The organism is Pseudomonas sp. NPDC089407, from assembly GCF_044900445.1.
Taxonomy (GTDB): domain Bacteria; phylum Pseudomonadota; class Gammaproteobacteria; order Pseudomonadales; family Pseudomonadaceae; genus Aquipseudomonas.
This window is the reverse complement of the sequence record NZ_JBJDNB010000045.1, coordinates 1-56,554: the sequence shown is the minus strand read 5'-3', so window position 1 is coordinate 56,554 and position 56,554 is coordinate 1. Positions and strand designations below refer to the sequence as shown.

Genomic DNA, 56,554 nt, shown 5'->3' with positions numbered 1-56,554 from the left:
TTGTGATGCTGATAATCTTTTTGACTATCAGTCCGTACTCACAAGCACCCACACGAATTGCTTGATTCAATTTGTTAAAGAGCGTTTGGTTAAGAACTTTTCGTCTCAACCGAGGCGCGCATTCTACGCTTTCCTCATTTGCTGTCAAGCGTTTATTTTGAAGTTTTTTACCACCGCTTTCTTTCGAAAGCTAACAACTTCAACAACTTACCGCTTGCCCCGAAGCGTTCATCGCTGCGAGGAGGCGAATAATACGCGCTTTGGAATTAGAGTCAACACCTTGATCTAAAAAACTTTCGAAAACGTTTCGCCGTCACCCGGCAACTAATGAAAGCGCCGCGAATCTGTAGAGAATCCCCCCAACGGAGCGTAGCGGCCATGAGCGATGCGCAAAGCGAGAAAACCCCGGGCCTGTCTGCAGACGAAGAGCAGGAAGTCAGCCACAACCAGCCGCCGCGGGCGGCAGTGCTGCACGAGATCATTCGCTACCAGGGCGATCAGGAACTGGAGCGCACCCTTGCCGCATTGTGGTGGTCGGCATTGGCCGCTGGCTTGTCCATGGGCCTGTCGTTGATGGCCATGGGGCTGTTCTATGCGCGGCTGCCGGAAGGCGATAGTGCCCAGGTGGTCGCCAGCATCGGCTACAGCGCCGGTTTTCTCGCTGTGATCCTGGCCCGCCAGCAACTGTTTACCGAAAACACCCTCACCGCCGTCCTGCCGGTCATGACCAGCCCTACCCTGGCCAACTTTGGCCGACTGCTGCGGCTGTGGAGCGTAGTACTGTTCGGCAACCTGGCCGGAACCTTGCTGGTGGCCTGGGTAATGCTGGAGCTGCCAATCTTCGACAGCAAGACCGATGTGGCCTTCCTAGAGATTGGCCGCAAGGTAATGAAGAACGACATCAGCCAGATGTTCGCCAAGGGCATTGTCTCGGGCTGGATGATCGCCACCATGGTCTGGATGATCCCGTCAATGGAGCACGCCAAGATCTGGATCATCCTGATGATCACCTACCTGATGGCCCTCGGCGATTTCACCCATATAGTAGTGGGTTCAGTCGAGGTGTCCTACCTGGTCTGGGCCGGCGATGAAACCTGGCGCAGCTTCTGGCTGCAGTTTGCCCTGCCGACGCTGGCGGGCAACATCATTGGCGGCAGCTTCATCTTTGGCTTGATCAGCCATGCACAAGTACGCAGTGACAGTGGCAAACCACCTTCGCGGCTATTAAAGGACGACCCAGCACAGCCCAGGCAGAGCAAGAACAGCGCGGAGTGACGTTCAACGCGCCGCTATCGTTCGCTCATGCCCCTGGCCGCGCTGACGCACAGGCCGCGGCTGCCACCCGTTCTGCCCGGCATGCGGCGAGTCGAGGCTGACCCGTTCGCCCATCTGCGGCGTACTCAGCCGCACCTGGGCCTGGTTGGCCAGCGCCAGGATACGCTCGAACGGTTCCTGCCAGCCGTGCTGGGACAGGTCGAACGTGCCGTTGTGGATCGGCAGCATCCAGCGCCCACGCAAATCCAGGTGGGCCTGCAGGCTTTGCTCTGGCTGCATGTGCACGTCCGGCCAGGCAACGTTGTAGGCACCGGTCTCCATCAGGGTCAAATCAAACGGACCAAAGCGCTCACCAATCTGCTTGACCGCAACTTGAGCAATACCGTGGAATGGCCCAGGCGCCACAAGCTGTGGTCAGGCGCATCGAGCACTTGCTGACGGGTCATGGGCTGGAGGCTCATCGGCGTGGACGGGCGGGTGTCCGGCGGCTTACGCAGGAACAGGTATTTCAGCCCGATGCGCAGCTTTTTCAACACACCGTCCTGCGGCAGCAGCGCCTGGTTGTGAAAACGCCCTTCCCGCTGTGGCGCCGGTTCACCGGCGGCATTGGCCAAAGGAACCATGAGCAACACTCCGAGCAGCAGGAAAGCCTTCATGTTACCCCACAGTGATCGGATCAACCGTGAATTGGCTTGTAAGGTCATTTTTCGTTGATGAAACACTGTTCAACAATATTCATACAAGTTATGCGATAAACGGTACCCCGGCAGAAGCACATGACCATGATCGACAACCGTAGCGGCAAAGGCCTTTCATTCGTCAAGCGCATCTACCTGCCGCGCGTCATCGGCATGGGCATCGGGCTGTTCAGTGTCATGGCAGGCATTGCGCCGCAGTCGCCTCCCACCTGGGTATGGGTGCTGGTGCTGTACAACGGCCTACTGTGGCCACACATGGCTTACCTATGGGCTGCCCGCTCGGCAGCACCGTACCAGGCAGAACAACGCAACCTGCTACTGGACTCGCTGATGGGCGGTTTCTGGACCGCCGCCATGCATTTCAACCCGCTTCCCAGCGTGACCGTGTTGTCGATGATGACCATGAATAACGTCGCTGCTGGCGGCAAGCGCATGGTCGTTCGCGGGGTACTGGCACAACTGGCCGGCATGCTGGTCGCCAGCCTGCTGCTCGGCCCTGGCCTGCAACTGACCGCCACCCCGCTGCAGGTCTACGCCTGCTTGCCCATGTTGACGCTGTACCCGCTGGCCCTGGGTTGGGTGTGCTACCAACTGGCAATCAAGCTGGGTGACCATAAACGCCGGCTGAGCGCCCTGAGCCTGACTGACAGCCTGACCGGGCTGCTCAACCACGGTGCCTGGAAAGACCTGTTGCTGCTCAAGTACCAAGCCTGCAAGCAGCAACAAGGGCACGCGGTAGTTGCCCTGATCGACATCGACCATTTCAAGACCATCAACGATACCTTCGGCCACGTGGTCGGCGACTGTGTCCTGCGCCAGCTCGGCGCCGAACTGCGGCGCAACCTGCGCGATGGCGACCAACCCGGGCGTTATGGCGGCGACGAGTTCTGCATCATCCTGCCCGATACCAGCGAAGCCCAGGCCTGCCTCGCCATGGAGCGCCTGCGTGAGCAGGTTTCCGGCTACCGCAACCCGCAGTTGCCACACCTGCGCATCAGCCTGAGTATCGGCCTGTCACCCTTCGAACCCGGCCTCGCTTCCCCCGAGCACTGGCTCGAACAGGCAGACAGGGCGCTTTACACCGCCAAGCACGCTGGCCGCGACCAGATCAATTTCGCCCGAGGTGAGGCTGCCGCGCTCAAGCTGGCCTATCCTGATTGAACCTGCTGCCTGATTGCCTGGCGGGAGGTTGCCTGAAGGAGCCGCTCCGCATGGCCAGGACCGCCAACCTTCCACCCGCCAGCCCCGCCCCACGCTTTCAAGTACGCCACCTGATCGCCGGTTTCAGCATCGTGTTCGGCCTGGCCTGCCTGGTCATTCTTGGTGTGCTGTTCAATATCGCCGCCACGCTTGACCGGCAGGAGCGCGAGCGTAGCGCCTTCCATGCCAACCAGGCGCTGGAACAACGGCTGCTCGCCTCGCGCCAGTTCCTGTCCAGTTATGCCGTTTGGGATGCCGCCTTCGAACACCTGAAAGGCCAGGCCGACTGGCAATGGGCCTATGAACAAAAGAACGTCGGTGAGTCGCTGTACAGCGCCAGTGGCTACGAGGGCGTGTTCGTGGTGGAAAACGACCGTACCACCTATGCCCTGTTCAAAGGCCAGCCCAGCCAGGCCGGCGCCAGCACTTATATGGATGCACCGCTTCAGCCGATCATCGATCAGGCACGTGCGGCGGCTATCCTCCGGGAGCAGATAACCCGCTTCGTACTGTTCAATGGCTGGCCGGCCGTGCTCAGTGCCGCAGCCATACGCCCGGACCGCGAGGTTACAGGCGACGAAGTAAGCCAGGCGCCGGTCATGCTGTTCGTCGACCAGCTCACCGAAGACAAGCTGGCGCAACTGGGCAAAGGTGCGGGCCTTGCCGGCATGCACGTTGAAAAGGAAGACCGGCAGCAACATCACCACCTGCGCATCAACTTGGGCGACACCGGCTACCACCTTTCCTGGAGCAGCCCGCTACCGGGGCGCCAGCTGCTGCGGGCGGTGCTGCCGGCCTTGTTGGGTGCATTGCTGATCCTTGGCCTGGTATTGCTCTACCTGTGCCGCCATGCTTTGCGCAGTTCGCGGGCGATCGGCCTGACGCTTGTGCACCTGCAGCAGAGCAATCAGGCCCTGGAGGCCAGCGAGCAACGTTTTCGCGCAGTGGCCGAGTCGGCATCCGACTGGATCTGGGAAACCGATCGGCAACAACGCCTGACTTACCTGTCGCAACGTTTTGCCAATGTCACTGGTTACGCGGTAGATGACTGGCTGGGGCACCCGCTCAACCAGCTACTGGCCTGCGATACCACGCCCCTTTCACCCTGGCTGGATGCCTTGGCTACTGCCGACCCGCAGCAACTGGCCAACCTGCGTTGCACCTACCGCGACCAGAACGGCCAGAACCGCTACTGCCGGGTCTCTGCCCGCGCCATCTGGTATCACGACAAGGCCATCGGGTTTCGCGGTACGGCCAGCGATATCACCGACGAAGTCGACGCCCACGCGCGCATCCAGCACCTGTCGCTGCACGACCCGCTGACCGGGCTGGCCAACCGCAACAAGCTGGCCCGGCACCTGGAGCAGGCCGTGCTGCGCGGCAGTGACTCACCGCCACTGACCTTGCTGTTGCTGGACCTGGACAACTTCAAGCCGATCAACGACTCGCTCGGCCATGCCGCCGGGGATGCCGTACTGCAGGAGGTGGCCACACGCCTGCGCGACACCACACGCGACGGTGACCTGGTTGCGCGGCTGGGCGGCGACGAGTTCATTCTGGTACTCAGCGGCATGGATAACCGCAGCGAGATCGACCGATTCTGCGCGCGCCTGATCGGCCTGCTGCAGCAACCCGTCGTTTTCGACGGCCAGCCCCTGCACATTGGCGCCAGCATCGGCGTCGCCCAGACCCGTACCCAAGGCTTCGATGCCGGCGAGCTGATCCGCTGCGCCGACATCGCCCTGTACCAGGCCAAAGCCGACGGCAAGAACACCTGGCGCTACTTCGCAGCCGAAATGAACCAGCAGATCCAGTACCGTCGACAACTGGAGAACGACCTGCGCCGGGCCCTGCGCGACCAGGAGTTCGAGTTGCACTATCAACCGCGCTACCGCCTCAGCGACCTGCGCATTGTCGGGGTCGAAGCCTTGCTACGCTGGCAGCACCCACAGGAGGGGTTACTGGGGCCTGACACCTTCATTCCGTTGGCCGAGCAGAGCGACATCATTGTGGCGCTGGGCCGCTGGGTGCTGCGTGAAGCTTGCCGCACGGCCCATGACTGGCCCGCCGACATTCTGGTTTCGGTAAACCTGTCACCCGCGCAGTTCTTGCGCAGCGATGTGGTGGCCGACGTACGCGAGATCCTGCTGGACACTGCCTTCCCGGCGCAACGCCTGGAGCTGGAAATTACCGAGAACGTGATGCTCAACGATATCGAGGGCGCGCTGGGCACCATGTTGTCGCTCAAGGAACTGGGCGTGCGGCTGAACATGGACGACTTCGGTACCGGCTATTCATCGCTGGGTTACCTGCGAACCTACCCATTCGATAGCATCAAGATCGACAAGCGCTTCATCAGCGGCCTGACCAACAACGGCGGCAGTGACCGTGCAGTGGTTCAGGCCATCATCAACCTGGGCGAGGCGATGGGGCTGACGGTGACGGCCGAGGGCGTGGAAAGCGAACAGCAGCTCAAGGTGCTGCAAAAGGACCGCTGCCACGAAGTGCAGGGCTATTACCTGAGCCGGCCGCTGGACAGTGCGGGAGTGGCGGCCCTGTTGCAGCGCCCCTCTCAAAGCAGCGCTCACCCCCTGTAGGAGCAGCTTTAGCCGCGAACACCGGCGCAGCCGGTGCCATCACGCACCGCGTTGGATTCTTCGCGGCTGAAGCCGCTCCTACAGGGAATTTCAGCACGGCGGCTGCAGGTTGCGCTCGGCCACGATCTCCGGCAGGTCGCTGCGGCGCAGGTAGGCGCGTAGCGGCTCACCGATGTTCAGGCGGTCATCCACATGCTGCTCCAGCAACAGCGCCAGCCGTTCGCGACACAGCGCCATGCGCGGCCCTTGCTCAGGCCGCCAGACAAACTCGTTACAAGGCGTGATGCTGTCGTCGGCCACATCCATGCCGAATGCGTCTTCGGAAAACCGCACGATATGAACGCCGCGCTTGCCGTGAAAACCGACAAAGCCCTTGAGCTGGTCGGCAGCATTGCAGATGTCCTGGGAAGTGATGGCCATGTCGCAACCTCGCAATGAAAATGGAAGATACGCACGCCGGGCGGAATTGGGTCGCCTCTGCCGGGCAACTCGCAGCGGTCAGCCTAATGCAGGTGGCGACCCATGCGCCATGACCTTGCTCAATCACAGGCCGCAGCAATGCCGATCAGTCAAGAAATGGCAAGGTGTTCTTCATGCCTTTAGCAGCGCCTATTCGATCGAGCGCCGCGCGGGCGGCGCTTCGCGGCACAAGGCCGCTCCCACAGGGAGACCGCAATCCCCTGTGGGGGCGGCCTTGTGTCGCGATTGGGCTGCAAAGCAGCCCCCTGGGCGCTCACTCCCGGTCTCGGCCCTCATGCACCTGCACACTCGCTGTCATCCCGGCACTCAGGACTACCCCCTCCGGCACCTGGTCCAGTCGAATCCTCACCGGAATCCGCTGTGCCAGCCGCACCCAGTTGAAGGTCGGCTCCACCTCCGGCAGCAACTGGCTGTCCGGGTTGCTGTTGCGGTCGGTGATACCGCGGCTGATGCTCTCCACATGCCCCTGCATCGGCTCGCCCGCCCCCATCAGCCAGACGTTCACCGTGTCGCCCACGCGAATGCGCGGCAACTTGGTTTCCTCGAAATATGCCTGGATATAGAAGGTGGCGTCATCCACCAGGGCCATCACCGCTTCACCGGTGTTCACATAGTTGCCCTGGGCCAGGCGCAGGTTGGTGATATGCCCGTTGCGCGGTGCCCGCACTTCACTGCGCGCCAGGTTAATCTTGGCCACTTGCAACTGTGCCTCGGCTTCGTGCAACTCGCCACGGGCGATGGCCGCATTGATCTGCGCATTTTCACGCAGCTCGGCACTGATCGCCTCCGGCCCCAAGGCGGTTCGCCGGGCCGCTTCACGCTCGCGCAGCCGCAGTTGCTGGGCGCGGGTTTCGGTCACCGCACTGGCCTGATCGAAAGCGGCCTGGAAGCGCTCACGGTCGATGCTCATCAACAGGTCGCCCGCCTTGACCTGCTGGTTGTCGTGCACCTTCAGCTCGCGCACCCAGCCGGACACGTCTGGGGCGATCACCACCACATCGGCGCGCACGCGGGCATCGCGGGTCCAGGGGGTAAGCATGTAGTACTGCCACAGCTGATAGCCGGCCAACACGGCCAGTGCCACCACGCACAGGGTTACCAGGGTACGTACAGCCGCACGCATCGAAACACTCCTTTATAAAGCTCCCAGCAGGCGTACCACCAGGAACAGCACACAAACGAACAACGCCGCGTCGAACAGCGCTTCATGCCAGATCCAGCGCCCCAACGGCGTAGCCTGCACCAGCAGGCGCAGCAGGCCGGTCAGCGCCAGCGCCAGCAATACATAAAGCAGAAACGGGCTGAGCAGCACGCCGCCCACTTCCCACTCACGCAACCCCATGGGCTTCCTCCTGCCAGCGGCACCACTTGCCCCAGCTTTTCTGCAGTTGCAGCACCGCGCCCTCGGCCAGCCGCAACGGGTCGCTCGATGGCAGCCGGCGCAAAGCGGCAATGAACTGCTCGCTGGCACTGTCCAGGTGCTGTCCACGCCCGGCTGCAGGCCCCTTGGCCAGCACCGCCTCCACTTGCTGCAAATAGTCGCGCTCGGCCCGGCCCAAAGGCGCTTGGGCGACGGCCAGGCACATGCGCAGGTGCACCAGTTCGTCGCCGATATCCAGCCCGTGCAGGCCATCATCCCAGCGTTTGCGCTCGCCTTCCGGCAGTTCACTGGCATGCCGCGCCAGTTGCATCAGGCGGTCGGCCATGCGCCCGCCAAACCAGGTGTCGGCCCCGCGCAGTTCACGCCGTGTGAGGCGTACCAGGTCGCTTTGGGTGGCTGCGCGCAGGCGCCGGCCAAGCCAGGCAGGGTGGCGGAACACCAACAAGCGAAACGCCATGACCGCAGCCGACACCCCCACCAGCATGGCCAGGGCGCTGTTGAGCATGGTTGCCACGCCGAACTGCATGGCGTTAAGCGGCGACACCAACACGATGAAATGCAGGCAATACGAGGTGGCCGTGGCCCCGGTACGTGGGTGGGCCATGCCCAGCGCACCCAGAAACAGCGGCACGCCCATGCCCAGGCAAAGCATGGCGAAACTGCTCCACTGCGGCAGCAGAATCTGCCCGACCAGAAACGCTGCAGGTATTGCCAGGAAGATCCCGCGCAAGAAACTCAGGCCAATCTGCGCGCCGTTCTCCCGGCTGGCAAAAAGGCTGCAGACCACACAGGTCAGCACCAGGCCACCCGGCGCCGAAGGCCAGGCGGTGGCCAGCCAGAAACCGCTCATTACCAGAAAGGCCAGCGCGCTACGCGAACCGAACAACAAGGCCAGCGACCAGTCGCGGTGCGCAGCCAGGCCTTGGGCCATGTCTTTCGGCGCCCTGCCCGCCTCAACATCGTCCAGCGCCTGGCTGGCAGCCATGGCGTAATCCAGCAGCAGGGCCATGCGCGCCAGGCAGAAATGCTCCGCCGAACTGATCTGCTCATCGTGAGCGGCATCCCAGATGCGCTGGCGCAGCAGTAACAGGCTGGGCTGGTCGGGCTTGCCCAACAACGCGCGCACTTCCAGCAACCAGGGCGTGAGGTGTTCGGCCTCGCGCTCATCCAGCTGCCGCCACTGGCGGCGTACCGAGCGGGAAATGCGCAGCAGCACCATCAGCTTCTGGCTAAGGCCACGGATGGCACGGGCGCGTTGCCGCCCGCGATTGCCTTCGAACCAGGCATGTTCACGCTGGCTGTCGATGGCAACGATACGCCCCAGGCTCTCCAGCAAGCCTTTGCGCGCCTCGTCTTCACCGCCGAGCATGGCGCTGGCGGCCTGCAGGCCGTTCTGCCAGGCCTGCCGCGCCTGCCCGCCCAGTTGCTGCTCCACCCGCATGGGCCATAGCAAGGCACTGCTGGCAGTGGCGCAGAAAATGCCCAGGCAGATTTCGGTGCAACGGGCCACCGCCTGGTCGAACACCTGCAGCGGGTGGTCGATGGCCGGCAGGGCGATGATTGCAGCGGTGTAACCGGCCAGCACGAAGGCATAGGCCCAGGCGCTGCGCAGCTGGGTGGACGCTGCGGTACACAGCGCCAGCCACAGGGCCAGGGTGAGCAGGAACAACCACGGGGTTTGCGCGAACAGGCCAATGAAGAGCACCGATATGACGGTACCGACCAAGGTACCGGCCAACCGCGCCAGGCCCTTTTGTACCACCATGCCAGAAAGCGGCTGGGCGACGATGAAAGCAGTCATCAGTGCCCATGATGGTTGTTCCAGACCCCAGCGCATCGCCAACCACAGCGCCAGGCCGCCACCCAGCACGGTCTTGATGGCGAACTTGAGGGCGAGGCTGCTGGGGGCGAACAGGGCCTGAAAGGTGATGGGCACGACGCGGACCTTGCGGGGAATGGTCTTACTGAAAAGATAGACAATAGTGGGGAGGATAAAGTGGAAACGAATAATTAGCTAGCTAATCATCTTTACTTGGGGGTTGGGGTCTCCTGGGCTGGCCTATTCGCGGGTGAACCCGCTCCTACAAAGGACCCCCTACAACCCGTGAAGCCGCGATACAGGCAAAACTGAAATCCCAGGCAAAAAAATGGGCGACCGAAGTCGCCCTAAATGCCTTGCGTGCTCGTGTACCCGAAAGGTCAGCGCGGCTTGCGCTTGTTCGAGTCCTTCCAGATGAAAATGCCCAGACCGGCAAAGAAAGCAACCATCAACCCGACCGTTACCACACCGGCGATAACCACATTGTCGAAGAACATGCTGGCCTCCCCATTCGTTTGCCGTTGTCCGATGGGAGTAAGTTAACCAATGTGCGGGGTGAGAAAATTGATCGGGGTCAATGGTGCCCGGGGCCGGGCACGCGAGGCGGGTGCAGGGTTGACCTGCGTCAAATTTCAGCGCTTCTTCGGTTTGCCCTTGGGCTTCTTTTTCTTGCTGGTGCTCAACGGCAGGGCCTGCTCGAACGCGTTGCGCATTTCGTTCAGGCGCTTTTCCTTGAGGTCATGAACGCGCTTGGCGCGTTCGGCATCGAAATCGATGAGGTTGTCTTGGCTCATGGGTGGGCTCGACGATCAACTGAGAGGTGCATGATGAAGCCAGGCGCTGGCGCTGACCAGCCCCGCGTCAGACTTCGATGTCCACCAACAAGCCCTGGCGCCTGGGTTCGTCCAGCAAGGGTGCCACCGGCACGGTATTGTCGGCATTGACCTCATCGCCAGGCTCGGCGCTGTAGTCCCTTGCCCCGCCCTGCTGGCGGCGTTGCTGCTGGCGGCGCTGCTCGTCCCGCAGCAGCAACGCCTGTTCTTGAGGGTCGCGCTGCTGCTTGAGGTCGATGGCACTTTCGCCGGACGCAGGCTGCGCCGGCACCACCGGCTTGATGTCGGGGGTTGGCTTGACCGGGTCCTGTTGCGAGGTCACCGGGGCGGCACTAAGCGGAATGATCGGTGGCAGCATGGACGTTCTCCTGTGCCCACTGTATCGGCAGGCGCGTGGTTACCTTGATGACTTGGACAACCGTTACTCGGTTTCGTCGTCAGGGTCGTCGTCACTGGGCGGGCTAGCCTCGCTCCAGGGCCGCTTGTAAACCTGTTGCCAGACCGCATCCATATGATCGCGCAATGCCTGCGGGGCGTTTTTTAGCGAGGCGCTGTCCGCTCGCTCGCCCCCGACCGGTTCCTCGCCCGCCGGGGTGATCAGCGACTGGCCGGTGATGGTGTAGCTGGCCTGGCCTTCACGCATCTCGATGGCGATGTCGTGCGGGTCGATACCACCCCCACAGAAGGCGTGGCTGGCAACCGTCACCTCGGCCACGCCATCTTTGTTCAGGTCGCTGACATCACTGACGTCGGTATAGAAGTCCACGTCCAGGTCCAGGCCGGGGCACGTGGTTTCCTGCTCGATCTGCCAGCGTGCCTTGAAGGCATCACTATCGGCGGCGCGCCCGTACAAGGTGGCCTTGAGCACGACCTTGTCCACTTCCTGCTCGCTTTCCGGGTCGCTGGCCTGGCCATCGCTGCGGCTCAGTACCAACACGCCTTCGCCATCGCGGTCACGAAAGTGCACGCTCTTGATCGGCGTCTGCACGCCCAACGCCTCAAGCTGCTCCGTCGGAATGGGGGGCAGCGTCTCGAAGTTTTTCTGCTCGCAGGCGGTCAGCAGCAACAGGCTGCCCGCAACCATGGAAGCGCTGATCCAGCTGTGCTTGGCAGACATGGTAGTGCAGGGCCCTCGTCGGCGGTGCGGTACAGGGCGATGAAACGACTAGACTGATGGCTTTCGGCACCTTTCGGTGCGCTCAGTGCTTTGGTCTGACCGGCCGATCCGTTAACATAACCGGCTTTTTCATCGCGGGAGTTCAGGCAGTATGGCGCAGCAGTATCAACCGGGGCAACGCTGGATCAGCGACAGCGAAGCCGAGCTCGGCCTGGGTACCATCCTGGCGCAGGATGGCCGCCTGCTGACCGTGCTCTACCCGGCCACTGGCGACACCCGCCAGTATTCCCTGCGCAATGCGCCGCTGACCCGCGTGCGCTTCTCGCCAGGTGACCAGATCACCCACTTCGAAGGCTGGAAGCTGACCGTCCGCGAGGTCGAGGACATCGACGGGCTGATGGTCTACCACGGCCTGGACGGGCAGAACCAGCCGCGCACCCTGCCGGAAACCCAACTGTCGAACTTCATCCAGTTCCGCCTGGCCAGTGACCGCCTGTTCGCCGGGCAGATCGACCCGCTGTCGTGGTTCAGCCTGCGCTACAACACCCTGCAGCACACCAGCAAGCAGATGCAGTCGGCGCTGTGGGGCCTGGGCGGTTGCCGCGCACAACCGATCGCCCACCAGTTGCACATCGCCCGTGAAGTCGCCGACCGCAGCGCCCCACGGGTACTGCTGGCCGACGAAGTGGGCCTGGGTAAAACCATCGAGGCCGGCCTGGTCATTCACCGCCAGCTGCTGTCGGGCCGTGCCAGCCGGGTACTGATCCTGGTGCCGGAAAACCTCCAGCACCAGTGGCTGGTGGAAATGCGTCGGCGTTTCAACCTGCAAGTGGCGCTGTTCGACGCCGAGCGCTTCATCGAAAGCGACGCCAGCAACCCGTTCGAGGATGCCCAGCTGGCGCTGGTTGCCCTGGAATGGCTGGTGGACGACGAAAAGGCCCAGGACGCGCTGTTTGCCGCCGGCTGGGACCTGATGGTGGTCGACGAAGCTCACCACCTGGTCTGGCACGAAGACCAGGTCAGCGCCGAATATGGCCTGGTCGAGCAACTGGCCCAGGTGATCCCGGGCGTGCTGCTGCTTACCGCCACCCCCGAGCAGCTTGGCCAGGACAGCCACTTCGCCCGCCTGCGCCTGCTCGACCCTAACCGTTTCCACGACCTGGCCGCCTTCCGCGCCGAGAGCGAGCACTATCGCCCGGTGGCCGAAGCCGTACAGGAACTGCTCGACGAAGGCCGCCTGTCGCCCAAGGCCCACGCCACCATCCAGGGCTTCCTGGGTGCCGAAGGTGAAGCACTGCTGGCAGCGGTCAGCGACGGTGACACCCAGGCCAGCGCACGGCTGATCCGCGAGCTGCTCGACCGCCACGGCACCGGCCGCGTGCTGTTCCGTAACACCCGCGCGGCGGTCCAGGGCTTCCCTGAGCGCCAGTTGCACCCCTACCCGGTGGCCATGCCCGAGCAATACCGCGAATTGCCGCCAGGTGAAAAGGCCGAGCTGTACCCGGAAGTGGCCTTCCAGGCCCAGGGTGATGTTGCCGACGACGAGCGCTGGTGGCGGTTCGACCCGCGCGTCGACTGGCTCATCGACACCCTGAAAATGCTCAAACGCACCAAGGTGCTGGTGATCTGTGCCCACGCCGAAACCGCCATGGACCTGGAAGACGCACTGCGCGTGCGCTCCGGCATCCCGGCTTCGGTATTCCATGAAGGCATGAGCATTCTTGAGCGTGACCGTGCCGCCGCCTACTTCGCCGATGAAGAATTCGGCGCCCAAGTGCTGATCTGCTCCGAGATCGGCAGTGAAGGCCGCAACTTCCAGTTCTCGCATCACCTGGTGATGTTCGACCTGCCGGCCCACCCCGACCTGCTCGAGCAGCGCATCGGCCGCCTCGACCGTATCGGCCAGAAGCACACCATCCAGCTGCATGTCCCGTACCTGCAGGAAAGCCCGCAGCAGCGCCTGTTCCAGTGGTACCACGAAGGCCTCAACGCCTTCCTGAATACCTGCCCGACCGGCAACGCCCTGCAGCACCAGTTCGGCCCGCGCCTGCTGCCGCTGCTTGAAGGTGGCGACAGCAAGGCTTGGGATGCCCTGGTGGCCGACGCCCGTGGCGAGCGCGAGCGCCTGGAAGCCGAGCTGCACACCGGCCGCGACCGCCTGCTGGAGCTCAACTCTGGCGGTGCCGGTGAAGGCGAAGCGCTGGTCGAGGCCATTCTCGAACAGGACGACCAGTTTGCCCTGCCGATCTACATGGAGACCCTGTTCGACGCCTTCGGCATCGACAGCGAAGACCATTCCGAGAACGCGCTGATCCTCAAGCCGAGCGAGAAAATGCTCGACGCCAGCTTCCCGCTGGGCGACGACGAAGGTGTGACCATCACCTATGACCGTGCCCAGGCGCTGTCGCGTGAAGACATGCAGTTCCTGACCTGGGAGCACCCGATGGTGCAGGGTGGCATGGACCTGGTACTGTCCGGCTCGATGGGTAACACCGCCGTCGCGCTGATCAAGAACAAGGCGCTCAAGCCGGGTACCGTGCTGCTCGAACTGCTGTTCGTCAGCGAGGTGGTAGCACCGCGCAGCCTGCAACTGGGCCGCTACCTGCCGCCGGCGGCGCTGCGCTGCTTGCTCGATGCCAACGGCAACGACCTGGCATCGCGCGTGGCTTTCGAAACCCTTAACGATCAGCTTGAAAGCGTGCCGCGTGCCAGCGCCAACAAGTTCGTCCAGGCCCAGCGCGACGTGCTGGCCAAGCGCATCAGTGGTGGCGAAGAGAAGATTTTGCCAACCCATGTCGAGCGCGTGGCCGAAGCCCAGCGCCGCCTGGTCGCCGAGGCCGACGAAGAACTGGCCCGCCTGGTCGCCCTGCAAGCAGTCAACCCCAGCGTGCGTGACAGCGAAATCGACGCCCTGCGCAAGCAGCGCGAAGACGGCCTGGCCATGCTGGAAAAAGCGGCATTGCGCCTGGAAGCCATTCGCGTGTTGGTGGCTGGTTAACTCAAGTCAGGCCCTGCTGCCCTTGTGGGAGCGGGCACGCCCGCGAACACCGGCAAAGCCGGTGCCATCCACCGCGGTGGATTGTTCGCGGGCTCGCCCGCTCCCACAGCAGTGGCATAGCCGCTGCAACTATATTCCTGGCTGCGATTAGTTTTATAACCAAATCGTAGAAATCAATATGCCATTATTCAGGAAGGCTTAAACACCTCTTCCTATACTGCCTCTGGACAGTCTGCACAGGGTTGTAGCGCAGACGGGTGAAAACTCGACCAAGAGGCATTCCATGGAGTGGCTGGGGCTGCAACTGTTCGCCGACCTGCCGGCAACCGGGCGTATCGTTATCGATTGCCGGCATGAACCGATGCTGGTGCTGCTCGCCTATTTCGTGGCCTGCGCAGCCTGCTTCGCCACCCTCGACATGGCCGAGCGCCAGTCCCACAGCGAAGAACCTACCGCCCATCGTCAGTGGAGCATGCTTGGCGCCTGCTGCCTGGCCGGCGGTATCTGGGCCATGCACTTCATCAGCATGCTGGCCTTCCAGGCCCCGGTGGAAGTGCATTACGACGTGTCACTGACCATCCTTTCACTGCTCATCGCCCTGGCTGTCGCCTGGCTGACCATGCACAGCCTTGAACGCAAGCAGATGCGCGCGCAGCACTTCGTGCAAAGTGCCGTGCTGATCGGCCTGGGCGTCATCCTCATGCATTTTGTCGGCATGGCCGCGATGGAAACCGGTGCCCGACAGTACTACCAGACTGGTCTGCTGCTGGCTTCTGCCGCCATGGCCTTGCTCACCAGCCTGGCTGCACTGTGGCTGGCCCGCTACTTTCGCAATGGCAGCGGCACCCTTTACCAGGCCATGAAATACGGCGCCAGCCTGCTGATGGCCGGCGGCATCGTCGCCACCCATTTCACCGCAATGTCGGCCATGACCCTGATCATCCCGGCCGATACGGCCCTGCGCCTGCCGTCTGGTGACAACAGCCTGCAACTGGCACTGGGTATCGGTTTCATTACCTTGCTGATCAGTGGCGCCTGCATCAGTGCAGCACTGGCCGACAAGAAGCTGCAAAGCAAGGAGCACGACCTACGCCGTGTCAGCATACTGCTCAGCCAACTGGATCAGGCCCGCGCTTCGCTGCAGCAGGCTGCGCATTACGATGCGCTGACCAACCTGGTCAATCGCCGCGGTTTCAACCAGGTATTCGCCGAACGCCTGCTCGAACACCAGGCCAGCGAAGCCCGCCTGGCGGTGATGTTCCTGGATATCGACCATTTCAAGCGCATCAACGATAGCCTCGGCCATGCCGCGGGTGACGAACTGCTGAAGGTGATCGCCAATCACATCAAGGCCGCTACCCGCAGCCAGGACTTGGTTGCCCGCTTTGGTGGCGATGAGTTTTGCGTGGTCACCAGCCTCAACGGCCGTGACGAAGCCCGCCATCTGGCCCAGCGCATCATGCAGCGCATGAAAGAGCCCATCGACCTGGGTGGTCGACGCATGGTCATGACCACCAGCATCGGCATCAGCATCTTCCCGGAAGACGGCAACACTGCCGAAGAGCTGCTCAAGCATGCCGACCTGGCCCTGTATCAATCCAAAGACAACGGCCGCAACAGCCTGAATTTCTTCAACGACAGCCTGAAGGCGCGTGCTTCGATTGCCTTGCAACTGGAAGAAGAACTGCGCCAGGCCCTGCTCGAAGAGCGTGGGCTGTGCGTGCACTACCAGCCAATCTTCGACCTGCGCAGTGGGCACGTGGCCAAACTGGAAGCCCTGGTGCGCTGGCAGCACCCGCAACACGGCCTGCTGGCGCCGGACCGCTTCATCGGCATCGCCGAAGCCAACGGCCTGATCATCGGGCTCGACCTGTGGGTACTGCGGCACGCTTGCGCCGACCTGGCCCACTTGCAGCGTCACGGCTATGGCGAGCTCAAGGTCACAGTCAATTGCTCGGCAGTCACCCTCAGCCACGACGAACTGCCCAACGAAGTGGAAAAAGCGCTAACGCATGTCGGCCTTGCAGCGCGGCAACTGGAGCTGGAAGTGACCGAAAACGCCCTGATGGGTGACCTCCAGCGCACGGTCAGCCTGCTCAAGCGCGTTCGCGCACTGGGTGTGACCTTGTCCATCGACGATTTTGGTACCGGCTACTCGTCACTGGCCTACCTCAAACGCCTGCCGCTGGACGTACTGAAGATCGACCGAAGCTTCCTGCAGGATGTGCCGGCACACCAGAAAGACCGCGAAATCGTTCAGGCGATCATCGTCATGGCGCATACGCTGCACCTGCAGGTGGTCAGTGAGGGCGTGGAGACCGTCGAGCAACAGGCATTTCTGGAAGACCATGGCTGCGACTACCTGCAGGGCTACCTGCTGGGGCGCCCGGTACCGCTGGCCGAACTGCGGCCACTGCTGGAGCGGCTGCAGCGCCAGAACGGTGCGGTCACTGCTTGTTGCGGTAAAGTGCTACCAGTGTCGCCGGATCTTTTTGCAGGTAACCCTGGCTACCATGCAGGCGCATCAGTTGCGCGGCGAGGCCACTGAGCGGTGTCGCCGAACCCTGCTCACGGGAAAACTTGACCGCGCCATCAAGGTCCTTGAGCAAAGTGCGTACGTGCCACTTGACCGGCTCGAAGCGGCTCTCGGCCATTTGTGGCGCGAGGATCTGCAGGGGTTTGGAATCGGCAAAACCACCCGCAAGCGCTTCAGCGATGAGCGTTGCGTCTACCCCGGACTGCTCGGCCAGTGCCACCACTTCGGCAATCACCAGCGCATTGCACGCCACAATCATCTGGTTGCACGCCTTGGTGACCTGGCCCGCACCAACCGCCCCCATGTGCGTCACGCGCTGGCCAAGCACCTCCAATACCGGGCGTGCGCGCTGCAGGTCGGCCACTTCACCGCCAACCATGATTGCCAGGGTGCCGGCCTCGGCACCTGGCGTACCGCCAGACACCGGTGCATCCAGCCAGGCCATGCCACACAGCGCTGCCAGCTCGGCGGCCATTTCACGGGTGGCAGTAGGCTCCAGGCTCGAGAAGTCGATCAGCAGTTGGCCACTGCGCCCGCCCTCGGCAATGCCTTGCTCGCCGAATACCACCTCGCGCACCACTGCCGTGTCGGCCAGGCACAGCAACACCATGTCTGTTTCATGGCACAGTTCGGCCGGGCTGCTGGCCAGCTGCGCACCCGCGGCGACCAAGGCGGCACACTTGTCCGGGCTGCGGTTCCATACGGTCAGTGGGTAACCCGCGGCCAGCAGGCGGCGGCACATGGGCAGGCCCATCAGGCCGATGCCGGCGAATCCAAGCGAAGGTAGTGCAGTGCTCATTGATGACTCCTGACTATTCGAATAAACGGGGGCCGCTGCGCGGCCCATCGCCGGCAAGCCAGCTCCCACAGGGTTCGCGCAGCACTCAAAGTCTGCACCTCACCTGTGGGAGCTGGCTTGCCGGCGATTGGGCTGCAAAGCAGCCCCATTACGCATCCCGTAAACTGTTACCGCCACGCCGAATTGTTACTTACCTCTACCGCCTTGAACGCCATCAAGCACCAAAACGGAGCTGCTGCGCATTTTTGCGCACCAAAAAAGATCACGCCTCAGCTGTGCCCTTTACCTGAATCACGATAAACGGCGATACCACCACCGCCCAGATCTCTGGATCGCGGCTTTGCAGGTCCAGCGCCTGTTCGGCGGTCACCGGCCCAACAGTGCCATCACTACGCCACTTGGCGAAGATCTCGCTGCGATTCTCGGCCATCGCCTCGGCAACGGTGATCAGGTCCAGGCTGGTGTCGACCCAAATCAGGTCACCCTTGGCCCAGAAACGCTCCAGCGCTTTCCACTCGATGATTGCGGTCTCGCCAAGCAATTTGGCATAGAGGGTGCTTGTTTGATCAGTCATGGGTGGTATCCGCAAAATTCGGCCAATAAAAATGGCCGGCATTTTTGCAGAAAAACCCGGTTTCAAATACGTAATTTGGTCGATTGGCCCCGAAGTTGTGGGGCGGGGCCCAAGATGCAGGCAAATTGATGGCGCCTTTTTGTATCTTTGTGTCGACCATGCGACAACCCGGGGAATTGGCACTTTTAGCCCGCTTTTCAAGCGCGCAAACAGCGCTCTACACTGTACCGGTACAGTTCCGGGACATGTTCCGGGGGAAGGTGGGCTTGCGCGTTGGCATGGCCGCGCCGCAAATCCCGCCCGGTCTGTAGCCCTGGCCGCCAGGACTATAAGAATTACAACAGAATGAGTGGAGCACTATGATCAAGATTTCCAAGCTGTTCGCCGCAATGGTACTGGCCGGGGTAGCCAGCCATTCGTTTGCCGCCGATACCATCAAGATCGGGATCGCGGGCCCTAAGACCGGCCCTGTGACCCAGTACGGCGACATGCAGTTCATCGGCGCCAAGCAGGCCATCAAGGATATCAACGCCGCGGGCGGCGTCGATGGCAAGATGCTCGAAGCCAAGGAATACGACGACGCCTGCGACCCTAAACAGGCCGTGGCAGTCGCCAACAAAGTGGTCAACGACGGGGTCAAGTTCGTCATCGGCCACCTGTGCTCCAGCTCCACCCAGCCAGCGTCCGACATTTACGAAGACGAAGGCGTGATCATGATCACCCCGGCCGCCACCTCGCCGGAAATCACCGCCCGTGGTTACAAGCTGATCTTCCGCACCATCGGCCTGGACAGCGCCCAAGGCCCTGCCGCCGGCAACTACATCGCCGACCACGTCAAGCCGAAAGTGGTCGCAGTCCTGCACGACAAGCAGCAGTACGGTGAAGGTATCGCCACCGCGGTCAAGCAGACCCTGGAAAGCAAAGGCACCAAGGTTGCCGTCTTCGAAGGCCTGAACGCCGGTGACAAGGACTTCTCTTCGATCATCCAGAAGCTCAAGCAGAACAACGTCGACTTCGTCTACTACGGCGGCTACCACCCAGAGCTGGGCCTGATCCTGCGCCAGGCTCAGGAAAAAGGCCTGAAAGCCAAGTTCATGGGCCCGGAAGGCGTGGGTAACGACTCCATTTCGCAGATCGCCCAGGGCGCCTCCGAAGGCCTGCTGGTCACCCTGCCGAAGTCGTTCGATGCCGACCCGGAGAACAAGAAGATCGTCGACGCCATCAAGGCTGACGGCAAGGACCCAAGCGGCCCGTTCGTGTTCCCGGCCTACTCGGCTGTCGAGCTGATCGCCCAGGGCATCAAGGCGGCCAAGTCCGAAGACACCGACAAGGTGGCAGAAGCCATCCACGCCGGCTCCTTCAAGACCCCGACCGGCACCCTGTCGTACGACGAGAAAGGCGACCTGAAAGACTTCAAGTTCGTGGTCTACGAATGGCACTTCGGCAAGCCGAAGACCGAAGTCTCCCCTCAGTAACTGCGTGACTAAATAGCTGACCGTAGAAGCCCACTGTGCGAGCAGTGGGCTTTGTTTTACGAGGTTCATGGGCCTGATCCCCGCGATCCGGGGGCCGACCCACCTGAAAATCTTAAAACCGTCACCCGCGGTTTCCTGGCCTTACCCCCGCCAGCGAAATGCAAATCAGGTTTTTAGGAGCGCTGTAATGCCTGAGATCTACCATTTCTTCCAACAACTGGTTAATGGATTGACCATCGGCAGCACCTATGCCTTGATCGCCATCGGTTACACGATGGTGTACGGCATCATTGGCATGATCAACTTCGCCCACGGCGAGGTGTACATGATCGGTTCCTACGTGGCCTTCATCGCCCTGGCGGGCCTGGCCATGATGGGTATCCATTCGCTGCCGATCCTGATGACCGTCGCCTTCGTCGCGACCATCTGTGTCACCAGTGCCTATGGCTACAGCATCGAACGGGTTGCCTACCGCCCCCTGCGCAACAGCAACCGCCTGATCCCGCTGATTTCCGCCATCGGCATGTCGATCTTCCTGCAGAACACGGTCTTGCTGTCGCAAGACTCCAAGGACAAGTCCATCCCCAACCTGATCCCCGGCAGCTTCTCGTTTGGCCCGGGTGGTGCGGAGGAGGTCCTGGTTTCCTACATGCAGATCCTGGTGTTCGTGGTCACCCTGGTGGCCATGACCCTGCTCACCCTGTTCATCTCCCGTTCCCGCCTGGGCCGCGCCTGTCGCGCCTGCGCCGAGGACATCAAGATGGCCAACCTGCTGGGCATCAACACCAACAACATCATCGCCCTCACCTTTGTCATCGGTGCCGCCCTGGCCGCCGTGGCGGCCGTGCTGCTGAGCATGCAGTACGGGGTGATCAACCCCAACGCCGGTTTCCTGGTGGGCCTGAAGGCCTTCACCGCGGCGGTATTAGGCGGCATCGGCAGTATACCGGGCGCCATGCTCGGCGGGCTGGTGCTGGGCGTGGCCGAAGCGTTTGGCGCCGATATCTTCGGCGACCAGTACAAGGACGTGGTGGCATTCGGCTTGTTGGTTCTTGTCCTGCTATTCCGGCCGACCGGCATTCTGGGCCGCCCGGAGGTTGAAAAAGTATGAACAGAAATCTCAAACAGGCGTTCTTCAGCGCCTTGCTGGTCTGGGCCGTGGCCTTTCCGGTGCTGGGCCTGAAACTGAGCATCGACGGCATCAGCCTGGTGGTGCACAGCCAGGGCTCGTTCACCATCAGCATCATTGCCGTGTGTTCGGTGCTGATGTTCCTGCGTGTGCTGTTCGACCGGCAGTGGAGCGCGGTGATGGGCCGCCGTTCGGATCGCAAGCTGATCCCGCCGGCTGTCAGCAACTACCTGACCCTGCCGAAAACCCAGCGTTACGTGATCATCGGCCTGATTGTTGCCGCCCTGGTGTGGCCGTTCTTCGGTTCGCGCGGTGCAGTCGACATTGCCACGCTGATCCTGATCTACGTGCTGCTGGGCCTGGGCCTGAACATCGTGGTTGGCCTGGCGGGCCTGCTCGACCTCGGTTATGTCGGCTTCTACGCCGTGGGTGCCTACAGCTACGCGATGCTCTCGCACTACCTGGGCTGGAGCTTCTGGGTATGCCTGCCGATCGCCGGCCTGATGGCCGCTACGTTCGGCTTCCTGCTCGGCTTCCCGGTGCTGCGCCTGCGCGGCGACTACCTGGCGATCGTGACCCTCGGCTTCGGCGAGATCATCCGCCTGTTCCTGCGTAACCTCACCGACTGGACCGGCGGCCCCAACGGCATCAGCAACATCCCCAAGCCGGAGTTCTTCGGCCTGACCTTCGAACGCCGTGCCGCCGAGGGGATGCAGACCTTCCACGAGTTCTTCGGGCTGCAATACAACTCGATCAACAAGGTCATCTTCCTCTACCTGGTCGCCCTGCTGCTGGCCCTGCTGGCGCTGTTCGTGATCAACCGCCTGCTGCGCATGCCGATCGGCCGTGCCTGGGAAGCCCTGCGTGAAGACGAAATCGCCTGCCGTGCGCTGGGCCTGAACCCGACCATCATCAAACTCTCGGCGTTCACCCTGGGTGCCTGCTTCGCCGGTTTTGCCGGCAGCTTCTTCGCTGCGCGCCAAGGCCTGGTGACCCCGGAATCGTTCACCTTCATCGAGTCGGCGATCATCCTCGCCATCGTCGTGCTCGGCGGCATGGGCTCACAGCTGGGCGTGATTCTTGCGGCCATCGTGATGATCCTGCTGCCTGAGCTGATGCGTGAGTTCAGCGAGTACCGCATGTTGATGTTCGGTGCGCTGATGGTGTTGATGATGATCTGGCGTCCGCAAGGCCTGCTGCCTATGCAACGTCCACACATGGAGCTGCGTCGATGAGCCGCGAAATTCTGCAAGTCAGCGGCCTGAGCATGCGCTTCGGCGGCTTGTTGGCGGTCAACGGCGTGGCCCTGACCGTCAAGGAAAAACAGGTGGTGGCGCTGATCGGCCCGAACGGCGCCGGTAAAACCACCGTGTTCAACTGCCTGACAGGCTTCTACAAGCCCAGCGGCGGCACCATCCTGCTCGATGGCCAGCCGATCCAGGGCCTGGCCGGCCACCAGATCGCCCGCAAGGGCGTGGTGCGAACCTTCCAGAACGTGCGCCTGTTCAAGGAAATGACCGCGCTGGAAAATTTGCTGATCGCCCAGCACCGCCACCTCAACACCAACTTCTTCGCCGGCCTGTTCAAGACCCCGAGCTTCCGCCGCAGCGAGAAGGAGGCCATGGAACGCGCGCAGTACTGGCTGGAGAAGGTCAACCTGACCGAGTTCGCCAACCGTACCGCCGGTACCCTCGCCTACGGCCAGCAACGTCGCCTGGAAATCGCCCGCTGCATGATGACCCAGCCTCGCATCATCATGCTCGACGAGCCGGCTGCCGGCCTGAACCCGAAGGAAACCGAAGACCTCAAGGCACTGATCGCCTACCTGCGTGAGTCGCACAACGTCACCGTGCTGCTGATCGAGCATGACATGAAGCTGGTGATGAGCATTTCCGACCATATCGTGGTGATCAACCAGGGCACCCCCCTGGCCCACGGCACGCCGGAAGAGATCCGCGACAACCCTGATGTGATCAAAGCCTACCTGGGGGAAGCGTAAATGCTGAAGTTCGAAAACGTTTCCACCTTCTACGGCAAGATCCAGGCGCTGCACAGCGTCAACGTGGAAATCAACCAGGGCGAAATCGTCACCCTGATCGGCGCCAACGGTGCCGGCAAGTCGACCTTGCTGATGACCCTGTGCGGCTCGCCGCAAGCACACAGCGGCAGCATCAAGTACCTGGGTGAAGAACTGGTCGGCCAGCCGTCCTCGCACATCATGCGCAAGAGCATCGCGGTGGTGCCGGAAGGCCGCCGTGTGTTCGCCCGCCTGACCGTTGAGGAAAACCTGGCGATGGGCGGTTTCTTCACCGACAAGGGTGACTACCAGGAACAGCTGGACAAGGTGTTGCAGCTGTTCCCGCGCCTGAAGGAGCGCTATATCCAGCGTGGCGGCACCATGTCCGGTGGCGAGCAGCAAATGCTCGCCATTGGCCGGGCGCTGATGAGCAAGCCCAAGCTGCTGCTGCTCGACGAGCCCTCGCTGGGCCTGGCGCCAATCATCATCCAGCAGATCTTCGACATCATCGAACAGCTGCGCCGCGACGGCGTGACGGTGTTCCTGGTGGAGCAGAACGCCAACCAGGCGCTGAAGATCGCTGACCGGGCGTATGTGCTGGAGAACGGCCGGGTGGTGATGCAGGGGACCGGTGAGGCATTGTTGACCGACCCGAAGGTGCGCGACGCGTATCTGGGTGGTTGATTGGGGAAAGGGCCTTCGGGCCCTTTTCTTTGCCTGCAAGAAATGTATTGCCTGTGCTGGCCCTATCGCCGGCAAGCCAGCTCCCACAGGTACCCCACAATCTTCAGGGCCTGTGGAGTACCTGTGGGAGCTGGCTTGCCGGCGATAGGGCCAGCACAAGCAACCATTAACTTGTGATCCGCCACCAGCCTGCGTAACGTGGCCAGCTTTCACGGCAAGATCCCGGAGCCCGCCCCATGCGCCTTACCCCCACCCTGCTGCTCACCGCCCTGCTGCCCCTGTTCGCCGGCTGCCAGCTGATGGCTGACGCCCCTAGCGACCCGAACATCGGCACCACGCGCATGCAGGGCGAGCTGCGCGCCGCAGGCGGCCAGTTGCTGTTCAAGCCGTGCAGCGAGAACCGTACCTTCGTGATCAACGACGTCGGCGCCACCGGTATCCTGCAAGAAGCCGCCAACCTCGCCAAGGACGCCAACGACAAACTGTTCGCCGACGTCCGTGGCCGCCTCACCGGCAGCAAGCAGGCCAACAATGACGGCCAGCTGGAAGTCCGCCGGCTGTATCGCCTGGAACCTTCAACCCGGGCCTGTGAAGACCCCAATTTCAAGCAGCTGACCCTGCGCGCCAGCGGCCATGAACCCGACTGGGACATCAAGGCCAGCGGCAAGGGCATGGTGCTCAACCGTGTCGACCAGGCGCCATTGCCCCTGCCGTTCCTCGAAGAAGAAGTGCCCGGCGGCGGCCTGACCCTGACCAGCGAAGCCAACGGCCAGCATGTGGAGCTGTGGGTCGCCCCACAACGCTGCGTCGACAGCATGAGCGGCGCCGTCCACCACCTGCGCGCCGAACTGCGCATCGACGGCAAGACCCTGCAAGGCTGCGGTTACTACGGCGGCGCACGCGACAACTGATCGCCGGGCGCTTTTATCCTGCCAGTCAGGGCGGTGAACAGCTTATACTTGGCGGTTTGTGTAAAGCCGCCGGCCGCCCATGGCCGGGATACTGGACCCTGCCATGCTACGAATCACCGAACTGAAGCTGCCCCTGGACCACCCCGACGAAGCGCTGCGTGAAGCCATCGTCCAGCGCCTGGGCATCCGCGACGAGCAACTGCTCAGCTTCAACCTGTTCAAGCGCAGCTACGATGCGCGCAAGAAGAACAGCGAACTGCTGTTCATCTACACCATCGACCTGGAAGCCAGCAACGAAGCCGAACTGCTCGGCAAGTTCGCCGACGATCGCAACATCGGCCCGGCCCCGGACGTTACCTACAAGTTCGTTGGCCAGGCCCCGGCCGACCTGCAGGAGCGCCCGATCGTGGTCGGCTTTGGCCCGTGCGGCATCTTTGCCGGCCTGCTGCTGGCACAAATGGGTTTCAAACCGATCATCCTCGAACGCGGCAAGGAAGTGCGCCAACGCACCAAGGACACCTGGGGCCTGTGGCGCAAAAGCGTGCTCAACCCCGAGTCCAACGTGCAGTTCGGCGAAGGCGGCGCCGGTACCTTCTCCGACGGCAAGTTGTACAGCCAGATCAAGGACCCGCAGCATCACGGCCGCAAGGTGCTGGAAGAGTTCGTCAAGGCTGGCGCGCCAGACGAGATCCTGTACATCAACAAACCGCACATCGGCACCTTCCGCCTGACCGGCATGGTCGAGCAGATGCGTCAGGACATGATCGCCATGGGCGCTGAAGTGCGCTTCCAGGAGAAGGTCACCGACCTGCTGACTGATAACGGCCAACTGACCGGCGTGGTGCTGGAAAGCGGCGAGCAACTGCACTCGCGCCATGTGGTTCTGGCCCTGGGTCACAGCGCCCGCGACACCTTCCGCATGCTGCACGCCAAGGGCGTGTTCATGGAAGCCAAGCCGTTCTCGGTGGGCTTCCGTATCGAGCACCCGCAAACGCTGATCGACAAGGCGCGCCTGGGCAAGTACGCCGGCCACCCGAAACTCGGCGCGGCGGACTACAAGCTGGTGTATCACGCCAAGAACGGCCGCTCGGTGTACAGCTTCTGCATGTGCCCGGGCGGCACCGTGGTTGCCGCCACCAGCGAGCCTGGCCGGGTGGTGACCAACGGCATGAGCCAGTACTCCCGTAACGAGCGCAACGCCAACTCCGGCATCGTCGTCGGCATCGACCCCGAGCGCGACTACCCGGGTGGCCCGCTGGCTGGTATCGAACTGCAGGAGCGCCTGGAGGCCCACGCCTATGTGATGGGTGGCAGCAACTACCAGGCACCGGCGCAGCTGGTGGGCGACTTTGTCGCTGGCCGGCCATCGACCGCGCTGGGTAGCGTAGAGCCGTCCTACAAGCCGGGCGTGACCCTGGGTGACCTGGCACCGAGCCTGCCGGACTTCGCCATTGAGGCAATCCGCGAAGCACTGCCGGCGTTCGACCGGCAGATCAAGGGCTACAACCTGCATGATGCCGTGCTGACCGGGATCGAGACGCGTACGTCGTCGCCGTTGCGGATTACCCGTGGTGAGGATTACCAGAGTCTGAACATGAAGGGACTGTTCCCGGCGGGTGAAGGGGCTGGTTATGCGGGCGGGATCCTGTCGGCGGGCGTCGATGGCATCCGGATTGCCGAGGCGGTGGCGCGGGATATGCTCGGCCTGTAATGTTGTATTGCCTGTACCGGCCTCTTCGCGGGTAAACCCGCTCCTACACCGGACATCGTCCCCTTGTAGGAGCGGGTTCACCCGCGAAGAGGCCCTGACAGGTATCAGAAATATCCAATACAAACATCAGACTTCCCCTCCCCCATCCTTCCCAAACTGCATCTAGGCTTGCAACAGCCCAGCCAGCAACACCATATAACAAAAACGAATATAGTTTTTGTTTTAAAGCATACTGCCACAGGCTAGGGTGTACGCCCGTTCCATTCGTAAACTGCTCATGGAGAGCCTATAGCCCGTGCGTAGCCTGTTTACCCGCTTCTTCCAGCTCGAAGCCGCCAGCGGCCTGCTGCTGATCGCCGCCGCCGTATTGGCCCTGGTTATCAACAATTCGTCACTGTCCTACCTGTACAGCGGCCTGCTCGACGTTCCCGTCGCTGTTCAGGTCGGCGCACTGAACATCGCAAAACCGTTGCTGCTGTGGATCAACGACGGCCTGATGGCCCTGTTCTTCCTGCTGATCGGCCTTGAGGTCAAACGCGAGGTGGTCGACGGCCACCTGTCCAAACCCTCGCAGATCGTGCTGCCTGCCACGGCCGCGATCGGCGGCATGGTGGTGCCGGCGCTGATCTACTGGTTCATCAACCGCGAAGACCCCGCCGCCGTGGCCGGCTGGGCGATCCCCACGGCCACCGACATCGCCTTCGCCCTCGGCGTGCTGGCCCTGTTGGGCAAGCGCGTGCCGGTGTCGCTGAAGCTGTTCCTGATGACCCTGGCGATCATTGACGACCTGGGCGCGATCATCGTCATCGCCCTGTTCTACTCCGGCACCTTGTCGAGCGTATCGCTGCTGCTGGCTGCGGCTTGCCTGGTGGTGCTGGTGGCCATGAACCGGCTGGGCGTGGTCAAGCTCGGTCCGTACATGGTCATTGGCCTGATCTTGTGGGTCTGCGTGCTCAAGAGCGGTGTACATGCCACCCTGGCCGGTGTCGCCCTGGCCCTGTGCATCCCGCTGCGCACACGCAACGCCGAATCTTCGCCACTGTTGGCGCTGGAACATGCCCTGCACCCATGGGTGGCCTACGCCATCCTGCCACTGTTTGCCTTTGCCAATGCCGGCGTTTCACTGGCCGGCATGACCCTGGACAGCTTCACCCACCCGGTACCGATGGGCATCGCGGTTGGCCTGCTGCTGGGCAAGACCGTGGGGGTTTTCGGCCTGACTTGGCTGGCGGTCAAGCTGCGCCTCGCCGCGCTGCCAGCGGGTGCCGGCTGGGGGCAATTGCTGGGGGTGGCGATACTCTGCGGCATTGGCTTTACCATGAGCCTGTTCGTTGGCTCGCTGGCCTTTGTCCCGGGCAGCAGTGACTACGCCGGCATGGACCGCATGGGCATCCTGACCGGCTCGTTCTTCGCGGCTGTAATCGGCTACGCCGTCACCGCCATGGCCAGCCGCAAGAACATCACCGGCTGACGTGGCTGCCGCATAAAAAACCCCGACTGGCGCAAGCCAGTCGGGGTTTTGTTTTACTGCGCTGCGGTCAGTGCGAGACGCGGCTGGTACCGTCAACGGTCATGATGCGCACGCGGTCGCCAACGCGGAAGATTTCATTCTCCTGCACGGCCTGCACATAGGCACGCATGCTGCCGTCGTCTTCACGCACAGTGATTTCGACGCCTTGGGTGCGGGTCAGGCCTTCTTCAGCAGCGGAACCGGCCAGGCCACCGGCCACGGCACCGATTACTGCGGCAACGATGCTGCCACGGCCACCACCCACGGCACTGCCGGCAACGCCACCGACGATGGCGCCAGCACCACCGCCGATCGGGGTCTTGGTACCCTCGATCTTGACCGGACGCAGGGATTCGATGGTGCCCATACGTACGGTTTGCACGCGGCGGGCCTCATCACGGGAGTAGCTGTCACCGGTCAGGCTTGAGGCGCAGCCCCCCAGCAGCAGCGACATGGTGGTAAAGGTTGCCACCAGCAAAGCGGATTTACGCATGGGTAAAGTCTCCATAAGTCAGGTGCTTATTAGACGCTGCACATTGACGGCTGTCACGGTACAAACCTAATAAAATTGTTTTCATTCAGCGGGGGTACAGCCAGTACAGCTGTGCCATGGCGCTTCAATTGAGACCAAGGATAGCCATGGATTACTTCATCGTCGTGGTTACAACCGTTGCCGGGTTGTATTTCCACGGGTGGTTATATGTGCGCATGCGCCGCTGGATGGACCGTGACTTGGCATTGTCGCTGGCGGGGACGGACCCGGGGAAGCGGGACTTTATGTTGAAGCGGCTGGAGCAGGCGCGGGTGGAGAAGGTGAAGCGCAAGGAACTGGCGGGGTGGTTGGAGCGGCAGGCGGCGGGGTATTCGGGGTAAGTTAGAGATTGCTGGGGCCGCGTTGCGGCCCTTTCGCGACGCAAGGCCGCTCTTACAAGTTGCCTGATGCGCGATCCCATGTAGGAGCGGCCTTGTGTCGCGACAGGACCGCGCAGCGGTCCCGGCGATATCAGGGCGCCAGGCGCTCGCGCAGCCACTGCCCATCAACCGACCGATAGTTCAGCCGGTCATGCAAACGACTCGCGCGCCCCTGCCAGAACTCGATACGCTCAGGCAGCAACCGGTAGCCGCCCCAATGCTCCGGGCAATGCGGCTGGGTATCCGAGAACCGCGCTTCGGTGGCCTTGACCAGGCCCTCCAGCTCCTCTCGCCCGGCAATCACCCGGCTCTGCGGCGACGCCCAGGCACCCAGGCGGCTACCCAGCGGGCGCACCTGGTAGTAGTCGTCCGACTCCTTGGCCGAAACCTTGACCACCCGCCCCTCGATACGCACCTGACGCTCCAGCGCCGGCCAGAAGAAGGTCATGGCTGCAAACGGGTTGGCCTGCAGTTGCTGGCCCTTGGCGCTGTCGTAGTTGGTGAAGAAGGTGAACCCCTGCTCATCGAGCCCCTTCAGCAGCAAAACACGGCAATGCGGGCGGCCTTCGCCGTCCACGGTGGCCAGGGTCATGGCGTTGGCTTCCACCGGTGCCTGCTCGGTTTTCACCGCATCGGCAAACCACTGGTGGAACAGGGCAAACGGCTCGCCCGGCGCCTGGGCTTCAGCCAGGCCATCACGGGTGTAGTCGCGGCGCATATCGGCCAGGGATTGGGTCATTACTGCGTTCCTTGACGATCAGTTGGTCTTCGCAGGGCTGTTGGCAGCTACTTTTTTATCAGCGGTAGCTTTTTTGGCGGCCGGCTTGGCTGGCGCGGCTTTTTTCTTGGCGGCCGCCTTTGCAGGGGCCTTGGCCTTGGCTACCGGCTTTTTCGCCGCAGGCTTGGCAGCTGGCTTGCTGTCGGCGGCCTTGGCGGCGGGTGCCTTGGCATCCTGTACCGCTACCACGGAAGCCGGGACGGGTGCCGGCGCAGCCTGCTGGTACTTGGCCAGCAGTGCGACCATGGTGTTTTGCGGGGTCAGCAGCATTTCCACGCGACGGTTAAGGGCACGGCCCTCGGCGCTGTCGTTGGCGGCACGAGGCATCACCGAACCCATACCCTTGAGGGTCAGGCGGTCACGCTGCAGGCCACTGAGGCGGAAGATGGCCGACACCGAAGCGGCGCGCTCCAGGCTGAGCTTCTGGTTGGCAGCAGCGGCACCACTGGTGTCGGCATGGCCCAGTACCAGCACGGCAGTCTTCGGGTCGCCTTCGACCGTCTTGGCCACGCGGGTGATCGGGCCGAGGGTCATGGGCAGCAGCATGTTCGGGCGGTCCGGGTTATACGAGCTGTCCACCGGGAGGGTCACGGCCAGTACGTTATCGCGGCGCTCCAGCTCCAGCTTGCTGTCCTTGATCGCTTCGCGCAGCTTGGGCTCGTACTCGTCCAGCCAGGCCTGGGTTGCCTTCTGGTCGATCTTTGGTACCACTGGCCCCTTGGCTTGCTTTTCATCGCCGCCGAACGGCCACCACCAGCGGCTGGCGCTTTCGGATTTGGCGTCGGCCTTGGCCACTTTTTCAGTAACGGCTGCCTTCACTTCCTGCTCGGCGACCTTGTCCGAACCGAAAGGCCACCAGCTGGAACCGCCCTCCTTGGCGCCCTGCGGGGAGTGGCTGGCGCAACCGGTAACGGCGGTCAGGCACAGGGCGAGTGCTAAGGTTTTATGTGAAGACATCAGCGATACACCATGAAATAGAAAGATATTTTGCCTAGGCACTTCAGGCGTTGGCATTGAGGATAGTCAAAGGGGTGGGGCAATACCCGCATTACCCGATCAAAGGCAACTGGCAAGGACACGTACCAGTTTTTGCGCACGCGGGTCCATGAGTACATACGGGCCGAGGGTATTGACCACGAAACCGAAGGCCACATCGTGCTCCGGGTCGGCAAAGCCGACCGAGCCACCGGCACCGGGGTGGCCGAAGGCGCGGGCGCCCAGGCCAAAGGTGGCGTTGGCCACGTCAGGCTGGTCAAGCATGCAGCCCAGGCCGAAACGGGTCTGGGTGAGTAAGGTGCGGTCCTGGCCGAGGCTGTGCTCGCGGGTCAACTCATCGAGCAGTTCGGATTCGAGCAGGCTGCCATCCAGCAGGCCGGCATAAAAGCCCGCCAGGCTGCGGGCGTTGCCATGGCCGTTGGCTGCAGGCTGCTGCATGCGCCGCCATTCCGGCTTGTTGGTGCTGGTCAGGATCGCTGGCGGGTTGGTGAAGGCACGGGTCGACAGGGCCTCGGGCTCGCGCATGGTCACCTGCAGCAAGCGCTGTGCAGCGGCATCGCCGGGGTTGCCCTTGCCACGGGCGATGTGCGCCACGCGGTCGAAGTCTTCGTCGGCCAGGCCAACATGGAAATCCAGCCCCAGCGGGCGAGCGGTGCGGGCCACGATCGAGTCACCGGGGCCACGGCCATCGGCACGACGGATCAGTTCGCCGATCAGCCAGCCGTAAGTGATAGCCGCATAACCGTGTTCTGTGCCAGGTGTCCACCATGGCGTCTCGGCCGCCAGGGCATCGACCATGGTCTGCCAGTCATACAGGGCTTCAGCCGGCAGCAGCTCACGAATGGCCGGCAGGCCGGCACGGTGGCTGAGCAACTGACGCAAGGTGATCGACTGCTTGCCGGCCTGGGCGAACTCGGGCCAGTAGTTGGCCACTGGGGCATCGAGGGCCAGCTTGCCCTCGCCAACCAGCTGCAACGCGGTAACAGCGGTAAAGGTCTTGGTGCAGGAAAACAGGTTGGCGATGGTGTCGCTGTGCCAGGCCTGCTGGCCGTCCTTGTCGGCACTGCCGGCCCACAGGTCGACAACAGTCTCGCCGCCAACCTGAATACACAGCGCGGCGCCACGCTCCTGGGGATCATCGAACAGCGCGGCAAAGGCTTCGCGCACGGCTTCGAACTTCAGCTCATAGTGACCCTGGATCTGCACCCGCTGCTCTCCGTACGACCATATTCAAAAAGGTGTGCATTGTTTCAGTAGTTTGGCGTTTTGCAAACTGGCTTGGGCCGGGTGGTCGCGATGAGTGGCACCCGAAGCGAACGCAACCCTTGTAGGAGCGGCCTTGCGTCGCGATGGGGTGCGCAGCAGCCCCAAGATCTCCGCGCAACACACAAACTGCCGGGGCTGCTGCGCAGCCCATCGCGACGCAAGGCCGCTCCAACACTTCAGACCGCGTGCGGCTGACGCTAGGGCGCTGGTTTTTCCAGTTGGGTTCGCAGGTGGGCCATGACCTGCAGGTTGCTTTTGCGCACGGCATCGACAAAGCCCGGGTACGGCATGTCCGTGATCGCCACCAGCCCGAGGTGGCCGTTTTCGCCGTCGAGCAATCGGCCGCTGGCCGGCTGGTCGAGGTACTGGAACCAGTGCGCGCCGACGATCATCGGCTGCTCAAGCGCTGCCTTGAGGAAATTGCCATAGGCCGGGCCACGGTCTTCTTCGCGCACCAGCTCCAGCGGCCCGGGCCAGAACGGCCCGCGATCACGCGAGCCAAACTGGAACTCGGACACCAGCACGGGCTTGTCCAGCTCGGCCAGACGGGTGAAGTCGTAGCCGTCCTGCGGCTTGAGGGTGTAGAAATTGAAGCTGAGCACATCGCAGAACTCGGCGCAGGCCTTGACGGCCTCCGGCGTGCTGACGGCATAACGACCACCCAGCAACAGGTGGTTGGGGGCATGCCACTTCAATGCATCAGAAATGGTCTTGAAGTAGGTTTCGGCAAATACCTGCTGGAAATGCTGGTAGTCACGCTCGATTTCCGGATGTTCCGGGCTGGGCAGTGGCGCTTCGAAGCCCGGGTCTTCCATCAGTTCCCAGGCAGTCAGTTCGATGCCCCAGGCCTTGGACAGCCCCTCCTGGTTGCGGTACTTGTCGCGCAACTGCTTGAGGAAAGCGCGCTTGGCCGGCACGTCGGTGGTCAGGCGCAAGGTGCCGTAGGCCAGGCCATAACGGGCCTTGGGGTCGTCACCCGGTGCAGCCCAGGCCAGCTCGTTGTCGGCGAAATAGCCAATCAGCCAAGGGTCATCACGGTGATCGCGGGCGGCAATGGCCACGGCACGTTCGGTAGCCATCGCAAAGCGCGGGTCGAACGGGTCGGGCATGCGGCCCCACCAGTCCATGCCAGTGCTGATGCTGGCGTAATCGCCAACGATCGACAGCGGCAAGGTATATGGCATACGCCTGGCCTGGTCGAGGGCTGGCTCACTCCAGTTACCAATCGTGTTGAAACCCCATGCCTGCAAACGGTCAAGTGCATGCGCCTGCCAGCGTGTTGCATCCAGCGCCAGCGGTGGGCAAGCGGCCGGCTGCCCTTCTACCGGAGGCGGGCAGGGTTTGCCATAGGTACGCTGCAGGTTGGCGGCATAGAAGTCGAACCAGCGCCCTTTCTTGAAATGGCGCCCTTGCGACGAGGTGTTGCCATCGTCGTTGTTGCCTTCGCCGTAGAACGCGGCCAGTGCATCACCCTCACCCGGCAATGCCTTGAACATGGTTTCGCGACTGGCGGTGTAGGTACGCCCGCCGTCGGCTGCCACGGCATTCACCCCCAGCGAGTAGAACGGGTGCCCTTCCGGCGTTACCAGGTACCAGCGGCCATCGCGTTTTTCGGTACGGAAGAAGCCCTTGGCCGCAAACGCCGGCCCGGCCACCAGGCCACCATAGGCATCCAGATGCTGCTTGCCACGCTCTGCCAGCCAACCCTTGAGCTGCTGTTGCTCACGGCTATCGGCTGCCTTGAGCTGGTCGTCATTGGTAACCTTCTCGGGCCAGTTGCCACGGGTGGATTGGCCGTACGCATCGATCAATGCGTGATAGGCCGCCTTGTAGGCCTGGTCGTCGTCCTGGATACCCACCCGCTCGATCAGCAGGTTCTGCGCGACCTTGGGGTTGGGGATGCTGAGGCTGATCGAGGCCACCTGCTTGAGGTCGACCGCACCCGCGCTGCTGGTCAGCAACAGGCGCTGGCCAGCATGGTTCCAGGGCATCGGTGGGCCGGCGCGCATGCCCTGGCTGAGTGGCGAACTGGCCGTCAGCGGCACCATCACGGTTTGCGCGGGGCCGGCCGGCAGGTCGATACGGCTGGTCAAGGTACGGCCATCGCTACCTTGCACCGTAACATCCACGGTCAGCGCCCAGTCCATGGCACTTTGCAGGCGCAAGGTGAGGAACTGCCCGCTGGACCAGTCCCAGACCCCACCTTGCGGGCTCAGGCGCAGGGTCGGCCGCTGGGCGGGGTTGAACACCACACGCCGCAATACCTCGCCTTCAGCCGTTTGCTCCGCGTTGTACTGCGGCATGCCGGCATCCTCGGTCGCCACATTGACCACCGAGGCCGGGCGCACGAAGCTGAACAGCGTCTGCTGCCCGGCCAGCAAGGGCGAGCTGAACAACAGGGCGAAAACGGCAGGCAAGGTACGGCGGACCATAAGGCTGAGGCTCTCCTTCAGGGCCGTCATGGCCCAGGACTGAGTAAAGGACAACGCGCCGCAGCAAGTGCTCCGGCGGTCAGGAAATCTCCCGCCGGAACGGCGGCAGCGCATTGAGAATAGCCTTGCCGTAGCGCTGGGTGACCAGGCGCCGATCCAGCAAGGTGATGACGCCGCGATCCTGCTCGGTACGCAGCAGGCGGCCGCAGGCCTGGATCAACTTGAGCGAGGCGTCGGGCACGGCAATTTCCATGAACGGGTTGCCTCCGCGCGCCTCGATCCACTCCGACAACGCCGCTTCGACCGGGTCGTCGGGTACGGAGAACGGAATCTTGGCGATGACCACGTGTTCACAGTACGCCCCCGGCAAGTCGACCCCTTCGGCAAAGCTGGCCAGGCCGAACAGCACGCTGTGCTGGCCATCGTCGACCCGCGCCTTGTGCTTGTTCAGGGTTTCCTGCTTGGACAGGTTGCCCTGGATCAGCACCAGCTTGCGCCAGTCACGGTCCAGCCCATCGAACACGTCCTGCATCTGCTTGCGCGAAGAGAACAGCACCAGCGCGCCGCGGGCATCTTCGACGATATTCGGCAGCTCGCGGATGATCGCTGCCGTGTGCGCCGCCGCGTCGCGTGGGTCGGCCTGCAGGTCGGGGACCCGCAGCAGGCCGGCATCACCATGCACGAACGGGCTGGGCACCACGCAGGTAACCGCATCACGCGGCAGCCCGGAGCGCATGCGGAAGCGGTCGAACTTGCCCAGCGCAGTCAATGTCGCCGAGGTCACCAGCGCGCCATGGGCCACGCTCCACAGGCTTCGACGCAGCATTTCGGCAGCGAGGATGGGGCTGGCGTTGACTTCGATGTCGAACAGCGCACCACTTTCGGCGAGGGTCAGCCAGCGCGCCATTGGCGGGCTGTCTTCCGGGTCTTCGGCGGTAAAGGCCGTCCACAGCTCCCAGTTGCCCTGGGCACGTGTGACCAGGCTGCCGAACAGCGGGTACCACTCTTCGGCCTGGTGGCTGGCGATACCAATGCTGACCTCGCCGTCCATGCCTTCCTTGAGCAGGTCGGCCAGGCGGGTGAACAGGTCGTTGAGGCGGGCAAAGCCTTTTTTCAGCTCGATGCCCACTTCGCGGATTTGCTCCGGTACCACGCCACCCTCGAAGCGGTAACGCGGGCGCTCACGGCCTTCGGTATCTTCGCTGGGGCGGAAGTCGGCCACCTGCTCGCACAAGGTGAACATGAACTGCTGCTGGGTGCGCACTTCACGCGCAAGCTCCGGCACCTGCTCGATGTACTTGCCCAGGTCACCGGGCAGCGGATGCTGGGCCAGCAGCTTGGTCAGGTTCTTGGCGGTCTGCTCCAGCCAGTCGGCGGTGGAGCGCAGGCGCGAATAATGGGCGAAATGGCCGATGGCCTTGTCCGGCAGGTGGTGGCCTTCGTCAAACACGTACATGGTGTCACGCGGGTCGGGTAAAACCGCACCACCGCCCAGGGCCAGGTCGGCCAGCACCATGTCGTGGTTGGTGACGATCACGTCGACCTTGCCCATGCCTTCGCGGGCCTTGTAGAACACGCACTGCTGGAAGTTGGGGCAGTGGCGGCCGGTGCACTGGCTGTGGTCGGTGGTCAGGCGGGCCCAGTCCTGGTCTTCCAGTGCTTCGGGCCAGCTGTCGCGGTCGCCGTCCCAGCGGTTGCCGGCAAGCTTCTCGATCATGCTGTTGAACAGCTTCTGGCTGCGCTCGTCGACTTCGATGTGGAAGCCTTCTTCCTCGAACAGCTGGGCGGTGGCCGACTGGGCGTGGCCTTCCTGCAACAGGATGTCGAGCTTTGACAGGCACAAGTAGCGGCCACGGCCTTTGGCCAGGGCGAAGCTGAAATTCAGGCCGCTGTTGCGCATCAGGTCGGGCAGGTCCTTGATGACGATCTGCTCTTGCAGGGCCACGGTTGCGGTGGCAATCACCAGGCGCTTGCCGGCTGCCTTGGCGGCCGGGATCGCGGCCAGCGCGTAGGCGACCGTCTTGCCGGTACCGGTGCCCGCCTCCACCGCCACCACGGCAGGCTCGCCAGCACGGCGGCCTTCATCGTCGCAGGCGATGTCGCCAAGTACTTTGGCCACTTCGGCGATCATCAGGCGCTGGCCATAGCGCGGCTTGAGGCTCTTGGCTTCGAGAAAACGCGTATAGGCGCCCTGGATGGTGGCTTTGAGTTCGGTGCTGATCATGGTCTGCAAGCGCCCGGAGGGCTGGATATATTTTCAGTGTTTCGCATGGGGCGGCTATCATACCCCGCTATTGCCCTTTGTGCCGCATGGAGATCCGGATGCTCGCCTTTGCCCTGCCCTACACACTGCATGTTCTGGCCGCCCTGGTATGGGTCGGCGGCATGTTCTTCGCCTGGCTGGTGCTACGCCCGGCAACGGTTGCAGCCCTGGAAGGGCCTGCCCGCCTACGCTTGTGGGTGGAAGTTTTCCGACGCTTCTTTGGCTGGGTCTGGCTGGCGGTGGCGATTTTGGCGATCAGTGGTATCGGCATGTTGCACATGCGCTTCAGCGGTTTCGAGACGGCGCCGAAGTATGTGCAGGTGATGATAGGTGGCGGGATCGCCATGTTTGCCTTGTTCATGCGCATTCAGGCGTTGCTGCTGCCGGAACTGAAAGCAGCGGTGCAGGCCGAGGACTGGCCGGCGGGTGCGGCCGTGCTGGGGCGGATTCGGCGGATGGTGGGGGTCAATTTGCTGCTGGGCCTGGCGGTGGTAGCCGTTGCCAGTTCGCGGCTGATGATCTGAGAGGTTTTACACTGTACTTGTAGGAGCGGCCTTGCGTCGCGATGGGCTGCGCAGCAGCCCCTGATTTCAGTGAATACGCATAAATTGCCGGGGCTGCTGCGCAGCCCATCGCGACGCAAGGCCGCTCCTACAAGGGATCGCGGTGAGGTTCACAGGCCCTGCAGGATCAGCTCACCCTCAGCCCCCGCCAAGCCAGGCTGGCCTGGTTGCCCGGGCCGGCCATTGGCGCCAGCGCTGGTGCTGTACACCAGGCACCCCTTGCTCGCCCCGCCTTTACCGGCTTTACCTGCCGCCCCGGGTTTGCCCGGCGCACCGCCATCCAGGCGCACGACTATGCGTTCCTGCGCAAAGCCCTGCGGCACGCTCAGGCGAACGCGCCCGCCCGGCGCACCATCATGCCCGTTGCCACCATCATCGCCATTGGCACCACGGCTGGCCTGGCCCCAAGTGCAGCCACCGGCTTCGCCGTTGCCACCATCGAGCCCCACGTAACCGGGTGCACCGGCGCCGCCACGGGCATCGATCACTACCCGCTCGGCATCCACTTCAGCCAGTTTCAGGTCCAGGCTGCGGCCGGAACGGGCTGCCCGCTGGTAGTTACCCGCCGCCCCCGTGGCACTGAACTCGCTGCCCTCGCCCAACCGCGCGCTGCGTGCCTCGATCAGTAGCGGGGTCTCGGAAGGCGCAACAACGATGCGCGCATCACGCCCCAGCTCTAGCTGGTCGACCGTCAATTGCGCGAGCGACGCAGGCAGCATCAGGGTTGCTGCGTCAGCAACACGCAAATGCGCAAGGTGCACGCTGGCCGACTTGTCGGGCAGGCGCAACATGGAATTGGCGGCAACGTCCAGGCTCTCGGCCTGGGCAAAAGGGGCCGCCAACAAGGCCAACAACATCAGATTACGCATTTCGTGGCGCCTCCTGCGCACGGGGGATAGACATGACATGGAAGATACCCGTCAACAGGATCTGCAAGCGATCGAACCAGCGATGGCTGCGCCCGCGCAAGCTGGCGTTGAAGAACAGTACTTCAAGCAGATGCAGGCTCAGCAGAAAAATGCCAACGGCATTGATCAACAAATTGAAAGGCAACGGTTGTGGCATCAGCTGATTGAACAGCACCACACCCCAGAAAGCGACCGTCAGGACCTTGCCCAGGCCCAGGATGAACTTCATACCCGCCCCCTAGATTGTTGTTATGTCGAGACGGCCCGAGCGAGCGGGCCGTGCGACCCACATTAACTGCAATGCCAAGGCAGGCGCCAGCACCGCTCAGTTGAGGTGCAGCTCCACCCGTCGGTTGCGCGCGCGACCCTCTTCGGTTTCGTTGTCGGTGACCGGCTCGCTTTCGCCGCGCCCCTGGCTGGTGACCTTGCCCGGCTCCAGGCCCTGGCCGATCAGGTACTCGGCCACGCTACTGGCGCGGCGCTCGGAAAGCGCCTGGTTGTAACTGTCGGATCCGACGCTGTCGGTGTGCCCGATCACTTTGACCTTGGCGATTGTCGGTGAGTTGAGTTGCGCCACCAGGCCTTGCAGGCGCTGTTTGGCAGCGCCGGTCAGCTCGGCAGAATCGAAAGCGAACATCACCGCGCCGTTGTCATCAAGGATGATCACATCCGGCGAGGGCTCGGGAGCAGTGGCAGGTGCTGTCGCCGGGTACTCCTTCAGCGGGCAGCCCATATGGTCGACCGGCGTGTTGGCGGGGGTATCGGGGCAGTAGTCGCGGCGATCAAAAATACCATCGCCATCTTCGTCACCGTCCTGGGCAAAGCAGATCAGCCCGCCGGCGACAGCGCCCAGGGCACCGCCCGCTGCAGCCCAGGTAGAACTTTCGATAGCGCCCAGGCCGCCACCGACCAAGCCGCCCAGCACGCTGCAAATGGGCCAGGTCCTTTGGTTGAGGGGCGCGCTGCCATCGCTGTGCGTGGCGCAGCCCCCGAGCAGGCTGGCAGCGACCAACAGCGGTAGAGCCGCCTTCGACATCACACTCATGCTGAATGCTCCTGTGTCACTGGCCACAAACGGCGGACCGGCTTCAAAGCGCGCCCGTGCCACTGCTCAAGGCACGGGCATACGCCGTTTCAACGCTGGATCTTGATTTCGGTACGACGGTTCATGGCACGCCCTTCAGCCGTGGCATTGTCCGCTACCGGTTGGGTTTCACCGGCACCGACCACCGAAATGAAGCTACTGCGCGGGACCCCTTCCTCGACCAGGTAATCGGTCACCGAATGGGCACGGCGCTCGGACAGTTTCTGGTTGTAGCTGTCGGAGCCGACGCTGTCGGTATGGCCGCTGACGCTCAGGCGCGCAGATGGCGCTTCCTGTTTCAGGCGCGTGGCAATGGTATTGAGGCGTTCCTTGTCGCTGGCGGTCAGGCGCGCAGAGTCAAACTGGAAGTGCACATCGCGGATGACGATGACTTCTTCCTTCTGCACCACCACTTCCTCGACCACCGCAGGTGCTGGTGGCGGGCAGCCATCGGCATCAACCTGCACACCACGCGGCGTGCCAGGGCACTTGTCGCGGCTGTCCGGCACGCCATCGCCATCCTCGTCGCCATCACCATGGGCCCAGCAATAGCCCGCTGCCAGGCCACCGCCGAGCAACGCACCCCAGCCAGCCCAGCTGGAACTCTCGATGGCGCCCAGGGCGGCGCCGCCTACACCCCCGACGGCGGCACATTTCGGCCAGTCGGTTTTTTGCAAACCTGCACAACCAGTCAACACACTGGTGAGCAGTACCAGGGGTATCGCTGTGCGTACTATGCTCATTTCATTGCTTCTCCTAGGGGAATCGGCATATGGCCGATCTCTGGGAGTAAAGACCGCGCATTCCAATGCTGCCAGCAATAAGCCACGACGCGGTCACATGCCTCTTTGCCCGCACGCTGCGGCCCGCTAGTCTTGGACGACTTGAACGAGGATTGGCAATGACCGACGGTTTTTCCCAACGCACCCCACAGCAAGCCCTCGCAGCCTTGCTCGAGCGTTTTACTCCGCAACGCCTGCTGCTGGTGGGCACGCGCTTCCCGGCACTGGACGCCTTTGCCCAAGCGCACCCGCAAGTGACGATTGCAACGGCTGCCCCTGGCCCGCTGCCGGCAGAACTGGCAGCCCAGCGCTTTGACCTGGCGGTGCTGGTGGACTGCCTGGAACACCTGCCCAAGCGCACCGGCCTTGAGTTGCTGGGCGGTATTCGCAACCTCAATGCCAGCCGGGTTGCCGTGCTGGCCGACCTGGCCGCGTGCGGCTGGCAGGACACCGACTTCTTCGCCCTGGCCCTGTCGGCCAGCGAGAAATTCTGCCGTGACCAGCAGGTCTTGAGCCTGTTCACCTATGATCTACATGATTACAAGCAGGTCCCGGACTGGCTCAATGCCCGGTTCTGGGCCAACCCTGAAAACTTTGGCAAGTACTGGTGGTAATGATGAGTGTCTCGGTCTGCCCTTGTGGCAGTGGCAACCTGCTTGACGCGTGCTGCGGGCATTACCATGCCGGTACCCCGGCACCGGATGCCCAGACGCTGATGCGCTCACGCTACAGTGCCTACGTGCTGGGCCTGGTCGACTATCTGGTGGCAACTACCCTGCCGGCCCAGCAAGCCGGCCTGGACCGCGCCGCCATGGCCGCCTGGAGCGCCCAGAGCACTTGGCTGGGCCTGGAAGTGGAAAGCGCCGAGGTGCTGGGTGGCCAACCGGAGCACGGTTTTGTCACCTTCACTGCGCGCTGGCACGACGCGGACGGTGACCACCAGCACCGCGAGCGCTCGGCGTTCGTGCAGCACGCCGGGCGCTGGTATTTCATCGACCCCACGATCGACCTCAAGGCCGGGCGCAACGACCCTTGCCCTTGCGCCAGCGGGCAGAAATTCAAGAAATGCTGCGCCAGTTACGTGGAGAACTGAGCATGATCCAACGCGCCCGTCTGCTGCTACTCGGTACGCTGATGGCATGGTTGACGGGCTGCGCCAGTTGGGGCAGTGACGACTGGCGCGAACCTCAAGTGCACCTGGTCGAGGTCGAAACGGTCAAGGCCAGGCTGCTGCAGCAAGAGTTCGTTTTGCACGTGCAGGTCGACAACCCCAATGACAGCCGCCTGTTCATCCGCAACCTGTCGTATGCCGTGCGCCTCAACGACCTGCTGCTGGTGCAGGATGAAGAAAGCCTTTGGCGCAGCGTGGGCGGGCACGCCCGGCGCACGTTCAAGATCACCGCGCGCACCAACCTGTGGCAGCACCTGAAACCACTGGCCAAGTTGCTCAAAAGCGGAGAACCGCTGCATTACACCCTGCAGGCCGAACTGGCGACCGGGTTGATCATTCATCGGGACCTGCACTTATCGCGCAGTGGTGAGATAATCCCCGGTGATCATTTCCCGGAGTAACCCTGCAATGTCCCAACAACCCCACGTTCATGGCCCTGACTGCAACCACGACCATGATCACCACCATGACCACGATCACGGCCATGTGCACGGCCCGCACTGCAACCACGGCCACCAGGAGCCGGTGCGTAACGCCCTGAAGGACGTTGGCCGTAACGACCCGTGCCCGTGCGGCAGCGAGAAAAAGTTCAAGAAGTGCCACGGCGCCTGATAACTGCACACCAGGCCAGCATTTAGCCGGACCCATGTGGGAGCGGGCGAGCCCTAATGCCAGTCAGCTAAGCAATTTGGGGCCGCGTTGCGGCCCATCGCCGGCAAGCCAGCTCCCACACAGGCTGTGTGAAAACCTCCCGACCGATGTAGCTGTTCAAAAAACATCCTAAAAATCGCGCTCTTACGCAAAATATGGGTCTGCTGAGCAGCCAACTCTTTTCAGATTTCACGTTCGAGCGCGATCATCGAAAAGTGACGGGGGTTTTCACACAGCCTGCACAGGTGCGGCGCATGGCTTGAGATCAGTGCATTTGGTGTGGGAGCTGGCTTGCCTGCGATGGGCTGCGCAGCAGCCCCAGTAGCCTTAACTGACTGGCATTAGGGCGAGCCCGCGAACACTGGCCATGCCGGTGCCATTCACCGCGTCGCATGCTTCGCGGGCACGCCCGCTCCCACAGGGATTGCGCAGGGTTATGCAGCCTTGCGCCGGTTCGCCCCCAGCAAATCCTGGTACCACAGGCCGGCGTCATAGGCGATGGTTACCAGCGTGGTGCCGGCATAACGCGGGTGTTGGGCCATGCGCTGGGCAACCGCGAGGCAGGCCGCAGCAGTGTTACCGACAAAAATGCCACTCTGCATGTAGAACCAGCGCTGGGAAGCCAGCATCTCCGGGTGTTGCACCTGCGCCCGCTCATCCACCAGCGACCAGTCCATGAACGGCGGGCACACCCCCACCGCCATGCCCTCAAAACGGTGATCGGTGAACACGCCAGCCCTCGAGTCACAGCCACTGGGGTCGACCAGCACCGTAGACACCTCGAAACCATGGTCCTTCAGCCCCAAGGTGATCCCGGTGAAGCTGGCGCCCGTACCTGCGCAACCGACAAACAGGACCTCCTTGCCAGCCCCGGCATTGGTCAATTGCAGCGCCAACTCGCTGGCTGTCTGGTAACGGTGGGCCTCGATACCCACCGGGTTGTTGAACTGGTCGGTATAAAAGTATGACTTGCCCAGTGCAGCCTGGTTTTCCAGGTGGTGCATGACCACATCCTTGGGTGTGGCACCGGCCATCAGCATGTCCTTGCCGATCAACCGGGCACCAAAGCACTCCAGTAAATCCCGCTTGGTCTGGCTGAAGCTCAGCCCCACCGCCAGCTCTACGTCGACCTGGTACTTGTGGCAGGCCGCCAGCAAGCCGAAGCCGAAACTGCCACCGGTTTTTTCGATGACGGTTGTCACCCCGGGGATGATGTCGCCAATGCGCACTGCATGTTCGACGATGCGCCGGGCCGCCCGGTACTTGTGGCTGCCGCCCGGGTTGTTCATTTCCAGCTTGGTGTAGATGCGATCACTGACACTGATGAGCTCGCTCATTTGCGGCCACCTTCCATTGAAGTCTGCAGGCAGGCCTTGTTCTGCAGCAGGCCGGCAGTGGCAACCAGCAGCCCGATGCACAGGGCCATGCAGATGGCATTGGTACCGTCCCAACCGACCGTACTCAGCAACAGCGAAGGGCTGAACGCACCAATGGTGGCAAAGATGGCGATGCCCAGGTCGTTCTTGCCCTGCATCTGCATGGCTGCCGGGCTGTTCTGCAGCGACTGCGCCAGCAAGGCACCGCCACCGACATAGGTCAGGTTCCAACCCAGCCCGAGGGCAATCAGTGCCACGGTCATCATGGCGTAGCTGTGCGACCAGATATTCAGCGCCGAGCACCCGATCAACAGCGCCAGCCCCGCGCAGATGGTGGTCCTGATACCCAGCCGCTGGATAATCGCACCGGTGAAGAACGACGGGGCAAACATGGCGATCACATGCCACTGGATTGCCAGGCGCACGTCGGTGAAGTCCTCATGCATGTGTTTCATGTGCATCGAGGCCTGAATCATCAACAGGTTCATGATGCCGTAGCCCAGCGCCGCGACAGCCATTGCCACGATCACGCTCGGGCTTAGTGGCTCGGTACGGCTGGTGGCCGGCGTTGCTACGCTGTTGGCCGCGCTGGCACGGCTGGCATCGTTGGGCAGGCACAGGGCAATCAGCAACGACAGCAGCGCCAGGCCGACAAACGCGGCATAGCAGAGCGAGAACAGTGGGTAGCCACCAACGTCGCGCAACCACTCGGTGAGCGTCGGCCCGACCACGGCGGCAATGACGCCCCCGGCCACGACCAGCGAAAGGGCTTTGGGCTTCAGGGCCTGAGAAAGGTTGTCAGTAGCCGCGAAACGGTTGAAGTTGGCGAAGGCGATGTACACCCCCAACGCAGAATGGCTGAGCACCAGGGTTGCAAAATGCTGGTGCTCGACCGCCAGAAAGCCGCTGACGCCAGACAGCGCCAGGGGAATTGCGCCGAGCATGAAGGCTTTCTTGCGGCCGATGCGGCTCATCAACCTGGACACCGGATAGGTGGCCAGCATCAGGCACAGGAACTGGAAGCCGTAAGGCACCGTGGACCAAGCGGCGTCGGGCGCCAGTGCCGCACCGACGATGGCAGCCATGGTCACCGACATGACCGCGGTGGTCAGGTTGATCGACTGTGCGGTGAAATACAGGTACGTGCGCCGCGGCAGGGTGCTGTTCATAGTGCGTGCTCGTGGTAGGTGGACAGGTCGATTTCGGCCTCGGGGAACACGCAGATCAGCCGTTCCTTGCCTTTGCCCAGCCGCTTGCGCTTGACGCTCAGCCGCCCGATGCGCCGAGGTGAATCGAGGTGCGTGCCACCGCACGGGATCTCGATGCCGTCGTAGGTCCACAAACGCGCGTCTTCCAGCCCCTCGACCGCGTAGTGCTCGATGGGCGCATCGCAGCCGATCAGTTCATTCGCCCGCCGCTCTATTTCAACCACCTCTTCAGCCGTGAAGGCGTCCTCGACCAAGAAGTCGAAACGTGCCGTGTCCTCCTTGATATGGCAGCCGATGGTCCATTGCTTAAGTTCTTCACGCAGCCCGACGGCAGCGGCATACAGGAAGTGGCTGGCACTGTGCGACAGCGTTAGCCGTTCACGCCGTTCAATATCGATGGTGACGCGGGCCGGCATGCCGACGGTGACTTCATCCAGCAGGTGCAGGTCATCCGGGTGCAGGCTGTGAATGATGATGCCGCCCAGTTTTCCGCCTTTGAAACCTTCCAGGCGAATGGGGCTACCGTAAAGTTTTTTTACCCAGACAAACCGCACGGTCCCGACAGGCAGTTCAATGGTACCGAAGTCTGCTTCCTGGCCGCCGCCTTCCGGGTAGGCCACGGTACTTTGCAACTCGATGCCGTCACTGTGCACCCGTGTTACTTGCGTATTGGCACCGGCCAGGTATTGGTCTTTGTAATACAGCTTCTCGGTATTGCGCAAAACTTCATAGTTCAGAGCGTTCATGATTCAAGTACCACCTGCAATGATGTTTTAACCTGCACCCGGGCGGCGGCAGGAACGTCTTTGGTAACAATGCAGCCCGGCCCGATAAAGGCGCCGTCACCGATGTGGATAGCGCCCAGCACACTGGCGAAAGCGCCGATCTGTACGCGGTTGCCAAGGGTTGGGTGCCGGGCGCTCGACGGGTTGTCGCTGATGCCGCGGGCGCCCAGGGTGACGCCGCCAAGCACGTAGCAATCGTCCCCGATGGTCGAGGTTTCACCAATGACGGTGCCCATGCCGTGATCGATGATGAAGCGCGCGCCGATACGGCTGCGGAAGTGGATTTCCGCACCCGAGAGCATCTTCCCGCGCCGGGAAACCATGGCCGCCAGGCATTGGCCGCCGGCGCCGTAAGTTGCAGCGCTGTTGTTGTAGATCCAGTGGGCAAGGCGGTAATGCAGAACCGCGGAATAAGAGGTATAGGTTCTGGCGATGAAGATCACGTCACGGCCCGCGGCCGGGTCCTTCATGGCAAATGCCAACAAATCGGCATGCGCCTGTTCAGTCACGGCTTCAATAATCGCTGTTTGTTTCAGCGTTTCGAATTCTTCAATTGAACAGCACTCCAGTAACGCAGAGGTCACAAGGTTTTTTACAACTTTGTATGACGCCAGTTCATCAGGCACAGGAAGCCTGGCAATGACGGCTGATTGCATGTCCATAGGTGCAGGGCTCGTTATCCAGTTGTCTGGTTTGCACAGACGCTAAAAGTGCTGCCTTGGCTGGCAGCCGAAAGTTCCGACAAGGGGATAGTGGCAGGTACTGGCCATTTGCAAACGAACAGTCGACAAGCATTTCCGTTAACTGTTAGGCTTTTTTTTCTAACGGTTTCGGACCTGCCATGACCACCTGCAGCCTTCATGACCTGTTGAAACAACGCCTCGATGCAGGGGAGTGGTTGCCTGGCCAGCGCATGCCCTCGATCCGCAAGCTGACCGCTGCCGTCGATTTCAGTTACCACGACGTGGTGTCGGCCTATGCCCAACTGGTCAGTGAAGGCGTGTTGACCGCCTCGCCCGGGCGCGGCTACTTCGTCGCCAATCGGGCACGCCAGACAAGCGTGATCCACGAGCCCGAGTGCATGGCCGGTGACCCGTTGTTCCGGCTGCTGCAGGGCGGCCAGCACTACACCAAGCTGGGCAGCGGCTGGCTGCCCCCGGCATGGCGAGATACCGAACTGCTGGCCAAGGCCATTCGGCGCACGGCGCGGCTGGAGCAAAGTTCGCTGGCAGAGTACGGCGATATCCAGGGCTACCTGCCCATGCGCAAACAGCTGTGCGTGCACATGAAGCGGCTGACCCGGGTCGATGCCCGCCCCAACCAGTTGTTGACCACACTGGGCGCCACCCAAGGGTTGGACCTGGTTGCACGGTTGTTGATCAAGCCTGGCGATCACGTGTTTGTCGACGAGCCGGGCAACGGCAACCTGATCAAGCTGATCCAGCTGGCCGGCGGCCACGTGGTCGGCATCCGGCGCACCCAGGACGGACCCGACGTGGAAGAAATGCGCAGCTACCTGGCCAGGCACAAGGTCAGGGCGTTTTTCTGCAACAGCACCTTTCACAACCCGACCGGCAGCAACATCAGCCCACACAACGCCTTCAGCGTGCTGCGCCTGGCGGTTGAACACGAGTTCTACGTGGTCGAGGACGATGTGTATGGCGATTTCAGCCCGGCCGTGCGCCAGACCTTTGCCGAGCTGGACAACCTGGACCGGGTCATCTACATCGGCAGCTTCTCCAAATGCCTGTCGGCATCGTTGCGCGTGGGGTTCATCGCCTGCTCGCAAGACCTGATCGAACCGCTGACCCGCCTGAAACTGCTGACGTGCGTAGCCGTCCCGGCGTTCTGCGAGCGCTTCGTCAACACTATATTGTCGGATGGCACCTATGCGCGGCACATGAAGGATGTGCAGCAACGCCTGATTCGCCAGCAAGTGCAGACCCAGCGCTTGTTGCTGGAGCGCGGCTGGCAGTTCGAGATTGCGCCGCAGGGGGGCATGTTCCTGTGGGTCTACCACCCGGACCTGCCCGACCTGCAACCTTTCATACGCAAACTGGAGCAACACAAGATCCTGCTGATGCCAGGTTCTGCATTTGCCGTCACCCGTGACTACCGGCGCTATGCACGTATCAACTGCACGCATTTTTCCGACACCCTGGCCGAGCATTTCGACGTTTGATCTGCCACAGGTAAATAAACCGACCTGAGACCTTGCATGGCGCCTGCGCGCTTACTACCTTAGCGCCTTTCCACACCAGCCTCGCCTTGCAGGAGCCCTTGTCATGGCCGCCGCCGCCTTTCCTCCCTTCCGCCTGCGGTTTGCAACCGCTGCTACGCTGCTCGGCATGCTCGGGCTGGCCGGCTGCCAGACGGGCGGCTACCAGGGCAGCGTGCCACCGACCAGCGGCGTACAGCCGCTCAAGGGCCTGGCGCAGAACGTTTCGGTACGGCGCAACGCCATGGGGGCACCGCTGATCGAAAGCAGCAGCTTCCATGACGCGCTGTTCAGCCTGGGCTATGTGCACGCCGGTGACCGCATCGAGCAGATGCTTGCCATGCGCCTGCTGGCCCAGGGCCGCCTGGCCGAGCTGGCCGGCAGCGAGGCGCTGGACATCGACCGCCTGATGCGTGCTGCCAACCTCAAGCAGAGCGCCGCCCAGCAGTACGCCGATGCCTCGCCACGGCTCAAGCGCTTCTTTGAAGTGTACGCGCGCGGCGTCAACGCCTACCTGTTCCGCTACCGCGACAAGTTGCCAGCCGACCTGGCCAACAGCGGCTATCGCCCGGAGTACTGGAAGCCTGAAGACTCGGCGCTGATCTTCTGCCTGTATGCGTTCAGCCAGTCGGTGAACCTGCAGGAAGAACTCAGTGCCCTGACCCTGGCGCAGCGAGCCGGCAGCGACAAGCTGGCCTGGCTGCTGCCCGGCGCGCCGGATGAGCCGTTGGCCGAAAGCGAGCTGGACAAGCTCAAGGGCCTGAACCTGGCCAGCCAGTTGCCTGGGCTGCCCGCCCTGGCCGCCGCCAGCCAGAAACTGGCCGACCTCGACCTGCTCGGCAGCCCGGGCTCGGCCAACCTGGCCCTCGGCCCACAGCGCAGCCGCAGCGGCAAGAGCCTGCTGGCCAGCGACAGCCGTGCAGCCTGGGCCCTGAGCCCGGTACAGATCCATACCAGCAAGTACCAGGTCGCCGGCCTGTCGTTGCCCGGCCTGCCGATTGTGCTGGCCGGCTACAACGGCAAGCTGGCCTGGAGCAGCAGCGCGGTCATGGCCGACAACCAGGACGTGTTCCTCGAACAACTGCGCCGCCAGGGCAGCCAGCTGAGCTACCTGGCAGACGGTAAATGGCTGCCGGCCCGCGCCCGCAGCGAAACCTTCTTCGTGCGTGGCCAGCGGCCGCTGCGCGAAGTGATGTATGACACTCGCCACGGCACCCTGTTGCCCCAGCCCGACAATGCCAGCCTGGGCCTGGCCCTGAACCTGCCGCAGTTCAAAGGCGACCGCAGCCTGGATGCACTGTTTGACCTGACCCGCGCCAGTAACCTGGAGCGGGCCTTCGACAGTACCCGTGAAGTGACCGCCGCCGCCCTCAATTTCGTGTTCGCCGAGCCCGAACACATCGGCTGGCAAGTCAGTGGCCGCTACCCTAACCGCCGCGAAGGCCAGGGCTTGCTGCCCTCGCCGGGTTGGGACGGGCGCTACGACTGGGACGGCTATGCCGACGCGATGCTGCACCCGTACGACCAGGACCCGAGCGCCGGCTGGATCGGCCATGCCAACCAGCGCAGCCAGCCACGTGGCTATGGCATGCAGCTGTCTAGCACCTGGTACTACCCCGAGCGCGCCGAACGCCTGGCCCAGCTGGCCGGCAATGGCCGCCACGACAGCCGTAGCCTGATGGCCCTGCAGAACGACCAGGTAACTCTGCTGGCCGACAAGCTCAAGCAGATGTTCGACGCCCCTGGCATGGCCCAGCCGCTAAAGCAGGCGATCGACGCCCTGCCTGGCGCACAGCGCGACAAGGCCCGCGACACACTGGCCCGGCTCAAGGCTTTCGATGGCCGCCTGAGCCCGGTGTCGGCAGATGCCGCACTGTACGCGCTGTTCTTGCAGGAAGTGGCACGGCAGACCTTCCTCGATGACCTGGGCCCGGAGCCCGGCCCAGCCTGGCAGGCCTTTGTCAGCAATGCGCGGTTGTCGTTCTCGGCCCAGGCCGATCACCTGCTGGGCCGCGATGAAAGCCCGTTCTGGGACGACCGCAACACCCCGCAGAAAGAAGACAAGCCGGCTATCCTAGCCCGCAGCCTGGCGGCGGCAGTGGATGCAGGCACCGCACAACTGGGCGCCGACCGCCGCGCCTGGCAGTGGGGCAAGCTGCACCAGTACCGCTGGCCGGCACCGGCCTACCATGGCCTGGGCGATGCCCTCAGCCGTGCGCCGCTGGCCGCAGGTGGCGACTTCACCACCCTGGCACTGACGCCGTACGCCTGGGGCAGCGACTTCGACACCCGCCTGCCGGCCTCGGCGCGGATGATCGTCGACTTCGGCCAGGCCGAACCGCTGCAGGTCCTGACCAGCAGCGGCCAGTCCGGCAACCCGGCCAGCGCGCATTACAGCGACGGGCTGGATGCCTGGTTCAAAGGGCGCTTCATGAGCCTGCCGCTGCAGCAGCAGAACTTTGGGCGGGCGTATGGCAACCAGCGGTTGACCTTGGTGCCTGGGCGGTAAAGCATATACATCGTGGGAGGCTGAGAAGGGCCTGGTTGGACAGTTTCAGCGCCTGTGAGATCGAGCGCCGCCCGCGCGGCGCTTCGCGGCACAAGGCCGCTCCCACATTTGTTTCGGGCCAGTTATTCCTGTGGCATTTTCGCGCGGCCCTTTGGCGCATGGCTCGATATCAGGTCATACACACAAGGCGAGCAACGGTGGCACCACAGGGTGTATTGGCCCGAAACAGATGTGGGAGCGGCCTTGTGCCGCGAAGCGCCGCGCGGGCGGCGCTCGATCTCACAGGCGCTACCAGTTGCCCGCCTGACACCTGCCAGCCCCAACCCGCCCGAACTTCCCTCCTCCGCCACGGCTCCTAACTGGTAACCCAGCCAGTGCAAAAAACTCATGGACCTCGTGATCGCCCGCCCCGAAGGCCTTTATTGCCCACCCGGTGATTTCTATATCGACCCGTGGCGCCCCGTGGACCGGGCCGTGATCACCCATGGCCACGGCGACCATGCCCGCACCGGCAACGGCCATTACCTGACCGCCAGCCCCGGTGCCGGCATCCTGCGCAGCCGCCTGGGCCAGGACATCGCTTTGCAGACCCTGCCCTACGGCGAACGCCTGCTGCACCACGGCGTCACCCTGAGCCTGCACCCGGCCGGGCATGTACTGGGCTCGGCGCAAGTGCGCCTGGAGTACCAGGGTGAAGTGTGGGTCGCCTCTGGAGACTACAAGGTAGAGCCCGATGGCACCTGTACGCCCTTCGAGCCGGTGCCGTGCCACACCTTCATTACCGAGTCGACCTTCGGCCTGCCGATCTACCGATGGCCCAGCCAAAGCGAAATCTTTGCCGGTATCAATGCCTGGTGGCGGGCCAACTGCGAGCAGGGCAAAGCCAGCGTCTTGTTCTGTTATGCCTTCGGCAAGGCACAGCGCATTCTGCACGGGCTGGATGCCAGCATCGGCCCGATTCTGGTGCACGGCGCCGTCGAGCCGCTTAACCGGGTTTACCGGGATGCCGGGGTCTACCTGCCGGAAACCCGCTATGCCGGCGATATCCCGCGCAACGACCCCTTGTTGCGTCAGGCGCTGGTGCTGGCCCCGCCGTCGGCAGGGGGCAGTAGCTGGATGCGCCGCTTTGGCGATTACAGCGATGCCTTTGCCAGTGGCTGGATGCTGCTGCGCGGCACCCGCCGACGCCGTGGTGTGGACCGGGGCTTCGTGCTTTCCGACCACGCCGACTGGCCCGGCTTGCTGTGGGCCATCGGCCAGACCGGCGCCGAGCGGGTGATGGTCACCCATGGCTCGGTCAACGTGCTGGTGCGCTACCTTAACGAACAAGGCCTGGATGCCCGCGCCTTCGTCACCGAGTACGGTGAGGAGGACGACGTGCCAAACACCGAGCCGTCATCATGAAAGCCTTTGCCGCGTTGTACCTGCGCCTGGATGCGACCACCTCCAGCAACGCCAAGCTGGAAGCGCTGCGCGATTACTTCAGCATGGCCCCCGCCGAAGATGCCGCCTGGGCGGTGTACTTCCTGGCCGGCGGCCGCCCGCGTCAACTGGTCCCCACCCGCCTTTTGCGCGAACTGGCCACAGCCCTGGCCGGCCTGCCGGACTGGCTGTTCGAGGAAAGCTACCAGGCCGTGGGGGATCTGGCCGAAACCATTTCGCTGCTGCTGCCGTTGCATGCCGAGGGCAGCGAAGAGGGCCTGGCCATCTGGGTTGAACAGCACCTGCTGCCCTTGCGCGGGCTGCCGCCCGAGCAGATCCAGCAGCGCCTGCCGGCGCTCTGGGCGCAGCTGGACCGGCCTAGCCTGATGCTGTGCCTGAAGCTGATCACCGGCAGCTTTCGCGTGGGTGTGTCCAAGTTGCTGGTCACCCGCGCCTTGGCGCAGTTGGCCGGGCTGGACGCCAAACGCGTGGCCCAGCGCCTGGTCGGCTACACCGATATCAGCCATCGCCCCACGGCCGCCAGCTACCAGAAGCTGATCGCGGCCGAGTCCGCCGATGAACACAGCCAGCGTGGCGGCCAGCCCTACCCCTTCTTCCTGGCCCACCCGCTGCAGGCGCCAAGCGAGCAGTTCGATGCCTTGCTCGGGCCGCCAAGTGACTGGCAGATCGAATGGAAGTGGGACGGCATTCGCGCCCAGGTGGTCAAGCGCGACGGCCAGCTATGGGTGTGGTCGCGTGGCGAGGAACTGGTGACTGACCGCTTCCCCGAACTGCACAGCCTGGCGCAGACCTTGCCCGATGGCGTGGTGCTCGACGGGGAAATTCTGGTGTGGAAGCCAGGGAATACAGGTGCTGAACTGGCCGTACAGCCGTTTGCCTTGCTGCAGCAGCGTATCGGGCGCAAAACGCTTGGCAAAAAACTGCTGAACGATGCGCCGGTGGTGCTGCAGGCCTACGACCTGCTGGAGTGGCAAGGCGAGGACTGGCGCAGCCGACCTCAGCACGAACGCCGCAGCCAACTGGAACGCTTGCTGGAAGAGCACCCGCTGGCCCCGGTACTGCTATCGCCGCTGCTCGATGGCCCGAACTGGGCCGACCTTGCCCGCCAGCGCGAGCAGTCGCGCAGCCTGGGCGTCGAAGGCCTGATGCTCAAGCAGCGCGAAGCCCTGTACGGCGTAGGCCGCACCAAAGACATGGGCACCTGGTGGAAATGGAAGATCGACCCGTTCAGCGTCGATGCCGTGCTGATCTATGCCCAGCGTGGCCACGGCCGCCGGGCCAGCCTGTACAGCGACTACACCTTCGCCGTGTGGGATGCGCCGGCCGGCACGCCGGGGCGGGCCCTGGTGCCCTTTGCCAAAGCCTATTCCGGGCTCAGTGACGAAGAAATGCGCAAGGTCGACAGCATTATCCGCAAGACCACAGTAGAAACCTTCGGCCCGGTGCGCAGCGTGACACCCACGCTGGTGTTCGAGCTGGGCTTCGAAGGGATCGCCCTGTCGCGCCGTCACAAGAGCGGTATTGCCGTGCGCTTTCCGCGCATGTTGCGCTGGCGGCTGGACAAGCCAGTAGAAGAGGCGGATGACCTGGCGACCCTGCAAGCATTGCTGGCCTGACGCAAGTTCTGTACCGAGTTGGCTTCTTCGCGGGCTTGCCCGCTCTCATAGAACAAACTCTAACTTATTGATTTAGCGAAATTTGTGGGAGCGGGCTTGTCCCGCGAACACCGGCAAAGCCGGTGCCAGACACCGGGTTGCCTTCTTCGCGGGACAAGCCCGCTCCCACAATGGCCATTGTTCTCTGCGAGACAGCGCAGCCCGGAAGGGCTGGGTGATCTCCCACAGAACTGCACATAAGTCATTGGATTAGCGAGGACACTGTGGGAGCGGCTTTAGCCGCGAACACCGGCAAAGCCGGTGCCATGCACCGCGTTGGATTCTTCGCGGCTAAAGCCCCCACAGGGTATTGCTAACCGCTCTGGCTCAGAACGCCAGGCCTACCTTCACGCCAAACTCGTCACGCTTGAGCTTGGTGTTGTCCGCCACGGGGGTGTCCTCGTCCAGCTTGTACTCGGTACGGGTGTAATAAACCCCGGCCTGCACCGGCAAGCCACCCTGCTGGTTCATCAGCAACGTGACCTCGGCATAGGGGTTGGTGCGGTCCTTCAGGTCGACCGTATCGCTGCCAAAGTCGTCAACTTTCAGCCGGGCACGGCCATCGAGGGTATGCCGTGCCCCCACTTCTACCCGCAAGGTCGAGGCATCGAACTGGTGGTTATAGCCCAGCGCGGCCTTGGCAAACGGCGACTTCACAGTGAGCTTGGTATCAAGGTCGTTGATCTCCGGCTCGAAACGCGACCAGCTGTAGCCGCCCCCCACAGTCACGTCGACAAAGTTGCGGGCGTCCAGCGCCGCGCGCCAGCCGAGGTCAAGGTCGGCTTGGGCTTCCTTGAGTTTGTTGTCGTTCTTCTTACCATACTTGGCTTCTGCGCCGAGCTGGTAGATGAAGCCGGACTCAGCGGTCATCTTGTTGCCGAAGGTTGCGAATACCCCGCCCTGGCCCATATGTTCCTTGTCGCTTTCGCTACCGCCTTCGAACTTGAATGTGTCGTAGGCACCCGACAGGCCAAGGGTGAACAGCGGGTCGGTGCTAGGTGCGGCGATGGCCGCCAGCGGCGCGGCGATCAGGGCGAACAGGCAGGTGTGGCGCAACAGTTGACGAGCGGGCATGCGTGAAGTCTCCATGACTTGATAACGAATAACGAACGACCGGTTCGAGAACAGCGGCACTGGAAAAGTTCGAAAAGAAGTGAGCTGAAAAGCGCAACCCAGCGTTCACACAGATCATTCACCGCGCGCCAGTATTTGACGCCCCAACGTTTCGATGCTCAGATGCACGCCAGTTTCAGGTGTCCTGCGCCGCCGCGCGCAGGGTGAAACGGGAAGCCGGTGCGTCGTGTTGCCCACGACAAGTCCGGCGCTGCCCCCGCAACGGTAAGCGAGCGAACCCTTCGACATACCACTGTGCACACGCATGGGAAGGTGAAGGTTTCATGCCCCTCGCAAGCCCGGAGACCGGCCTGAAGCATCACTTGGCAACCCGCGGTGGGCGGGCGCAGGCCGGTATCCGTGCGCGCGCCTGCCTGCACGGAACGCCTCCTTTGCGTGTTTTCCACCGGGATCCATTCATTCCTGCAGCAGTGGAACGACATGTCCCGTATGTTCAAGCTTCACCCCCTGGCGGCCTGCCTGGCCGTCGCCCTGCCAGCCCTGGCCGATGACCGTGAGCCGCAACCCCTGGCCTTGCCATCAACGGCCATCACCGGCAGCCTCGACAGCCGTACTGTCGACTTGGCCACACCCACCCAGGCCGGCTCGCGCCTTGGCCTCAGTGCCCTGGAAACACCCGCCAGCACCAGCAGCATCAGTGCCGAGCAAATCCAGCAGCGCAACAACCTCACCGTGCAGGATGCCGTTACCCGCTCGCCAGGCATCACCTTCGTCGGCTCCCCGGGCGATGGCGGCACCGGCCTGTCCGCCCGTGGTTTTGCCGGGCACAGCTCAGTCATGACCTTGTTCGACGGCACGCGCCTGTTCACGGGTGCCGGCACCCAGACCTTCCCGGTCGACCCGTGGATGGTCGAGCGCATCGACGTGATCCGTGGCCCCGCCTCTGTGCTGTTCGGCGAAGGCGCCACGGGCGCGGTGGTCAACGTGATCCCGAAAAAGCCGTTTGCCGGCGAGGTGCGCAACCACCTGCGCCTGGGCTACGGCTCGTGGGACCGCCAGCAATTAGGCCTCGATAGCGGCGGCAGCGTCAGCGAGCGCCTGAGCTATCGCCTGACCCTGAACCAGCAGGCCGGTAATGGCTGGGTCGATCACACCACCTCGCGCAGCCTGGCCCTGAGCGCGGCACTGCGCTTCGACGCCAGCGAAGACCTCAGTTTCACCCTTGCCCATGACCGCGGCGAGGCACAACCTGCCAACTACTACGGCACCCCGCTGATCGACGGCCACTACCGCAGCAGCCTGCGCAAGAAAAACTACAACGTGCAGAACGACGTGCAGCGCTACGACGACGAGTGGACCCGGCTGACCACCGACTGGACGTTGAACGACCACGTCAGCGCCAGCAACCAGCTGTTCTACATCAAGAGCCGCCGCCACTGGCGCAATGCCGAAAACTACGACTGGGATGCCGAGCGCCAGCAGTTGCAGCGCGGCAGCTACCTGGAAATCAAGCACAACCAGGAGCAGTTCGGCGACCGTCAGACGTTCACCCTCGATCACTCGCTGTTCGGCCTGGCCAGCAAGACCGTACTCGGCGCCGAGTACAACAAGGTGGGTTTCAACGTCGACAGCAACGCCCCGTACAACGATGTCGGCGGCGATTACATCGACCCGTGGCAACCCCAGCCGGGCTGGTTCCACAGCGCCTCGCCACTGCGCCCGCAAACCCTGTCCACCACCCACACCTTCTCCCTGTTCGCTGAAAACCGCCTGCAGCTGAGTGATCGCCTGTCGCTGGTGACCGGCGTGCGCCGCGACCAGAACCACATCGACCGCGACAACCTGACCAACGACAGCCGCAGCGACCGCAGCCTGCAAGGTGGCAACTGGCGCGTCGGGCTGGTGTACGCGCTCAGTGACGACCTGTCGCTGTATGGCCAGTACTCCACCAGCGAGGACGGGGTGAACAACTTGATCAGCCTTAGCCCGAGCCAGATGCACTATGACCTGACCGAAGCGAAGCAGACCGAGGTGGGCCTGAAACAACGCTTCTGGGACGGCCGTGGCGAATGGACCCTGGCGGCCTACCATATCGTCAAGAAAAAGCTGCTGGTGGACGACCCGATCACCCACGAGCAGCAACAGGCCGGCCAGCAGACATCCGATGGCCTGGAAGCGACCCTGGAGCTGGCGCTGGCGCACCAGTGGCAGGTGTCGGCCAACGCCTCGCTGGTGCGCGCCAGGTATGACGACTTTGACGAGGTGGTCGGTGGCGTGGCAGAGGACCGCGCCGGCAACCGGCCAACCAACGTGCCACGGCGTACGGCCAACCTGTGGCTGAGCAAAGGCTTCGGCCAGCAGGTGGAGGCTGGCATTGGAGCGCGCTATGTGGATGAGCGCTATGCCGACACCGCCAACACCCAGCGCGCACCCGGCTACATCGTGGTCGATGCCAATATCGCCTGGCAGGTGCTACCGGATGTGAAGCTGGGCTTGCAGTTGAACAACCTGTTCGACCGCGAGTATGTGCAGGCGGCGTTCAGCGGGCAGCATTGGCTGATGGGGATGCCGCGGTCGTATTTTGCGACGGTGGATTACAGCTTCTGATCTGAGCTGGCCTGTGCGGGCCTCTTCGCGGGTGAACCCGCTCTCATAGAACAAACTCTAACTTATTGATTTAGCGAAACTTGTGGGAGCGGGCTTGTCCCGCGAACACCGGCAAAGCCGGTGCCAGAC

The 56,554-nt window shown here is 63.0% G+C and carries 49 protein-coding genes, 1 pseudogene and 1 riboswitch; of the genes and pseudogenes, 24 read left to right on the top strand and 26 right to left on the bottom strand.

Annotated features, from left to right (window positions below; all coding sequences use genetic code 11):
- Positions 1–378: 378 nt before the first annotated feature.
- Positions 379–1,275, top strand: a complete 897-nt coding sequence (locus tag ACI2KG_RS26390; protein WP_404663874.1) for a formate/nitrite transporter family protein — start codon at positions 379–381, stop codon at positions 1,273–1,275.
- A gap of 3 nt (positions 1,276–1,278) precedes the next feature.
- On the opposite strand, the pseudogene ACI2KG_RS26385 reads toward ACI2KG_RS26390, so the two are convergent.
- Positions 1,279–1,931: pseudogene (locus tag ACI2KG_RS26385) on the bottom strand (MBL fold metallo-hydrolase).
- A 120-nt stretch (positions 1,932–2,051) separates the two neighbouring features.
- Between ACI2KG_RS26385 and ACI2KG_RS26380 the strand changes: the two are divergent.
- Together ACI2KG_RS26380 and ACI2KG_RS26375 are read left to right on the top strand one after the other, a co-directional pair.
- On the top strand, positions 2,052–3,134 hold the full coding sequence (locus tag ACI2KG_RS26380) for a diguanylate cyclase (protein WP_404663873.1): 1,083 nt from the start codon (positions 2,052–2,054) through the stop codon (positions 3,132–3,134).
- A gap of 50 nt (positions 3,135–3,184) precedes the next feature.
- Positions 3,185–5,770 carry an EAL domain-containing protein gene (locus ACI2KG_RS26375; RefSeq protein WP_404663872.1) on the top strand — a complete coding sequence of 862 codons (2,586 nt, stop codon included), beginning with the start codon at positions 3,185–3,187 and terminating at the stop codon, positions 5,768–5,770.
- 90 nt (positions 5,771–5,860) lie between these two features.
- Here ACI2KG_RS26375 and ACI2KG_RS26370 read toward each other — a convergent pair whose 3' ends face one another.
- From ACI2KG_RS26370 to ACI2KG_RS26335, 8 genes are all read right to left on the bottom strand, one after another.
- Positions 5,861–6,190, bottom strand: a complete 330-nt coding sequence (locus tag ACI2KG_RS26370; RefSeq protein ID WP_404663871.1) for a DUF2025 family protein — start codon at positions 6,188–6,190, stop codon at positions 5,861–5,863.
- Positions 6,191–6,503: 313 nt separating this feature from the next.
- Positions 6,504–7,373, bottom strand: coding sequence for an efflux RND transporter periplasmic adaptor subunit (locus ACI2KG_RS26365; protein WP_400615017.1), 870 nt, complete (start codon positions 7,371–7,373; stop codon positions 6,504–6,506).
- A gap of 12 nt (positions 7,374–7,385) precedes the next feature.
- The gene (locus ACI2KG_RS26360; RefSeq protein WP_400615015.1) at positions 7,386–7,592 is read right to left on the bottom strand and encodes a DUF1656 domain-containing protein; all 207 of its coding nucleotides are present in this window, start codon (positions 7,590–7,592) and stop codon (positions 7,386–7,388) included.
- A complete protein-coding gene (locus ACI2KG_RS26355) occupies positions 7,579–9,567 on the bottom strand; it encodes an FUSC family protein (RefSeq protein ID WP_404663870.1) in 1,989 nt (662 codons plus the stop codon). The genes ACI2KG_RS26360 and ACI2KG_RS26355 overlap by 14 nt, the downstream gene beginning before the upstream one ends.
- A gap of 263 nt (positions 9,568–9,830) precedes the next feature.
- On the bottom strand, positions 9,831–9,947 hold the full coding sequence (gene ccoM / locus ACI2KG_RS26350) for a cytochrome c oxidase subunit CcoM (protein ID WP_003254862.1): 117 nt from the start codon (positions 9,945–9,947) through the stop codon (positions 9,831–9,833).
- A gap of 135 nt (positions 9,948–10,082) precedes the next feature.
- Entirely contained in the window at positions 10,083–10,244 is a 162-nt protein-coding gene (locus tag ACI2KG_RS26345) for a hypothetical protein (RefSeq protein WP_003254864.1), read from the bottom strand.
- Positions 10,245–10,311: 67 nt separating this feature from the next.
- Positions 10,312–10,641 carry an aspartate-semialdehyde dehydrogenase gene (locus ACI2KG_RS26340; protein WP_404663869.1) on the bottom strand — a complete coding sequence of 110 codons (330 nt, stop codon included), beginning with the start codon at positions 10,639–10,641 and terminating at the stop codon, positions 10,312–10,314.
- 63 nt (positions 10,642–10,704) lie between these two features.
- The gene (locus ACI2KG_RS26335) at positions 10,705–11,400 is read right to left on the bottom strand and encodes a M949_RS01915 family surface polysaccharide biosynthesis protein (protein ID WP_404663868.1); all 696 of its coding nucleotides are present in this window, start codon (positions 11,398–11,400) and stop codon (positions 10,705–10,707) included.
- A gap of 151 nt (positions 11,401–11,551) precedes the next feature.
- On the opposite strand from ACI2KG_RS26335, the gene rapA reads away from it, so the two are divergent.
- Positions 11,552–14,398, top strand: a complete 2,847-nt coding sequence (gene rapA, locus ACI2KG_RS26330; RefSeq protein ID WP_404663867.1) for an RNA polymerase-associated protein RapA — start codon at positions 11,552–11,554, stop codon at positions 14,396–14,398.
- 283 nt (positions 14,399–14,681) lie between these two features.
- On the top strand, positions 14,682–16,946 hold the full coding sequence (locus ACI2KG_RS26325; protein WP_404663866.1) for a putative bifunctional diguanylate cyclase/phosphodiesterase: 2,265 nt from the start codon (positions 14,682–14,684) through the stop codon (positions 16,944–16,946).
- On the opposite strand, the gene ACI2KG_RS26320 is transcribed toward ACI2KG_RS26325, so the two are convergent.
- Together ACI2KG_RS26320 and ACI2KG_RS26315 are read right to left on the bottom strand one after the other, a co-directional pair.
- Positions 16,846–17,733 carry an NAD(P)-dependent oxidoreductase gene (locus ACI2KG_RS26320; RefSeq protein ID WP_400615000.1) on the bottom strand — a complete coding sequence of 296 codons (888 nt, stop codon included), beginning with the start codon at positions 17,731–17,733 and terminating at the stop codon, positions 16,846–16,848. The two genes, ACI2KG_RS26325 and ACI2KG_RS26320, sit on opposite strands and share 101 nt — an antisense overlap.
- Positions 17,734–17,995: 262 nt before the next feature.
- Entirely contained in the window at positions 17,996–18,307 is a 312-nt protein-coding gene (locus tag ACI2KG_RS26315; protein ID WP_404663865.1) for a DUF2288 domain-containing protein, read from the bottom strand.
- 359 nt (positions 18,308–18,666) lie between these two features.
- Here ACI2KG_RS26315 and ACI2KG_RS26310 point away from each other — a divergent pair, with 359 nt between their 5' ends.
- The 8 genes from ACI2KG_RS26310 to nhaA all read left to right on the top strand — a co-directional run bounded on the left by ACI2KG_RS26310 (position 18,667) and on the right by nhaA (position 27,705).
- Positions 18,667–19,782: a branched-chain amino acid ABC transporter substrate-binding protein gene (locus ACI2KG_RS26310; protein WP_404663864.1), complete on the top strand. Its 1,116-nt coding sequence runs from the start codon at positions 18,667–18,669 to the stop codon at positions 19,780–19,782.
- 187 nt (positions 19,783–19,969) lie between these two features.
- Positions 19,970–20,893 (top strand): high-affinity branched-chain amino acid ABC transporter permease LivH, encoded by a 924-nt coding sequence (gene livH / locus ACI2KG_RS26305; RefSeq protein ID WP_201201760.1) that lies wholly within the window; start codon positions 19,970–19,972, stop codon positions 20,891–20,893.
- Positions 20,890–22,146, top strand: coding sequence for a high-affinity branched-chain amino acid ABC transporter permease LivM (locus ACI2KG_RS26300; protein WP_404663863.1), 1,257 nt, complete (start codon positions 20,890–20,892; stop codon positions 22,144–22,146). Before livH ends, ACI2KG_RS26300 begins: the two co-directional genes overlap by 4 nt.
- Positions 22,143–22,910 carry a high-affinity branched-chain amino acid ABC transporter ATP-binding protein LivG gene (gene livG / locus ACI2KG_RS26295; protein WP_003254878.1) on the top strand — a complete coding sequence of 256 codons (768 nt, stop codon included), beginning with the start codon at positions 22,143–22,145 and terminating at the stop codon, positions 22,908–22,910. Before ACI2KG_RS26300 ends, livG begins: the two co-directional genes overlap by 4 nt.
- Complete coding sequence (locus ACI2KG_RS26290; RefSeq protein WP_003254879.1) at positions 22,911–23,612, top strand: ABC transporter ATP-binding protein; 702 nt, start codon at positions 22,911–22,913, stop codon at positions 23,610–23,612. It begins immediately after the preceding gene.
- A 236-nt stretch (positions 23,613–23,848) separates the two neighbouring features.
- A complete protein-coding gene (locus tag ACI2KG_RS26285) occupies positions 23,849–24,523 on the top strand; it encodes a COG3650 family protein (RefSeq protein WP_404663862.1) in 675 nt (224 codons plus the stop codon).
- A 103-nt stretch (positions 24,524–24,626) separates the two neighbouring features.
- Positions 24,627–26,234 (top strand): NAD(P)/FAD-dependent oxidoreductase, encoded by a 1,608-nt coding sequence (locus tag ACI2KG_RS26280; protein ID WP_404663861.1) that lies wholly within the window; start codon positions 24,627–24,629, stop codon positions 26,232–26,234.
- 295 nt (positions 26,235–26,529) lie between these two features.
- A complete protein-coding gene (nhaA, locus tag ACI2KG_RS26275) occupies positions 26,530–27,705 on the top strand; it encodes a Na+/H+ antiporter NhaA (RefSeq protein ID WP_404663860.1) in 1,176 nt (391 codons plus the stop codon).
- A gap of 67 nt (positions 27,706–27,772) precedes the next feature.
- Here nhaA and ACI2KG_RS26270 read toward each other — a convergent pair whose 3' ends face one another.
- A complete protein-coding gene (locus tag ACI2KG_RS26270; protein WP_009684613.1) occupies positions 27,773–28,237 on the bottom strand; it encodes a glycine zipper 2TM domain-containing protein in 465 nt (154 codons plus the stop codon).
- 146 nt (positions 28,238–28,383) lie between these two features.
- Between ACI2KG_RS26270 and ACI2KG_RS26265 the strand changes: the two genes are divergently transcribed.
- Positions 28,384–28,617 (top strand): hypothetical protein, encoded by a 234-nt coding sequence (locus ACI2KG_RS26265; protein ID WP_404663859.1) that lies wholly within the window; start codon positions 28,384–28,386, stop codon positions 28,615–28,617.
- Between the two features lie 130 nt (positions 28,618–28,747).
- On the opposite strand, the gene pdxH is transcribed toward ACI2KG_RS26265, so the two are convergent.
- The 5 genes from pdxH to dinG all read right to left on the bottom strand — a co-directional run bounded on the left by pdxH (position 28,748) and on the right by dinG (position 36,352).
- Complete coding sequence (gene pdxH, locus ACI2KG_RS26260) at positions 28,748–29,395, bottom strand: pyridoxamine 5'-phosphate oxidase (protein ID WP_400614976.1); 648 nt, start codon at positions 29,393–29,395, stop codon at positions 28,748–28,750.
- 18 nt (positions 29,396–29,413) lie between these two features.
- Entirely contained in the window at positions 29,414–30,391 is a 978-nt protein-coding gene (locus ACI2KG_RS26255) for an OmpA family protein (protein ID WP_404663858.1), read from the bottom strand.
- 99 nt (positions 30,392–30,490) lie between these two features.
- Entirely contained in the window at positions 30,491–31,636 is a 1,146-nt protein-coding gene (locus tag ACI2KG_RS26250; RefSeq protein ID WP_404663857.1) for a serine hydrolase domain-containing protein, read from the bottom strand.
- Between the two features lie 257 nt (positions 31,637–31,893).
- Positions 31,894–34,128, bottom strand: a complete 2,235-nt coding sequence (locus tag ACI2KG_RS26245; protein WP_404663856.1) for a beta-galactosidase — start codon at positions 34,126–34,128, stop codon at positions 31,894–31,896.
- A 79-nt stretch (positions 34,129–34,207) separates the two neighbouring features.
- Positions 34,208–36,352 (bottom strand): ATP-dependent DNA helicase DinG, encoded by a 2,145-nt coding sequence (dinG, locus tag ACI2KG_RS26240; protein WP_400614967.1) that lies wholly within the window; start codon positions 36,350–36,352, stop codon positions 34,208–34,210.
- Positions 36,353–36,450: 98 nt separating this feature from the next.
- Between dinG and ACI2KG_RS26235 the strand changes: the two genes are divergently transcribed.
- Positions 36,451–36,915: a CopD family protein gene (locus ACI2KG_RS26235; RefSeq protein ID WP_404663855.1), complete on the top strand. Its 465-nt coding sequence runs from the start codon at positions 36,451–36,453 to the stop codon at positions 36,913–36,915.
- A 149-nt stretch (positions 36,916–37,064) separates the two neighbouring features.
- Here ACI2KG_RS26235 and ACI2KG_RS26230 read toward each other — a convergent pair whose 3' ends face one another.
- The 4 genes from ACI2KG_RS26230 to ACI2KG_RS26215 all read right to left on the bottom strand — a co-directional run bounded on the left by ACI2KG_RS26230 (position 37,065) and on the right by ACI2KG_RS26215 (position 39,689).
- Positions 37,065–37,823, bottom strand: a complete 759-nt coding sequence (locus tag ACI2KG_RS26230) for a collagen-like protein (protein WP_404663854.1) — start codon at positions 37,821–37,823, stop codon at positions 37,065–37,067.
- Positions 37,816–38,091, bottom strand: coding sequence for a DUF1145 domain-containing protein (locus ACI2KG_RS26225; RefSeq protein ID WP_400614959.1), 276 nt, complete (start codon positions 38,089–38,091; stop codon positions 37,816–37,818). The genes ACI2KG_RS26230 and ACI2KG_RS26225 overlap by 8 nt, the downstream gene beginning before the upstream one ends.
- 96 nt (positions 38,092–38,187) lie before the next feature.
- Positions 38,188–38,907 (bottom strand): OmpA family protein, encoded by a 720-nt coding sequence (locus tag ACI2KG_RS26220; protein ID WP_404663853.1) that lies wholly within the window; start codon positions 38,905–38,907, stop codon positions 38,188–38,190.
- Between the two features lie 89 nt (positions 38,908–38,996).
- Positions 38,997–39,689, bottom strand: coding sequence for an OmpA family protein (locus tag ACI2KG_RS26215; RefSeq protein WP_400614955.1), 693 nt, complete (start codon positions 39,687–39,689; stop codon positions 38,997–38,999).
- A 158-nt stretch (positions 39,690–39,847) separates the two neighbouring features.
- On the opposite strand from ACI2KG_RS26215, the gene ACI2KG_RS26210 reads away from it, so the two are divergent.
- The 4 genes from ACI2KG_RS26210 to ACI2KG_RS26195 are packed head-to-tail and all read left to right on the top strand — an operon-like array spanning position 39,848 to position 41,511.
- Positions 39,848–40,342, top strand: a complete 495-nt coding sequence (locus ACI2KG_RS26210; protein ID WP_012273855.1) for a DUF6231 family protein — start codon at positions 39,848–39,850, stop codon at positions 40,340–40,342.
- Between the two features lie 2 nt (positions 40,343–40,344).
- Entirely contained in the window at positions 40,345–40,821 is a 477-nt protein-coding gene (locus tag ACI2KG_RS26205) for a YchJ family protein (RefSeq protein WP_404663852.1), read from the top strand.
- 2 nt (positions 40,822–40,823) lie between these two features.
- Entirely contained in the window at positions 40,824–41,300 is a 477-nt protein-coding gene (locus ACI2KG_RS26200; protein ID WP_404663851.1) for an LEA type 2 family protein, read from the top strand.
- A 7-nt stretch (positions 41,301–41,307) separates the two neighbouring features.
- Positions 41,308–41,511, top strand: coding sequence for an SEC-C metal-binding domain-containing protein (locus tag ACI2KG_RS26195; RefSeq protein ID WP_110679145.1), 204 nt, complete (start codon positions 41,308–41,310; stop codon positions 41,509–41,511).
- A 473-nt stretch (positions 41,512–41,984) separates the two neighbouring features.
- Here the strand turns inward: ACI2KG_RS26195 and ACI2KG_RS26190 are convergent, their stop codons facing one another.
- From ACI2KG_RS26190 to ACI2KG_RS26175, 4 genes are read right to left on the bottom strand one after another with little or no spacing between them, the layout of a single operon-like run.
- Positions 41,985–42,887, bottom strand: a complete 903-nt coding sequence (locus ACI2KG_RS26190) for a pyridoxal-phosphate dependent enzyme (RefSeq protein ID WP_404663850.1) — start codon at positions 42,885–42,887, stop codon at positions 41,985–41,987.
- Positions 42,884–44,095: an MFS transporter gene (locus tag ACI2KG_RS26185; protein ID WP_404663849.1), complete on the bottom strand. Its 1,212-nt coding sequence runs from the start codon at positions 44,093–44,095 to the stop codon at positions 42,884–42,886. Before ACI2KG_RS26185 ends, ACI2KG_RS26190 begins: the two co-directional genes overlap by 4 nt.
- On the bottom strand, positions 44,092–44,880 hold the full coding sequence (locus tag ACI2KG_RS26180) for an alanyl-tRNA editing protein (protein ID WP_404663848.1): 789 nt from the start codon (positions 44,878–44,880) through the stop codon (positions 44,092–44,094). Before ACI2KG_RS26180 ends, ACI2KG_RS26185 begins: the two co-directional genes overlap by 4 nt.
- On the bottom strand, positions 44,877–45,581 hold the full coding sequence (locus tag ACI2KG_RS26175) for a serine O-acetyltransferase (protein WP_404663847.1): 705 nt from the start codon (positions 45,579–45,581) through the stop codon (positions 44,877–44,879). The genes ACI2KG_RS26180 and ACI2KG_RS26175 overlap by 4 nt, the downstream gene beginning before the upstream one ends.
- Positions 45,582–45,760: 179 nt before the next feature.
- Here ACI2KG_RS26175 and ACI2KG_RS26170 point away from each other — a divergent pair, with 179 nt between their 5' ends.
- The 4 genes from ACI2KG_RS26170 to ACI2KG_RS26155 all read left to right on the top strand — a co-directional run bounded on the left by ACI2KG_RS26170 (position 45,761) and on the right by ACI2KG_RS26155 (position 52,705).
- Entirely contained in the window at positions 45,761–47,101 is a 1,341-nt protein-coding gene (locus ACI2KG_RS26170; protein WP_400614934.1) for a PLP-dependent aminotransferase family protein, read from the top strand.
- A gap of 103 nt (positions 47,102–47,204) precedes the next feature.
- Complete coding sequence (locus tag ACI2KG_RS26165) at positions 47,205–49,646, top strand: penicillin acylase family protein (protein ID WP_404663846.1); 2,442 nt, start codon at positions 47,205–47,207, stop codon at positions 49,644–49,646.
- Positions 49,647–50,033: 387 nt separating this feature from the next.
- A complete protein-coding gene (locus ACI2KG_RS26160; RefSeq protein ID WP_400614926.1) occupies positions 50,034–51,050 on the top strand; it encodes a ligase-associated DNA damage response exonuclease in 1,017 nt (338 codons plus the stop codon).
- Entirely contained in the window at positions 51,047–52,705 is a 1,659-nt protein-coding gene (locus ACI2KG_RS26155; RefSeq protein WP_404663845.1) for an ATP-dependent DNA ligase, read from the top strand. The genes ACI2KG_RS26160 and ACI2KG_RS26155 overlap by 4 nt, the downstream gene beginning before the upstream one ends.
- 366 nt (positions 52,706–53,071) lie before the next feature.
- Here the strand turns inward: ACI2KG_RS26155 and ACI2KG_RS26150 are convergent, their stop codons facing one another.
- On the bottom strand, positions 53,072–53,818 hold the full coding sequence (locus tag ACI2KG_RS26150; protein ID WP_400621419.1) for an outer membrane beta-barrel protein: 747 nt from the start codon (positions 53,816–53,818) through the stop codon (positions 53,072–53,074).
- A gap of 160 nt (positions 53,819–53,978) precedes the next feature.
- A riboswitch (cobalamin riboswitch) is annotated at positions 53,979–54,187 on the top strand.
- A gap of 111 nt (positions 54,188–54,298) precedes the next feature.
- On the opposite strand from ACI2KG_RS26150, the gene ACI2KG_RS26145 reads away from it, so the two are divergent.
- Complete coding sequence (locus ACI2KG_RS26145; protein ID WP_404663844.1) at positions 54,299–56,425, top strand: TonB-dependent receptor; 2,127 nt, start codon at positions 54,299–54,301, stop codon at positions 56,423–56,425.
- Positions 56,426–56,554 lie beyond the last annotated feature (129 nt).

Bases quoted from the DNA above. Each gene is read 5' to 3' on its own strand.
- ACI2KG_RS26390 (WP_404663874.1), top strand. From the start codon at position 379: ATGAGCGATGCGCAAAGCGAGAAAACCCCGGGCCTGTCTGCAGACGAA.
- ACI2KG_RS26380 (WP_404663873.1), top strand. From the start codon at position 2,052: ATGACCATGATCGACAACCGTAGCGGCAAAGGCCTTTCATTCGTCAAG.
- ACI2KG_RS26375 (WP_404663872.1), top strand. From the start codon at position 3,185: ATGGCCAGGACCGCCAACCTTCCACCCGCCAGCCCCGCCCCACGCTTT.
- ACI2KG_RS26370 (WP_404663871.1), bottom strand. From the start codon at position 6,190: ATGGCCATCACTTCCCAGGACATCTGCAATGCTGCCGACCAGCTCAAG.
- ACI2KG_RS26365 (WP_400615017.1), bottom strand. From the start codon at position 7,373: ATGCGTGCGGCTGTACGTACCCTGGTAACCCTGTGCGTGGTGGCACTG.
- ACI2KG_RS26360 (WP_400615015.1), bottom strand. From the start codon at position 7,592: ATGGGGTTGCGTGAGTGGGAAGTGGGCGGCGTGCTGCTCAGCCCGTTT.
- ccoM (WP_003254862.1), bottom strand. From the start codon at position 9,947: ATGTTCTTCGACAATGTGGTTATCGCCGGTGTGGTAACGGTCGGGTTG.
- ACI2KG_RS26345 (WP_003254864.1), bottom strand. From the start codon at position 10,244: ATGAGCCAAGACAACCTCATCGATTTCGATGCCGAACGCGCCAAGCGC.
- ACI2KG_RS26340 (WP_404663869.1), bottom strand. From the start codon at position 10,641: ATGCTGCCACCGATCATTCCGCTTAGTGCCGCCCCGGTGACCTCGCAA.
- ACI2KG_RS26335 (WP_404663868.1), bottom strand. From the start codon at position 11,400: ATGTCTGCCAAGCACAGCTGGATCAGCGCTTCCATGGTTGCGGGCAGC.
- rapA (WP_404663867.1), top strand. From the start codon at position 11,552: ATGGCGCAGCAGTATCAACCGGGGCAACGCTGGATCAGCGACAGCGAA.
- ACI2KG_RS26325 (WP_404663866.1), top strand. From the start codon at position 14,682: ATGGAGTGGCTGGGGCTGCAACTGTTCGCCGACCTGCCGGCAACCGGG.
- ACI2KG_RS26320 (WP_400615000.1), bottom strand. From the start codon at position 17,733: ATGAGCACTGCACTACCTTCGCTTGGATTCGCCGGCATCGGCCTGATG.
- ACI2KG_RS26315 (WP_404663865.1), bottom strand. From the start codon at position 18,307: ATGACTGATCAAACAAGCACCCTCTATGCCAAATTGCTTGGCGAGACC.
- ACI2KG_RS26310 (WP_404663864.1), top strand. From the start codon at position 18,667: ATGATCAAGATTTCCAAGCTGTTCGCCGCAATGGTACTGGCCGGGGTA.
- livH (WP_201201760.1), top strand. From the start codon at position 19,970: ATGCCTGAGATCTACCATTTCTTCCAACAACTGGTTAATGGATTGACC.
- ACI2KG_RS26300 (WP_404663863.1), top strand. From the start codon at position 20,890: ATGAACAGAAATCTCAAACAGGCGTTCTTCAGCGCCTTGCTGGTCTGG.
- livG (WP_003254878.1), top strand. From the start codon at position 22,143: ATGAGCCGCGAAATTCTGCAAGTCAGCGGCCTGAGCATGCGCTTCGGC.
- ACI2KG_RS26290 (WP_003254879.1), top strand. From the start codon at position 22,911: ATGCTGAAGTTCGAAAACGTTTCCACCTTCTACGGCAAGATCCAGGCG.
- ACI2KG_RS26285 (WP_404663862.1), top strand. From the start codon at position 23,849: ATGCGCCTTACCCCCACCCTGCTGCTCACCGCCCTGCTGCCCCTGTTC.
- ACI2KG_RS26280 (WP_404663861.1), top strand. From the start codon at position 24,627: ATGCTACGAATCACCGAACTGAAGCTGCCCCTGGACCACCCCGACGAA.
- ACI2KG_RS26270 (WP_009684613.1), bottom strand. From the start codon at position 28,237: ATGCGTAAATCCGCTTTGCTGGTGGCAACCTTTACCACCATGTCGCTG.
- ACI2KG_RS26265 (WP_404663859.1), top strand. From the start codon at position 28,384: ATGGATTACTTCATCGTCGTGGTTACAACCGTTGCCGGGTTGTATTTC.
- pdxH (WP_400614976.1), bottom strand. From the start codon at position 29,395: ATGACCCAATCCCTGGCCGATATGCGCCGCGACTACACCCGTGATGGC.
- ACI2KG_RS26255 (WP_404663858.1), bottom strand. From the start codon at position 30,391: ATGTCTTCACATAAAACCTTAGCACTCGCCCTGTGCCTGACCGCCGTT.
- ACI2KG_RS26245 (WP_404663856.1), bottom strand. From the start codon at position 34,128: ATGGTCCGCCGTACCTTGCCTGCCGTTTTCGCCCTGTTGTTCAGCTCG.
- dinG (WP_400614967.1), bottom strand. From the start codon at position 36,352: ATGATCAGCACCGAACTCAAAGCCACCATCCAGGGCGCCTATACGCGT.
- ACI2KG_RS26235 (WP_404663855.1), top strand. From the start codon at position 36,451: ATGCTCGCCTTTGCCCTGCCCTACACACTGCATGTTCTGGCCGCCCTG.
- ACI2KG_RS26230 (WP_404663854.1), bottom strand. From the start codon at position 37,823: ATGCGTAATCTGATGTTGTTGGCCTTGTTGGCGGCCCCTTTTGCCCAG.
- ACI2KG_RS26225 (WP_400614959.1), bottom strand. From the start codon at position 38,091: ATGAAGTTCATCCTGGGCCTGGGCAAGGTCCTGACGGTCGCTTTCTGG.
- ACI2KG_RS26220 (WP_404663853.1), bottom strand. From the start codon at position 38,907: ATGAGTGTGATGTCGAAGGCGGCTCTACCGCTGTTGGTCGCTGCCAGC.
- ACI2KG_RS26215 (WP_400614955.1), bottom strand. From the start codon at position 39,689: ATGAGCATAGTACGCACAGCGATACCCCTGGTACTGCTCACCAGTGTG.
- ACI2KG_RS26210 (WP_012273855.1), top strand. From the start codon at position 39,848: ATGACCGACGGTTTTTCCCAACGCACCCCACAGCAAGCCCTCGCAGCC.
- ACI2KG_RS26205 (WP_404663852.1), top strand. From the start codon at position 40,345: ATGAGTGTCTCGGTCTGCCCTTGTGGCAGTGGCAACCTGCTTGACGCG.
- ACI2KG_RS26200 (WP_404663851.1), top strand. From the start codon at position 40,824: ATGATCCAACGCGCCCGTCTGCTGCTACTCGGTACGCTGATGGCATGG.
- ACI2KG_RS26195 (WP_110679145.1), top strand. From the start codon at position 41,308: ATGTCCCAACAACCCCACGTTCATGGCCCTGACTGCAACCACGACCAT.
- ACI2KG_RS26190 (WP_404663850.1), bottom strand. From the start codon at position 42,887: ATGAGCGAGCTCATCAGTGTCAGTGATCGCATCTACACCAAGCTGGAA.
- ACI2KG_RS26185 (WP_404663849.1), bottom strand. From the start codon at position 44,095: ATGAACAGCACCCTGCCGCGGCGCACGTACCTGTATTTCACCGCACAG.
- ACI2KG_RS26180 (WP_404663848.1), bottom strand. From the start codon at position 44,880: ATGAACGCTCTGAACTATGAAGTTTTGCGCAATACCGAGAAGCTGTAT.
- ACI2KG_RS26175 (WP_404663847.1), bottom strand. From the start codon at position 45,581: ATGGACATGCAATCAGCCGTCATTGCCAGGCTTCCTGTGCCTGATGAA.
- ACI2KG_RS26170 (WP_400614934.1), top strand. From the start codon at position 45,761: ATGACCACCTGCAGCCTTCATGACCTGTTGAAACAACGCCTCGATGCA.
- ACI2KG_RS26165 (WP_404663846.1), top strand. From the start codon at position 47,205: ATGGCCGCCGCCGCCTTTCCTCCCTTCCGCCTGCGGTTTGCAACCGCT.
- ACI2KG_RS26160 (WP_400614926.1), top strand. From the start codon at position 50,034: ATGGACCTCGTGATCGCCCGCCCCGAAGGCCTTTATTGCCCACCCGGT.
- ACI2KG_RS26155 (WP_404663845.1), top strand. From the start codon at position 51,047: ATGAAAGCCTTTGCCGCGTTGTACCTGCGCCTGGATGCGACCACCTCC.
- ACI2KG_RS26150 (WP_400621419.1), bottom strand. From the start codon at position 53,818: ATGCCCGCTCGTCAACTGTTGCGCCACACCTGCCTGTTCGCCCTGATC.
- ACI2KG_RS26145 (WP_404663844.1), top strand. From the start codon at position 54,299: ATGTCCCGTATGTTCAAGCTTCACCCCCTGGCGGCCTGCCTGGCCGTC.